The organism is Jiangella sp. DSM 45060 (assembly GCF_900105175.1).
Classification (GTDB): domain Bacteria; phylum Actinomycetota; class Actinomycetes; order Jiangellales; family Jiangellaceae; genus Jiangella.
Map to the genome: position 1 here is coordinate 7144004 of NZ_LT629771.1, position 57671 is coordinate 7201674.

General features: G+C 72.9%; 47 protein-coding genes and 2 tRNA genes (2 of these 49 running past the window's edge). 32 read left to right on the forward strand and 17 right to left on the reverse strand.

Annotated elements, in window-relative coordinates; translation table 11 throughout:
* The 3 genes in view from BLU82_RS32315 to BLU82_RS32325 are tightly spaced (at most 53 nt apart) and all read left to right on the forward strand, a layout consistent with a single transcriptional unit that may run on beyond the window.
* A protein-coding gene (locus BLU82_RS32315) for a carbohydrate ABC transporter permease (protein ID WP_092624898.1) crosses the window boundary here: on the forward strand, positions 1-187 show its end. The gene continues 743 nt to the left of window position 1, outside the view; only the last 187 of its 930 coding nucleotides appear in the window; its start codon lies beyond the left edge, outside the window; it ends in the stop codon at positions 185-187.
* A 53-nt stretch (positions 188-240) separates the two neighbouring features.
* Positions 241-1041 (forward strand): carbohydrate ABC transporter permease, encoded by an 801-nt coding sequence (locus BLU82_RS32320; protein WP_092626674.1) that lies wholly within the window; start codon positions 241-243, stop codon positions 1039-1041.
* Positions 1042-1087: 46 nt separating this feature from the next.
* Positions 1088-3037 (forward strand): hypothetical protein, encoded by a 1950-nt coding sequence (locus BLU82_RS32325; RefSeq protein WP_157741405.1) that lies wholly within the window; start codon positions 1088-1090, stop codon positions 3035-3037.
* Here the strand turns inward: BLU82_RS32325 and BLU82_RS32330 are convergent.
* From BLU82_RS32330 to BLU82_RS32345, 4 genes are read right to left on the reverse strand one after another with little or no spacing between them, the layout of a single operon-like run.
* Positions 3022-3867 (reverse strand): ChbG/HpnK family deacetylase, encoded by an 846-nt coding sequence (locus BLU82_RS32330; protein WP_197682615.1) that lies wholly within the window; start codon positions 3865-3867, stop codon positions 3022-3024. The two genes, BLU82_RS32325 and BLU82_RS32330, sit on opposite strands and share 16 nt — an antisense overlap.
* Positions 3868-3880: 13 nt before the next feature.
* The gene (locus BLU82_RS32335; protein ID WP_092624901.1) at positions 3881-4807 is read right to left on the reverse strand and encodes an ABC transporter substrate-binding protein; all 927 of its coding nucleotides are present in this window, start codon (positions 4805-4807) and stop codon (positions 3881-3883) included.
* Complete coding sequence (locus BLU82_RS32340) at positions 4807-6549, reverse strand: ABC transporter ATP-binding protein (protein WP_092624902.1); 1743 nt, start codon at positions 6547-6549, stop codon at positions 4807-4809. The genes BLU82_RS32335 and BLU82_RS32340 overlap by 1 nt, the downstream gene beginning before the upstream one ends.
* Positions 6546-8339 carry an ABC transporter ATP-binding protein gene (locus tag BLU82_RS32345; protein ID WP_092624903.1) on the reverse strand — a complete coding sequence of 598 codons (1794 nt, stop codon included), beginning with the start codon at positions 8337-8339 and terminating at the stop codon, positions 6546-6548. Before BLU82_RS32345 ends, BLU82_RS32340 begins: the two co-directional genes overlap by 4 nt.
* Before the next feature lie 81 nt (positions 8340-8420).
* On the opposite strand from BLU82_RS32345, the gene BLU82_RS32350 reads away from it, so the two are divergent.
* Positions 8421-8978: a MerR family transcriptional regulator gene (locus BLU82_RS32350; protein WP_197682616.1), complete on the forward strand. Its 558-nt coding sequence runs from the start codon at positions 8421-8423 to the stop codon at positions 8976-8978.
* Here BLU82_RS32350 and BLU82_RS32355 read toward each other — a convergent pair.
* Positions 8942-9841 carry a LysR family transcriptional regulator gene (locus BLU82_RS32355; RefSeq protein ID WP_092624905.1) on the reverse strand — a complete coding sequence of 300 codons (900 nt, stop codon included), beginning with the start codon at positions 9839-9841 and terminating at the stop codon, positions 8942-8944. The two genes, BLU82_RS32350 and BLU82_RS32355, sit on opposite strands and share 37 nt — an antisense overlap.
* An 87-nt stretch (positions 9842-9928) precedes the next feature.
* Here BLU82_RS32355 and gabT point away from each other — a divergent pair, with 87 nt between their 5' ends.
* The 4 genes from gabT to BLU82_RS32375 are packed head-to-tail and all read left to right on the forward strand — an operon-like array spanning position 9929 to position 16092.
* A complete protein-coding gene (gene gabT / locus BLU82_RS32360) occupies positions 9929-11248 on the forward strand; it encodes a 4-aminobutyrate--2-oxoglutarate transaminase (protein WP_092624906.1) in 1320 nt (439 codons plus the stop codon).
* Positions 11245-12726 carry an NAD-dependent succinate-semialdehyde dehydrogenase gene (locus BLU82_RS32365; protein WP_231947642.1) on the forward strand — a complete coding sequence of 494 codons (1482 nt, stop codon included), beginning with the start codon at positions 11245-11247 and terminating at the stop codon, positions 12724-12726. Before gabT ends, BLU82_RS32365 begins: the two co-directional genes overlap by 4 nt.
* Positions 12723-14156 carry an aminobutyraldehyde dehydrogenase gene (locus tag BLU82_RS32370; RefSeq protein ID WP_092626678.1) on the forward strand — a complete coding sequence of 478 codons (1434 nt, stop codon included), beginning with the start codon at positions 12723-12725 and terminating at the stop codon, positions 14154-14156. Before BLU82_RS32365 ends, BLU82_RS32370 begins: the two co-directional genes overlap by 4 nt.
* 4 nt (positions 14157-14160) lie before the next feature.
* The gene (locus tag BLU82_RS32375; protein WP_092624907.1) at positions 14161-16092 is read left to right on the forward strand and encodes a primary-amine oxidase; all 1932 of its coding nucleotides are present in this window, start codon (positions 14161-14163) and stop codon (positions 16090-16092) included.
* On the opposite strand, the gene BLU82_RS35880 is transcribed toward BLU82_RS32375, so the two are convergent.
* On the reverse strand, positions 16067-16540 hold the full coding sequence (locus BLU82_RS35880) for an Lrp/AsnC family transcriptional regulator (RefSeq protein WP_231947643.1): 474 nt from the start codon (positions 16538-16540) through the stop codon (positions 16067-16069). The genes BLU82_RS32375 and BLU82_RS35880 overlap by 26 nt on opposite strands.
* Before the next feature lie 298 nt (positions 16541-16838).
* Between BLU82_RS35880 and BLU82_RS32385 the strand changes: the two genes are divergently transcribed.
* The 11 genes from BLU82_RS32385 (at position 16839) to BLU82_RS32435 (ending at position 34931) form a co-directional block, all read left to right on the forward strand.
* The gene (locus tag BLU82_RS32385; RefSeq protein WP_092624909.1) at positions 16839-18284 is read left to right on the forward strand and encodes an amidase; all 1446 of its coding nucleotides are present in this window, start codon (positions 16839-16841) and stop codon (positions 18282-18284) included.
* Positions 18285-18329: 45 nt separating this feature from the next.
* Positions 18330-19565 carry a S9 family peptidase gene (locus tag BLU82_RS32390; RefSeq protein ID WP_092624910.1) on the forward strand — a complete coding sequence of 412 codons (1236 nt, stop codon included), beginning with the start codon at positions 18330-18332 and terminating at the stop codon, positions 19563-19565.
* A gap of 80 nt (positions 19566-19645) precedes the next feature.
* Positions 19646-21088 carry an ABC transporter substrate-binding protein gene (locus tag BLU82_RS32395; RefSeq protein WP_157741406.1) on the forward strand — a complete coding sequence of 481 codons (1443 nt, stop codon included), beginning with the start codon at positions 19646-19648 and terminating at the stop codon, positions 21086-21088.
* Positions 21081-23309, forward strand: a complete 2229-nt coding sequence (locus BLU82_RS32400) for an ATP-binding protein (RefSeq protein WP_092624912.1) — start codon at positions 21081-21083, stop codon at positions 23307-23309. Before BLU82_RS32395 ends, BLU82_RS32400 begins: the two co-directional genes overlap by 8 nt.
* Positions 23306-26164: a branched-chain amino acid ABC transporter permease/ATP-binding protein gene (locus BLU82_RS32405; protein WP_092624913.1), complete on the forward strand. Its 2859-nt coding sequence runs from the start codon at positions 23306-23308 to the stop codon at positions 26162-26164. The genes BLU82_RS32400 and BLU82_RS32405 overlap by 4 nt, the downstream gene beginning before the upstream one ends.
* 55 nt (positions 26165-26219) lie before the next feature.
* On the forward strand, positions 26220-26933 hold the full coding sequence (locus tag BLU82_RS32410) for an SDR family NAD(P)-dependent oxidoreductase (RefSeq protein ID WP_197682618.1): 714 nt from the start codon (positions 26220-26222) through the stop codon (positions 26931-26933).
* A complete protein-coding gene (locus BLU82_RS32415) occupies positions 26930-28183 on the forward strand; it encodes an aminotransferase class V-fold PLP-dependent enzyme (RefSeq protein ID WP_092624915.1) in 1254 nt (417 codons plus the stop codon). Before BLU82_RS32410 ends, BLU82_RS32415 begins: the two co-directional genes overlap by 4 nt.
* Complete coding sequence (locus tag BLU82_RS32420) at positions 28173-30284, forward strand: hydantoinase/oxoprolinase family protein (RefSeq protein ID WP_197682619.1); 2112 nt, start codon at positions 28173-28175, stop codon at positions 30282-30284. The genes BLU82_RS32415 and BLU82_RS32420 overlap by 11 nt, the downstream gene beginning before the upstream one ends.
* Before the next feature lies 1 nt (position 30285).
* Positions 30286-32067, forward strand: a complete 1782-nt coding sequence (locus tag BLU82_RS32425; RefSeq protein ID WP_092624916.1) for a hydantoinase B/oxoprolinase family protein — start codon at positions 30286-30288, stop codon at positions 32065-32067.
* Positions 32064-33434: a transaminase gene (locus BLU82_RS32430; RefSeq protein ID WP_092624917.1), complete on the forward strand. Its 1371-nt coding sequence runs from the start codon at positions 32064-32066 to the stop codon at positions 33432-33434. The genes BLU82_RS32425 and BLU82_RS32430 overlap by 4 nt, the downstream gene beginning before the upstream one ends.
* 3 nt (positions 33435-33437) lie before the next feature.
* Positions 33438-34931 carry a CoA-acylating methylmalonate-semialdehyde dehydrogenase gene (locus BLU82_RS32435; RefSeq protein WP_092624918.1) on the forward strand — a complete coding sequence of 498 codons (1494 nt, stop codon included), beginning with the start codon at positions 33438-33440 and terminating at the stop codon, positions 34929-34931.
* Here BLU82_RS32435 and BLU82_RS32440 read toward each other — a convergent pair.
* On the reverse strand, positions 34924-35364 hold the full coding sequence (locus tag BLU82_RS32440; RefSeq protein WP_092624919.1) for a VOC family protein: 441 nt from the start codon (positions 35362-35364) through the stop codon (positions 34924-34926). The genes BLU82_RS32435 and BLU82_RS32440 overlap by 8 nt on opposite strands.
* Positions 35365-35583: 219 nt before the next feature.
* Here BLU82_RS32440 and BLU82_RS32445 point away from each other — a divergent pair, with 219 nt between their 5' ends.
* The 5 genes from BLU82_RS32445 to BLU82_RS32465 all read left to right on the forward strand — a co-directional run bounded on the left by BLU82_RS32445 (position 35584) and on the right by BLU82_RS32465 (position 39279).
* Positions 35584-35808: a hypothetical protein gene (locus tag BLU82_RS32445; RefSeq protein WP_092624920.1), complete on the forward strand. Its 225-nt coding sequence runs from the start codon at positions 35584-35586 to the stop codon at positions 35806-35808.
* Between the two features lie 105 nt (positions 35809-35913).
* Entirely contained in the window at positions 35914-36822 is a 909-nt protein-coding gene (locus BLU82_RS32450) for an LLM class flavin-dependent oxidoreductase (protein ID WP_092624921.1), read from the forward strand.
* 72 nt (positions 36823-36894) lie between these two features.
* Complete coding sequence (locus BLU82_RS32455; protein WP_092624922.1) at positions 36895-37497, forward strand: hypothetical protein; 603 nt, start codon at positions 36895-36897, stop codon at positions 37495-37497.
* A gap of 94 nt (positions 37498-37591) precedes the next feature.
* The gene (locus BLU82_RS32460; RefSeq protein ID WP_092624923.1) at positions 37592-38422 is read left to right on the forward strand and encodes an LLM class flavin-dependent oxidoreductase; all 831 of its coding nucleotides are present in this window, start codon (positions 37592-37594) and stop codon (positions 38420-38422) included.
* Between the two features lie 14 nt (positions 38423-38436).
* The gene (locus BLU82_RS32465) at positions 38437-39279 is read left to right on the forward strand and encodes an alpha/beta fold hydrolase (RefSeq protein WP_092624924.1); all 843 of its coding nucleotides are present in this window, start codon (positions 38437-38439) and stop codon (positions 39277-39279) included.
* A gap of 222 nt (positions 39280-39501) precedes the next feature.
* Here BLU82_RS32465 and BLU82_RS32470 read toward each other — a convergent pair whose 3' ends face one another.
* Positions 39502-39852, reverse strand: coding sequence for a metallopeptidase family protein (locus BLU82_RS32470; RefSeq protein WP_092624925.1), 351 nt, complete (start codon positions 39850-39852; stop codon positions 39502-39504).
* A 68-nt stretch (positions 39853-39920) separates the two neighbouring features.
* Between BLU82_RS32470 and BLU82_RS32475 the strand changes: the two genes are divergently transcribed.
* The 3 genes from BLU82_RS32475 to BLU82_RS32485 all read left to right on the forward strand — a co-directional run bounded on the left by BLU82_RS32475 (position 39921) and on the right by BLU82_RS32485 (position 41708).
* Positions 39921-41450 carry a metallophosphoesterase gene (locus BLU82_RS32475; RefSeq protein WP_157741407.1) on the forward strand — a complete coding sequence of 510 codons (1530 nt, stop codon included), beginning with the start codon at positions 39921-39923 and terminating at the stop codon, positions 41448-41450.
* A 66-nt stretch (positions 41451-41516) separates the two neighbouring features.
* A tRNA-Glu gene (locus tag BLU82_RS32480) sits at positions 41517-41589 on the forward strand.
* Positions 41590-41630: 41 nt separating this feature from the next.
* Positions 41631-41708: transfer RNA gene (locus BLU82_RS32485), tRNA-Asp, on the forward strand.
* 570 nt (positions 41709-42278) lie between these two features.
* On the opposite strand, the gene BLU82_RS32490 is transcribed toward BLU82_RS32485, so the two are convergent.
* The gene (locus BLU82_RS32490; RefSeq protein ID WP_092624927.1) at positions 42279-43022 is read right to left on the reverse strand and encodes an ABC transporter permease; all 744 of its coding nucleotides are present in this window, start codon (positions 43020-43022) and stop codon (positions 42279-42281) included.
* Between the two features lie 22 nt (positions 43023-43044).
* Here BLU82_RS32490 and BLU82_RS32495 point away from each other — a divergent pair, with 22 nt between their 5' ends.
* Genes BLU82_RS32495 through BLU82_RS32505 form a run of 3 tightly spaced genes read left to right on the forward strand, consistent with a single transcriptional unit; the run spans position 43045 to position 44945 of the window.
* On the forward strand, positions 43045-43671 hold the full coding sequence (locus BLU82_RS32495) for a cob(I)yrinic acid a,c-diamide adenosyltransferase (RefSeq protein WP_092624928.1): 627 nt from the start codon (positions 43045-43047) through the stop codon (positions 43669-43671).
* A gap of 10 nt (positions 43672-43681) precedes the next feature.
* Complete coding sequence (locus tag BLU82_RS32500; protein WP_092626688.1) at positions 43682-44311, forward strand: MBL fold metallo-hydrolase; 630 nt, start codon at positions 43682-43684, stop codon at positions 44309-44311.
* A 25-nt stretch (positions 44312-44336) separates the two neighbouring features.
* On the forward strand, positions 44337-44945 hold the full coding sequence (locus tag BLU82_RS32505) for a hypothetical protein (protein ID WP_197682620.1): 609 nt from the start codon (positions 44337-44339) through the stop codon (positions 44943-44945).
* Positions 44946-45070: 125 nt separating this feature from the next.
* Here the strand turns inward: BLU82_RS32505 and BLU82_RS32510 are convergent, their stop codons facing one another.
* From BLU82_RS32510 to BLU82_RS32540, 7 genes are all read right to left on the reverse strand, one after another.
* Positions 45071-46813: an IucA/IucC family siderophore biosynthesis protein gene (locus BLU82_RS32510; protein ID WP_092624930.1), complete on the reverse strand. Its 1743-nt coding sequence runs from the start codon at positions 46811-46813 to the stop codon at positions 45071-45073.
* Complete coding sequence (locus BLU82_RS32515) at positions 46810-48099, reverse strand: lysine N(6)-hydroxylase/L-ornithine N(5)-oxygenase family protein (protein WP_092624931.1); 1290 nt, start codon at positions 48097-48099, stop codon at positions 46810-46812. The genes BLU82_RS32510 and BLU82_RS32515 overlap by 4 nt, the downstream gene beginning before the upstream one ends.
* Positions 48096-48665, reverse strand: coding sequence for a GNAT family N-acetyltransferase (locus BLU82_RS32520; RefSeq protein ID WP_092624932.1), 570 nt, complete (start codon positions 48663-48665; stop codon positions 48096-48098). Before BLU82_RS32520 ends, BLU82_RS32515 begins: the two co-directional genes overlap by 4 nt.
* Positions 48662-50248 (reverse strand): IucA/IucC family siderophore biosynthesis protein, encoded by a 1587-nt coding sequence (locus tag BLU82_RS32525; protein ID WP_172885751.1) that lies wholly within the window; start codon positions 50246-50248, stop codon positions 48662-48664. Before BLU82_RS32525 ends, BLU82_RS32520 begins: the two co-directional genes overlap by 4 nt.
* 545 nt (positions 50249-50793) lie before the next feature.
* Positions 50794-52245: a pyridoxal-dependent decarboxylase gene (locus BLU82_RS32530; protein WP_092624934.1), complete on the reverse strand. Its 1452-nt coding sequence runs from the start codon at positions 52243-52245 to the stop codon at positions 50794-50796.
* Positions 52242-53630, reverse strand: coding sequence for a diaminobutyrate--2-oxoglutarate transaminase family protein (locus tag BLU82_RS32535; protein WP_231947644.1), 1389 nt, complete (start codon positions 53628-53630; stop codon positions 52242-52244). Before BLU82_RS32535 ends, BLU82_RS32530 begins: the two co-directional genes overlap by 4 nt.
* A gap of 77 nt (positions 53631-53707) precedes the next feature.
* Positions 53708-54565, reverse strand: coding sequence for a DUF4190 domain-containing protein (locus tag BLU82_RS32540; RefSeq protein ID WP_092624936.1), 858 nt, complete (start codon positions 54563-54565; stop codon positions 53708-53710).
* 162 nt (positions 54566-54727) lie between these two features.
* Between BLU82_RS32540 and BLU82_RS32545 the strand changes: the two genes are divergently transcribed.
* Both BLU82_RS32545 and BLU82_RS32550 read left to right on the forward strand, forming a co-directional pair.
* On the forward strand, positions 54728-56095 hold the full coding sequence (locus BLU82_RS32545; protein ID WP_092624937.1) for a M14 family zinc carboxypeptidase: 1368 nt from the start codon (positions 54728-54730) through the stop codon (positions 56093-56095).
* Between the two features lie 53 nt (positions 56096-56148).
* The gene (locus BLU82_RS32550) at positions 56149-57042 is read left to right on the forward strand and encodes an alpha/beta hydrolase (protein ID WP_092624938.1); all 894 of its coding nucleotides are present in this window, start codon (positions 56149-56151) and stop codon (positions 57040-57042) included.
* A 148-nt stretch (positions 57043-57190) separates the two neighbouring features.
* On the opposite strand, the gene BLU82_RS35885 is transcribed toward BLU82_RS32550, so the two are convergent.
* On the reverse strand, positions 57191-57671 hold the 3' portion of the coding sequence (locus BLU82_RS35885) for an ABATE domain-containing protein (protein ID WP_092624939.1). Its footprint extends 92 nt past the window's final position; 481 of the gene's 573 nt are visible here — the last part of the coding sequence; the start codon falls outside the window, past its right edge — the gene reads right to left on this strand; it ends in the stop codon at positions 57191-57193.

The window sequence follows — 57671 nt, forward strand, 5'->3', positions numbered from 1 at the left end:
CTACGTCATGACCGGCGGCGGCCCCGGCTACGCGACCGAGACGCTCTCCGTCGTCATGTACAAGGAGGCGTTCGTGTCGGGCCGGTACGGCTACTCCACGGCGATCGCGCTCGTACTGACGATGATCGTCTTCGCGTTCGCGCTGCTCCAGCTCCGGGCGCTGCGGCGGTTCGAGGTGCAGCGGTGAGCGCCGTGACGGTGCGCCCGGCGGCCCGGCGGCGGCGGTGGACCCTGCCGCGGATGGGCGCGGAGCTGGGCATGATCGCCGTCGCCGCGATCTTCCTGTTCCCGTTCTACGTCTTCCTCACTGTGGCGCTCAAGACGCCGGCCGAGCTGGCCCGCTCGCCGCTGGCGCTGCCCTCGGACCCGGCGCTGGCCAACTTCACCGAGGCATGGCAGCGCGGCGACCTCGGCACGGCGATGGTGAACTCCGTCGTGGTGACGGCGCTGTCGGTGTTCCTGCTGGTGACCTGCGGCTCGCTGGCGGCGTACGTGCTGGCGCGGCGCGGCACCCGGCTCAGCTACGGGACGTACCTGCTGTTCCTGCTGGGTCTGATGATCCCGCTGCAGCTCGGCATGGTGCCGCTGTACCAGCTGATGCGCGATCTCAACCTGCTGCAGACGTACACGTCGCTGATCATCTTCGAGATCGGGCACCAGCTGCCGCTGGCCGTGTTCCTCTACGCCGGGTTCCTGCGCGCGCTGCCCCGCGACTACGAGGAGGCGGCGCGCGTCGACGGCGCGGGGTCGCTGGCGGTGTTCCGGCGCATCGTCTTCCCGCTGCTGCGGCCGGTGACCGGCACCGTCGTGATCCTGTCGGCCATCAACATCTGGAACGACTTCCTGACCCCGCTGCTCTACGTCGGCGGGAGCCCGCAGCAGACGCTGCCGGTGGCGATCTTCGCCTTCCGCGGGGAGTTCGCCAGCCAGTGGCAGGTGATCTTCGCCGGGATGGGGATCGCGATCGTGCCGATCCTCGTCATCTACTTCCTGCTCCAGAAGTACATCATCAAGGGCTTCGCCAGCGGCATCAAGGGCTGACGGACCCCCGACCCGGCCGCGGTCGCGGCGGAATCACGGAGGCACCATGGCAGACGCAGGCGCCCGTCCGAACCGTCGGACGGTGATCATCGGCGGGGTGGCCGGGCTGGCCGGACTGGCCCTCAGCCGGCCGGCATACGCGGACCCCGTCACGGTGACTGGCGGCGGGCCGCTGGCCAGGCTCGCGCCGCTGTCTGGGACGCCCGCGCGGACGGCGTTCGCGGCGGCGGAGCAGCGGTACGCGTCGTACCTGGTCACGCTGGCCGACATGGTCAACGACATCGACGACTCCGACGGCGAGCTGCGCGGGTTCATGGCCGGCGGCTGGTGGCGCACGCCGGTGCAGCCGTTCAACGCGCGGATCATGGAGCACGTCGCCACGCTGGCCTGGTTCCACGGCGCCGACCGGCCGTGGAACCCGTACCGTCACGACCCCGCCCTGCTCGCCCGCCTCGACGCGGCCATCGGCTACTACCTGCGGCTGCAGCACGACGACGGCTCGTGGCCGGAGTACGCGCCGGACGAGCGGTCGCGGGCGGCCACGGCGTTCGCGCTCGGGTACCTGAGCAAGACGCTGCACGAGCTGCGCGCCGCGGACGTCCTGCCCGAGCGCGGCGCCGAGATCAGCGCCGCACTGCACCTGGCCATGACGTGGTTCCTCGACCCCGCCAACACCGGCGTCTGGCAGGACGGCATGGTCGAGTTCGCGAACCAGCCCGCCGCCGGGCTGGCCGGGTCGGCCAAGGCGCTGAACCTGGACCCGGACGCCGGCCTGCGCCGGCTGCTCGACGATCGCATCGCCTACTTCGCCGCCCACGCGCAGAGCCCGGCCGGGTTCCTCTACGAGCCGCGCGGCATGGACATCGCCTACAACCTCAACGTCACGCTCACCGAACTGCACGAGGTGCACACCGAGGTCGGCGAGCCGGTGTTCCTGCCGCTGGTGCGCCGGCTCGCGGACTGGCTCACCTACACCGTCGTCCCCGAGCCGGACGGCGCCGGGCTGGTCTCGTTCGCCTCCGGCGCCGCACGCACCCCGATGTACTTCCTCGACCCGGTGACGCCGGACCGGCAGCAGCGCGACCTGGGCTCGGTGTTCTCCCGCTCGGTCCCCGACCTGCGGGTGTTCTATCCCGCCCGCGAGGAGCGCGACGCGCAACGGACGGCGTGGGCGGCGGACCCGGCCCCGGTGCCGGCGCTGGCACCGGGGGACACCAACCCGCGGATCCCCGCGAACATCCCGTACGGCGAGGGTTTCCCGACCCGGCGGCAGCGCGATGTCGCGATCGCCGGACTGCCGGCCGTGCGGTTCAGCCGGTTCACCGAACTGCGCGCCGACCCGCAGGACCAGCACTACGTGTTCCTCCGGCGCCCGTCGTACTACCTGCAGGCGTTCCTCGGCACCCGGCCCAACGGCGTGGTGCGGGCGGGCCTCGGGCTGCTCTGGCACCCGGACGCCGGCACGTTCGTGCACGGCGGGCAGAACTCCAACGCCGAGTGCTGGGCGACGGTGCTCGCGAACGGCGGCACCGACGGCGCGTCGAACCTGACGCCGTCCTACTTCGCCGGGCCGGTCGGCGCCGGGCCGGCGGTCGAGCCCGGCCGGGTCTCCGCTGTCCGCGGCGACCTCGGCCTGCGCTGGACGACGACCGGCGGCAACGTGACCGTCGAGGCGCTGTTCACCGACGCCGGGCTGGTCCGCGGGATCACGACGAGCCTCGACGCGTCCGAGCAGGTCCCGCTCGTCCTCCGGCCGGACGACGACGTGCGGTGGTCGACCGGCGCTTCGGTGGCCTTCGGCGCGCCGGCCGCCGCGACGGCCACCGCGCTGGCGATCACCCGCGGCGACGTCACCCTGACGGTCGGCTGGGGCGCCGCCGCCGACGCCACCGTCACGCCGGCCGCACGGACCTACTTCCTGGACGCCTCCCGCCGCCTGCACCTCCTGCGCGTCCCGCACGGCCGCGCCGGCCGGATCGCCTACACGTTCTCGTAGCGCTGGAGCGGCCGGTAGTCGATGACGGTGATGCCCTCGTCGGCGAGGACGGTGCGTGCGCGGGCCGACGTGAGGAACGCGTGGTCGGTGGCGCGCACCCGCCAGCCGGTCGGCTCGACCGTCCGCCACTCCGGGGTCGGAAGCCCCGGGTGGACGGCCCATTCGCTGAGACCGGCGGGAAGGTCGCGCAGCAGCCGCTCGTACGCCGCCGGCTTGTCGTCGAGGTCGAGGGCGAAGCTGTCGACGAACGGGTGATCGACGACGGGCCGGCCGCGGGCGCGCGCCGCCGCCCGTCCGTCGTCGAGCCAGGCGCGGACGGCCAGGCCGTGCTCCGCGGCGAGCACCAGGCCCAGCTCGAACACGTCCGCGCGGCCGCCGTCGGCGAGGCAGTGCCAGTCCAGGTGGGTCGGCGCGAGGCCGGCCCGCAGCACCGACTCCAGCTGGGCGCGCAGCTCGCGCTCGACGTCCTCGATGCGGGCGCCGGCGAGCAGCCGGTCGCGGCCGGCGGGGGTGTCGGCGTACAGCTCGCCGGTGGCCGGGTCGAGCAGCGACGGCACCCGCTCCCGCGCCGCGACCGGCCCCCAGGCGGAGTCGTCGGCGTCGCGGATGAGGGTGAGGTGCACGCCGAACGACAGCCACGGCCGGTCCCGGAGCAGCCGCATCGCGTCGGCGGCGCCCGGCGGCGCCACCATGAGGCTGGCCGAGCCGGCGATCCCGTGCTCGACGGCGTCGACGACCGCCGCGTTGACGTCCGGGTGCATGCCGAGGTCGTCGCAGTTGACGATCAGGACACGTGCCGACGGCGCGAAGCCCAGCGCCTCGATCGTCATGGAGCCCATGATCTCACCCGTCGCCCAGGACAGATGCCCACAGGTCCGGCGCGTCGGCGGTCGTGGCGAGGTGGCCGTCGCCGAGGAGGAGGGCGCGCAGGTCGTTGAGGATCCATGCGACGTCGAGCGGGCCGGTGCCGAACCACGCGCCGAAGTCGACCTCGGCGACGACCGAGCCGGACGTGTCGAACAGCGGGTGGTCCAGCGGCGACGGCCCGCCGGCCGCGACCGAGCCGGTGTAGACGAAGACGACGTCGGCGAGGTGCCGGTCGAGCGTCTCGCCGGAGACCAGGACGTACCCGTGCTCGTTGCCCGGCGTGTTCTGGCCGGGTGGGCGCCGCAGGCCGAACCGGTCGAGGAGCGCGCCGCTCGTGCGCACGTTGTCGTAGACGCAGTACTGCTCGCCGCAGGCCGAGACCAGCGAGACGGTGGCGCCGGCGTGCTCCGACGCGGCGACGTCGGCGGCGGTGGCCTCGACGGCCGCGCCGAGCCGCTCGGCGACGGCGGCAGCATCGGCCTCGTGCCCGGTGGCGGCGCCGAGCCGCTCCAGCTGCTCCTCCCAGGGGCTGTTGTCGTCGATCAGCAGGACTGGTGCGATCTGCTCCAGCTGCTCCACCAGGTCGGCGCGGTCGTCCGTCCCGATGATCAGCGACGGCGCGGCCGCGGCGACGAGCTCGACGTTGCCGGGCTCGACCAGCTCGACGCCCGCGGCCTCGAGCAGGTCGTAGTTCGCCTCGACCACCTGGTCGCCGGAGTACTCGTTGCGCCCGGCGTGGGTCGGCTCGACGCCGAGGGCGAGCAGGCGCATGGCGGTGTAGTCGTCCAGCGCCCAGATGCCGGCGTCGGTCACCGGGACGGCGTCGTCGTCGCCCCCGCTCCAGCCGCCGCAGGCCGCGAGGACGGCGAGGCCGATCAGGCCGGCCAGCAGACGGCGCCGCATCAGCCGTGCGCCGCGATGCGCCAGTGCCGGGTCCGCTCGTTCTGGCGGCTGATCCGCGCGAACACCCCGTCGGTCCGGAGCAGGTCGGCGGGGGTGCCGTCCTCGACGACCCGGCCGTCGTCGAGCGCGACGACGTGGTCGGCCGCGGCCAGGGTGGCGGGACGGTGCGCGATGACGATCACGGTGCGGGTCGGGTCGGCGCCGAGGTTGGCGATGGCCTGGGTGACCGCGGCCTCGTTCTCCGGGTCGAGCGCCGAGCTGGCCTCGTCGACGAGCACGACGCGGGCCCGCTTGAGCATCGCCCGCGCGATCGCGACGCGCTGCCGTTCGCCCCCGGACAGCTGGGCGCCGGCCTCGCCCACGCGGGTCTGCCAGCCGCCGGGGAGCCGCTCGACCACCTCGTCCAGCCGGGCGGCGGCGGCCGCGTCCGCCAGCTCGTCCCAGGTGGCGTCCGGGCGGGCCAGCCGCAGGTTGTTCTCGACGGTGTCGTCGAACAGGTAGACGTCCTGGAAGACGATGGCGATCTCGTCCATCAGCGCCTCCGGGTCGAGGTCGCGGACGTCGACCCCGCCGACGCGCACCTGCCCGGCGTCGACGTCGAAGAACCGGGCGATCAGCCGGGTGACCGTCGTCTTGCCGGAACCGGACGGCCCGACCAGCGCCGTGGTGGTGCCGGGCCGGCAGCGCAGCGACACCTCGCTCAGCGCCGGCCGGTCGCCGCCCGGGTAGGTGAAGCCGACCCCCGTGAACTCGACGTCGGCGGTCTCGATCGCCCGCACCGGTGCGGACGACGCCGGCAGCGCGGGCGTGGCCAGCAGCCCTTCGATCCGCCCGATCTTGTTCGTCATCGCGCGCAGGGCGCCGATCAGCTCGATGAGGTTGCCGAGCGGCTCCAGGAACCGGGCGGCCAGCACGAGCAGCGCGACCGCGGCGGCGATCCCGATGCGGTCGTCGAGGACGAGGCCGGCGGCCAGCGCGAGCACCGCGACGAACCCGGCGTTGATCACGCCGGTGTAGACGAAGAACGGCCGCCGCGCCCGCCGCATGCCGTCGCGGTAGGTGTCGCGGTGGTCGGCCAGCACGGCCCGCATCCGCGGCGTGCCGCCGGCGTGGCCGGCCGCGCGCAGCACCGGCTGCGCCTGGCCCAGCTCGATCGCCCGCCCGGCCACCCCGACGGCGGCGCGCTCCAGCTCGATCTCGGCGATCTCGGCGATGCGGGCGGCCCGCCGCAGCGCCCACAGGGCGGCCAGCGCGATCGCGCACAGCAGCAGCGCCATCCGCCAGTCCACCGCGAACGTCACGACGACGACCGTCGCGGGCAGCAGCGTCGACGTGATCGCGGGCCCGGCGACCGTCACGGCCAGGTGCGCCGCGTCGCCGACGTCCGCCGTGACGCCGCGGGCGAGCCGCGCCTCGTGCTCGGCGGTGAACCAGCCCAGCGGCAACGTGCTCACGTGCCGCATCAGCCTCCGCCGCAGCTGCGCCGCGAGCGTCCCCGCGGCCCGGAACCCCACCGGCGTCGCGACGATGCTCAGCACCGCGTGGACGACCGCGCCGGCGGCGCCGAGCCACAGCCACGGCGTCGCCGCGGCGAGGTCGGGCTCGGGCCGGACGACGGCGTCCAGGATCGGGACCAGCAGGCCGAGCAGCAGCCCTTGAAGAACGGCCTGCGCGGCGGTGAGCAGCCACAACCGTCCCAGCAGCCGCGGCTCCGGCCACAACCGGTACAGACGGCGGATCATGCGAGCACCCCTTCCTGAGCGGCCCACATGCGGGCGTACAGCCCGCCGCGGGCCAGCAGTTCGTCGTGGCCGCCGCGCTCGGCCAGCCGCCCGTCGTCGAGGACGAGGATCTGGTCGGCGTCGGCGATGGTGTGCAGCCGGTGCGCGATGACGAGGACGGTCTTGCCGACGGCGAGCGTGGCCAGCGCGTCCTGGACGGCGGCCTCGCTGTCGGGATCGAGCGCGGCGGTCGCCTCGTCCAGCACGACGATCGGCGCGCCGGACAGGATCGCCCGCGCGATCGTCAGCCGCTGCCGCTCGCCGCCGGACAGACTGCCGCCGCCCGCGTCGAGCAGCGTGTCGTAGCCGCTGGGCAGCCGCTCGATGACGTCGTGGACGTGCGCGGCGACGGCGGCCGCGCGGACCTCGGCGTCGCTCGCCCCGGGCCGGCCGATGCGGATGTTCTCGGCGACGCTGTCGCGCAGCAGCGCGACGTCCTGGAACACCAGCGACATCGACGCCAGCAGCTCGGCGGACGGGATCGAGCGCACGTCGGCGCCGCCGACGCGCACCGCGCCGTCGCTCACGTCGTAGAACCGCGGCAGCAGCGAGGCCAGCGTCGTCTTGCCCGCGCCGGACGGGCCGACGATCGCCGTGACCGTGCCCGGCCGGCACACCGCGCTGACGCCGTCGACCGCGTTCGTCACGCCGTCGTAGGAGAAGCGGACGCGGTCGAACTCGACGCCGTGGCCGTCCGGCCGGCGCGGGTGGGCCGGCTCCGGCAGCGGTGCCCGGGCCAGCAGCCGCTCGATGTTGGCCGCGCCCATGCGGCCCTTGCGCACGCCCTGCATGGCCGTCACGGCCGGGAGGATCGAGTTCGGCAGCCCGATCGCGACGACGAGGAACGCGACGAGGTCAGCGCCGGCGAGCGTCCCGCGGTCGACGAAGGCCAGCCCGGCCGCCGTCACGACGGTGAGGACGGCCAGCTCGGAGCCGAACAGCCGCGACGCCGCCGAGCTGTGCCGCACCTCGGCGACCCACGCCGCGAACGCCTGGGTGTGCTCGTCCACCGCGTCGTCGAAGCGGCGCAGCACACGCCCGCCGGTGCCGAACGTCTTGACCACCTGGATGCCGTCGGCGTACTCGATGCTGGCGGCGCTGATGCGCTGGTCGGCGGCGATCAGCCGGTTCATGTGCGTCGTCATCGAGCGCATGGAGACGCGGTAGAAGATCGCCATCAGGGCGAGCACGCCCAGCACGATCAGCGCCATCCGCGGGTCGACCACGAACAGGTAGGCGCTCGCGACCGTCATCACCGTGACCGCGCCGGTCAGCTGCCCCAGCGCGTGCGCGATGACCTCGTGCATCTCCTCGAGGTCGCCGGTCATCGCCCGCTTGACCTGGCCCGAGCCCGCGGCGCGGAACCAGCCCAGCGGCAGCGCGCCGAGGTGGCGGACGATCCGCCCGCGCAGCTCGTGCAGGATCGCGGCGTCGGCGTAGTGGCCGATCCGGGACGACTGCACGAGCAGCACCAGCCACAGGCCGGCGCCCGCCGCGCCGATGCCGACCCACGTCCAGATCGCCCGCCGCGCCCCGTCGGGGTCGTCGAGCAGCACCCGCGCGATCTCGGCGACGGCGATGTAGGGCACGATGCCGGCCGCGGAGCTCAGGGCCGAGAGGATCGCACAGGCGATGAGATGGCCCCTGATCGGCGCGAGCAGCCGGGCCAGCGCTCCCGGCTTCGCGAGGCCGGCGACGGGATCCGCGGCGGTGTGGGCGGCCGTCGCGGGCGCACGGGTGTCGGCGGTCATCGAACTGGTCCTCCTGGGAAGGTATGCCTAACCTCACGCAGCATCTTGAGTCTTCAAGGTGAGTTGATGTCAACTGGACCGATGAGCGTCTCGATCGGCCAGGCCGCCGCCCGCTTCGGCCTCGCGCCGTCCACCCTGCGGTGGTGGGAGTCCCAGGGCGTGCTGCGCGCGCCGTCGCGGCGCAACGGCCGGCGCGCCTACACCGAGACAGACCTGCGCCGCATCGGCCTCGCCTACCTGTGCTGCGTCACCGGTGCGATGCCGCTCGACCAGGCCGCCGTCGTCACGTCGGCGAGCCGGAACCAGGACTGGCAGGAGGCCGTGCAGCGCCATGCCGACGTCGTCGCGGAGCGCATCGAGCGGCTGCGCCGGGCCCAGGCGTACCTGCTGCACCTGCTCCGGTGCCCCGACGACGACATCGTCCGCGACTGCCCCTACCTCGACGACGAACTGCGCCGCCACGTCCCGGCTAGCCGTGACGAAACGCGTGGCGAAACAGCTGCGGCCTCAGGCCGCCAGTGCTTCGTCTGCGGGGAGCCGCTCACGCAACCCGCCCGCGGCCGGCCCCGCCGGTACTGCTCGCCCGCCTGCCGGCAGCGGCGCTACCGCGCGTCGGGCGGCAGCACCTGGGGGCCGTAGCGCTCGGCGCAGAACCCGCGCAGCCGGGCGGCGAACGACCCGAGGGTGGGTGAGGCGTGGTGGCTGGGCCGCCAGGCGGCCCAGAGGTGGATGCGCAACGCGGCGCCCTTGTGCAGGATCTCCAGCGGGTGCAGGCCGAACCGGGGGTCGTCGGTGACGACGGCGGCGCCGCGGCCGGCGGCGGCGAGGGCCTGGGCGACCTGGGCGTTGGAGGTCTCGACGGCCGACTCGAGGGCGAGCCCGGCCTGGTGCAGCGCGCCGTCGAGGATCTGCCGGGTCTTGAGGTGCGGCGGCAGCACGACGACCGGCATCGCCGCCAGCTCGTCCAGGGTGACGCCCGGGCGGCCGGACCACGGGTGGTCGGCGCGAACGTAGGCGAACACCGGCAGGACGGCGATGGCCGTGCGGGCCAGCTCGCGGTGCGGCCGCTCGGTGACGATGACGAGGTCGACGCCGCGGTCGAGGGCGGCGTAGGCGTCGTCGGGTCCGGACTCGATGACCGTCGGGACGGGGTCGTCGTCGCGGAGGGTGGCGAGGAACGGCGCCAGCACGTCGGTCAGCGTGGTGGTCGGCGCGGCCAGCGCGATGTGGCCGAGCCGCCCGGCGGCCAGCTCGGCCGCCGCCTGCTTCGCGTGCTCGGCCCGCACCAGCAGGTCGCGCGCGATCGGCAGGAACTCGCGGCCGGCCGCGCTCAGCACCAACCGGCCCCGGACCCGGGCGAACAGGTCGGCGCCCAGCTCGCGTTCGAGCTGGCGCAGCTGCCGCGAGAGCGCCGGCTGGGTCAGGTGCAGCTCGGCCGCCGCGCCGCTCGCGGTGCCGACGTCGGCTGTGGCGACGAAGTAACGCAGTACCCGGAGCTCCATCGCACCCCTCAGACATGCTCAGCAGGCATAGGTCGTCATGCTATCGGGTATTGGACGGCATGAAGTGGCGGACCTCACGATGGGCCCATGCCGCTGACCCAGATCCGGAAGGTCGTGACGGCCATCCCCGGCCCGCGATCCGTCGCGTTGATGACCCGCAAGGCCCAGGCGGTCGCGCCCGGCGTGGCCACGACGATGCCCGTCTTCGCCGTCGAGGCGGCCGGCGGCATCGTGCGCGACGCCGACGACAACCAGCTCATCGACCTCGGGTCGGGCATCGCCGTGACGACGGTCGGCGTCAGCGCGCCGCGGGTGGTCGAGGCCGTCGCCGCGCAGGCCGCCGCGTTCACCCACACCTGCTTCATGGTGACGCCGTACGAGGCGTACGTGCAGGTCGCCGAGGCCCTGAACCGGCTGACCCCGGGCGAGCACGAGAAGCGCACCGTGCTGTTCAACTCCGGCGCCGAGGCGGTCGAGAACGCCGTCAAGATCGCCCGCACCTACACCGGCAAGCAGGCCGTCGTCGTGTTCGACCACGCCTACCACGGCCGCACCAACCTCACGATGGCCATGACGGCCAAGTCGGCGCCGTACAAGAACGGCTTCGGCCCGTTCGCGCCCGAGGTGTACCGGGCGCCGCTGTCCTACCCGTACCGCGACGGCGGCACCGACGGCGCCGCGGCCGCGCGGCGGGCGATCGACGTCATCGAGACGCAGGTCCGCGCCGAGAACCTGGCCGCCGTCGTCATCGAGCCGATCCAGGGCGAGGGCGGGTTCATCGTCCCGGCGCCGGGCTTCCTCGCGGCGCTGGCCGAGTGGTGCGGCGCGAACGGCGTGGTCTTCGTGGCCGACGAGGTGCAGTCCGGCCTCGCCCGCACCGGCGCCATGTACGCGTGCGAGCACGAGGACGTCGTCCCGGACCTCGTCGTGACGGCGAAGGGCGTCGCCGACGGGCTGCCGCTGTCGGCCGTCACCGGGCGCGCGGAGATCATGGACGCCCCCAAGGGCGGCGGCCTGGGCGGCACCTACGGCGGCAACCCGCTGGCCTGCGCGGCCGCGCTCGCCACCATCGCCACCATCGAGGCCGACGGGCTGATCGAGCGGGCCCGGAAGATCGGCGCGGTGCTCCGCGACCGGCTGGAGGGCCTGGCCGCCACCGACCCGCGCATCGGCGACGTCCGTGGGCGCGGCGCGATGATGGCGGTCGAGCTGGTCGGCCCGGACGGCGCGCCGGACGCGGCGCTGGCCCGGGCCGTGGCCGCCGGCTGCCACGCCCGCGGCGTCATCGTGCTGACCTGCGGCACCTACGGCAACGTGCTGCGGCTGTTGCCGCCGCTGGTGATCGACGACGAGCTGCTGCACGACGGACTGGACGTGCTCGAAGAGGCCCTGGGAGGCCGGCCGTGACCACCCTGACGACGGACGGCCTGGCCGCCCACCTGGACCAGCTCGACCCGGCCAACGGCGTCTTCGTCGGGGGCCGCTGGCGGCCCGCGGCGGCCACCTTCGCCGTCGACGACCCCGCTACCGGTGACGTGCTGGCCGCCGTCAGCGACGCGACAGTGCGGGACGCCGCCGACGCGGTGACCGCCGCGGCCGCGGCCGCGCCCGGCTGGCGGCGCACGGCGCCCCGGCGGCGGGCGGAGGCGCTGCGCCGCGCCTACGAGCTGATGACGGCCGACGCGGACCGGCTGACGATGCTGATCGCGGCCGAGAACGGCAAGTCGCTGGCCGACGCGGCCGGCGAGGTCACGTACGCCGCCGAGTTCTTCCGCTGGTTCTCCGAGGAGACGGCCCGGACGTCGGGCAGCTACGGCGAGTCGCCGGCCGGCGACACCCGCATCGTCGTGACGCACCGGCCGGTAGGCGTCGCCGCGCTGGTCACGCCGTGGAACTTCCCCGCGGCGATGGCCACCCGCAAGATCGCGCCCGCGCTCGCGGCCGGGTGCACGGTCGTGCTCAAGCCCGCGTCGCAGACCCCGCTGACGGCGCTCGCCATCGCCCGCATCCTGGCCGACGCCGGCGTCCCCGACGGCGTCGTGAACGTGGTCCCGACGACGGACTCCCGCGGCGTCGTCGCGGCGTGGCTGGCCGACCCGCGGGTCCGCAAGATCTCCTTCACCGGCTCGACCGAGGTCGGGCGGGCGCTGCTCAAGCAGGCCGCGGACCGGGTGGTGAACTCGTCGATGGAGCTGGGCGGGAACGCGCCGTTCATCGTCACCGCGGACGCCGACCTCGACGAGGCGGTCGCCGGCGCGATGGTGGCGAAGTTCCGCAACGGCGGCCAGGCCTGCACGGCCGCCAACCGGTTCTACGTCCACGAGCAGGTGGCCGACGCGTTCGTCGCGAAGCTCGGCGCGGCCGTCGAAGCCCTGACCGTCGGCCCGGCCACGACCGGCGCGCAGATCGGCCCGCTCATCTCCGCCACCGCGGTCGCCGACGTGCGGGCGCTGGTCGACGCGGCTGTCGCCGGTGGCGCGACGGTGACCCATCGGGCCACCGTGCCCGCGGGGCTGACCGGGCACTTCGTCGCCCCGGTCGTGCTGCGTGACGTGCCGCCGGACTCGCCGGTCGTCACCGAGGAGATCTTCGGGCCGGTCGCCCCGGTCGTGACCTGGCGACACGAGGACGAGCTGCTGGGCATGGTGAACGGCAGCGAGTATGGTCTGGCCGCCTACGTCTACGCCGGTGACCTGCGGCGGGCGCTGCGCCTCGCCGAGGCCGTCGACGCGGGCATGGTCGGCGTGGGCCGCGGGCTGGTCTCCGACCCGGCGGCGCCGTTCGGCGGCGTGAAGCAGAGCGGGCTCGGCCGGGAGGGCGCCCGGCAGGGCCTGGAGGAGTTCACCGAGACCCAGTACTTCAGCATCGGATGGAGCGGCGCATGACCACGGTCCAGAACTTCGTCGGCGGCGAGTCGGCGCCGGCCGCGTCGGGCGCGACGATGCCCCTGGTCGATCCGTCCACCGGTGAGACCTACGGCGAGGCGCCGCTGTCCGGCGAGGCCGACGTCGCCGCCGCCTACGAGGCGGCGGCGAAGGCGTTCACCGGGTGGCGGCGCAGCACGCCGGCCGAGCGGCAGAAGGCGCTGCTCGGCATCGCCGACGAGGTCGAGCGGCACGCCGACGAGCTGGTGGCGGCCGAGGGCCGCGACACCGGCAAGCCGGCGCACCTCACGGCGGCGGAGGAGATCCCGCCGATGGCCGACCAGCTGCGCTTCTTCGCCGGTGCGGCCCGTGTCCTCGAGGGCCGGTCCGCGGGGGAGTACCTGGCGGGTCACACCTCGTGGGTGCGCCGCGAGCCGATCGGCGTGATCGGCCAGGTGACGCCGTGGAACTACCCGATGATGATGGCCGTCTGGAAGTTCGCCCCGGCCATCGCGGCGGGCAACACGGTGGTGCTCAAGCCGAGCGACACCACGCCGGTGACGACGGTGCTGCTGGCCGAGCTGGCCGCGCGGCACCTGCCGCCGGGCGTGCTGAACGTCGTCGCGGGCGACCGGAGCACCGGCGCGGCCGTCGTCGCCCATCCGGCGGCGCAGATGGTCTCGATCACCGGCTCGGTCGCGGCCGGGCGCGCGGTGGCGGCCGGCGCCGGCGAACGGCTGCAGCGCACGCACCTGGAGCTGGGCGGCAAGGCGCCGGTCATCGTCTTCCCCGACGCCGACCTCGCGGCCGCCGCCGCGACCATCGCCGAGGCCGGCTACTTCAACGCCGGCCAGGACTGCACCGCCGCCACCCGCGTGCTCGTCCACGAGTCCGCGGCCGCCGACTTCACCGCGGCGCTGACCGACCAGGCGGCCCAGGCGCGGACCACGTACGGCGCGCGGCCCGGCGACGAGGACGCCTGGATCCCGCCGGTGAACAACGCCCAGCAGCTCGACCGCGTCCTCGGCGCCATCGCCCGGACGCCGGACCACGCCACCGTGACCACCGGCGGCGCCCGCCAGGGCAGCACCGGTTTCTACGTCGAGCCGACCGTCATCGCCGGCCTGCGCCAGGACGACTGGCTCACCCAGCACGAGATCTTCGGCCCGGTCATCACGGTTCAGACCTTCCGCACCGAGGACGAGGCCGTCGAGCTGGCCAACGGCGTCGAGTACGGCCTGGCCTCCTCGGTGTGGACGGCGAACGTGCAGGTGGCGCTGCGGGTGTCGGCCGAGCTGGACTTCGGCTGCGTGTGGATCAACACCCACATCCCGCTGGTCGCGGAGATGCCGCACGGCGGCTTCAAGTCGTCCGGCCACGGCAAGGACCTGTCGGTCTACGGTCTCGAGGACTACACCCGCATCAAGCACGTCATGGCGTCGCTGGGCTGACACTGTGAGTGTGCACCCGCTGGATCCGTTGACGGCGGACGAGATCGACCTCGTCCGGGAGCTGCTGACGTCGGCGCACGGCGTCGGCGCGGGCTGGCGGTACGCGTCGATCGAGACCGTCGAGCCGGCCAAGGCCGACCTGGCGGCGTACGCGGACGGCGGGCCGCTGCCGCCCCGGCGCGCCGAGGTGGTCTGCTTCCGGCGCCGCGACGGCGAGACGCACCGCGCGCGGGTGGACCTGTCCGCCGCGGCCGTCGAGTCGTTCGAGCCGGTGCCCGGTGTGCAGCCGAACTTCACCATCGACGAGTGGGAGGAGTGCGACCACATGCTCCGCCACCACCCCGACGTGGTGGCGGCGCTGGCCGGGCGCGGCATCACCGACCTGTCGGCGGTGTTCATCGACACCTGGACGTACGGCGGCGCGCTGGTGCCCGACGCGTACGCCGGGCGCCGGCTGGGCTGGTCGGACGTGTGGGTGCGGCGGGTGGCCGGCGGCAACCCGTACGCGGGCCCCGTCAACGGGCTGCACTTCGTCGTCGACGTCGGCGCGATGGAGCTGCTGGAGATCGAGGACACCTACGCGGTGCCGCGACCGGAGATCATGGGCGAGTACCGCCCGCACCTGCTGCCCGAGGCGTTGCGCGGCCACCGCCCGCCGCGCGCGCCGCTCGAGGTGACCCAGCCCGGCGGCCCGGGGTTCAGCGTCGACGGGCACGAGGTCAGCTGGCAGAACTGGCGGCTGCGCATCGGGTTCAACCACCGCGAAGGGCTGACGCTGCACCAGGTCGGCTACACCGACGCCGGCCGGGAACGGCCGATCGCGCACAAGCTCTCGTTCGCCGAGATGATGGTCCCGTACCGCGATCCCGGCGTCGACCACTACCGCCGCACCGCCTTCGACATCGGCGAGTGGGGCCTGGGCTTCCTCACCCAGTCGCTGCGACTGGGCTGCGACTGCCTGGGCGAGATCCGCTACCTCGACGCGACGATGCACGACTCGACCGGCCGGCCGTACACCATCGCGAACGCGATCTGCCTGCACGAGGAGGACTCCGCCGTCGGCTGGAAGCACGTCGACCACGACGGCGCCGCGGAGGTGCGGCGGCAGCGGCGGTTCGTGGTGTCCTTCCACGTCACCGTCGCCAACTACGAGTACCTGACGTACTGGCGGTTCTACGAGGACGGCAGCATCGAGTGCGAGGTGCGGGCGACCGGGATCATGGTGGTCTCGCACCTCCCCGAGGGCGCCGCCCATCCGCACGGGACGCTCGTCGACACCCGCACGTACGCGCCGGTCCACCAGCACTTCGTCGTCGCCCGGCTGGACCTCGACGTCGACGGGACGGACAACACGGTGGTGCGCTCGGAGACGGTGACCGACCCGATCGGCCCGGCGAACCCGTACGGCCTCGGCGTCCGGCAGGTGAAGGCGCCGATCGTCGTCGAAGGGCCGGACGACTACGCCTGGGAGACCCAGCGCGCGTGGTCGGTGGTCAACCCGGACTCGCTCAACGCGCACGGCACGCCCGTCGGGTACAAGCTGGTCCCCGGCGCGGCCATCCCGTCGTTCTTCGACCCCGCCTCGCCGGTGTTCCAGCGGGCCGAGGTGGTCGGCCACACCGTCTGGGTCACCCCGCACGACCCGGACCAGCGCTGGCCGGCCGGCGAGTTCGTCAACCAGGGCGGTCCCGGCATGGGCATGCCGCAGTGGGTGGCGGCGCGACGCGCGACGGACCGCACCGACGTGGTGCTGTGGTACGTGTTCGGCATCCACCACATCCCGCGCCCCGAGGACTGGCCGGTGATGCCGGTGGACACGATCTCGTTCTGGCTCAAGCCGTCGGGGTTCTTCGACCGCAACCCCGCGCTGGACGTCGAGCCGCACCCGGCGCCGCATTGTCACGCACCGGTCACACCGCCCCCCACGAGTACGTGACCTTCTCGATCTTCAGGTAGGTGAACAGCTCGGTGCTGCGCACCCCGGGCGTGCGGCGGATGACGTCGTTGAGGATGCGCAGCAGCTCGCCCGGGTCGCGGCCGAGGACCTCGATGAGGATGTCGTAGCGCCCGGCCGACAGCACCACGTAGACGACCTCCTCGACCGCCGCCAGCGCCGACGCGACCTCCTGGAGGTCGCCGTCGACGTTGATGCCGATCATGGCCTGGACGTCGAAGCCCATCTTGAGCGGCTCGGAGACGGCCACCACCTCGATGGCGCCGCTGTCGATGAGGCGCTGGACGCGTTGCCGGGCGGCCGCGCGGGAGAGGCCCACCTGGGGGCCCAGCTTCGAGTAGGCGATGCGTCCGTCGACCTGGAGGACGCGGATGATCGCCTTGTCGATCTCGTCGAGTTCGACCTGCTGCGGACGCGATCCGTTGACCACGACGGCCTCCCTGAGTGGACGTTCTGCAGGGGCAATCCAATCGCACGGAATCGGCCCGCGCAACCGAACAATGCGCTCGCGGAAAGGTGGCCTCACTGACGATATGCACGTACTTGCTGATACAGCAGGCAGATCAAAACGCTCTCGAAACGTTGAAGAATCAATCCAATGAATCGTGAACCAAGATCTAGCCGTCAAAAAGCTTGTCACGCTCTGATCTGAGCGCCATACTGATGGCTCGTTCGAGTTTGCCGGTACCGACAGGAGACTGACGTGTCCGAGCCGTTGAAGCCGAACCATGAGTGACATCGCCGCATTGGATGCCGTCGGACAGGCCGAGCTGGTCCGTTCCGGCGACGTGACCCCACACGACCTGCTCGACGCGGCGATCAAGCGCATCGAGCAGGTCAACCCGCAGGTCAACGCCGTCATCACCACGATGTACGACGAGGCCGCGGCACAGATCGAGGCAGGACTGCCGGACGGCCCGTTCACCGGGGTGCCGTTCCTGCTCAAGGACGGCGGCGCCGTCGGGTACGCCGGCACCCGGCTGACGTCCGGCAGCCGCTACCTGCTCGACAACGTCTCCGCCGAGGACGGGCCGCTCACCCGCAGGTACCGGGCGGCCGGGCTGGTCTGCTCCGGCAAGACCAACCTGCCGGAGTTCGGCCTGCAGCCGACCACCGAGCCGGAGGCGTTCGGCCCGACCCGCAACCCGTGGAACCCCGCGCTGACGGCCGGCGGGTCCAGCGGCGGCGCGGCCGCCGCGGTCGCGACCCGCATGGTGCCGATGGCCAACGCCAGCGACAGCGGCGGGTCCATCCGCATCCCGGCGTCGTGCTGCGGCGTCTTCGGCATGAAGCCGACGCGGCTGCGCATCGCGTCCGCGCGCCGGCACCTCGGCGTCTCCATGCGCATGGCGTTCCTCAGCGAGAACTCCATCACGGTGTCGGTGCGCGACTCCGCGGCGCTGCTGGACGCCACCGCCGGGCCGGCGCCCGGCGATCCGTTCATCGCGCCGCGGCCGGAGCGGCCGTACCTCGAGGAGGTGTCCCGCGACCCGGGCCGGCTGCGGATCGTCGTCAGCCGCCGCTCGCCGATGGGCACGCCGCTCGACGCCGACACGCTGGCCGCCGTCGACGACGCCGCCCGGCTGTGCGAGAGCCTGGGCCACATCGTCGAGGAGGGCGTGCCCACCCTCGACGTCGGCGGCCTGTCCGGCCCGTTCGCCGCCGTGTCGGCCGGCGGGCTGGCCTGGGACATCGCCCGGCTGGAGCGCTCGACCGGCAAGCCGGCCGTCGAGGAGCTGTTCGAGCCGGCCACCTGGGAACTGATCCAGCGCGGCCGGTCCACGACCACCTCCGTCAGCGACTTCATGGACGCGCTGGCCGAGCTGCAGACGCTGTGCGACGACCTGGCCGCGTTCCAGGCGCCGTACGACGTGTGGCTCACCCCGACCACGGGCAGCACGCCGCCGCCGCTGGGCACGTTCGCGTCGACGGCCGACGACCCCACCCGCGGCATGCGTGCGTCGGCCGGCTTCGTCGCCTTCACGTCGCTCATCAACGTCAGCGGCCAGCCGGCCATGACCGTGCCGCTGTACTGGACCGACGACGGCGTGCCGATCGGCGCGCACTTCGTGGGGCCCTACGGCGACGAGGGGATGCTGTTCCGCCTCGCCGCGCAACTCGAGCGGGCCCGCCCGTGGGCCGGCCGTATCCCGCCACTCGGCGTCGCCGCCTGAAGCACCGGCGACCCCGTCGACATCACCGACGAGTAGGAGCGCCCGATGACCACCGCCGTACCCTCCGTCAACCCGCTCTTCCCGGGCCAGCACTGGACCTCGCACCAGTTCATCGCCGACGAGGTGATGGACGACCAGTTCAAGCACCACCTCGGCATGATGCTCTTCGGCATGTCCGACCTCGGCGAATGCCTGGAGGTGGCCCGCTCCATCGCCGTCGACGACGAGGAGAGCTGGATCCAGGCCTGGACGCCGATGGCGCGGGCCCTGCAGGACCGCGCCGAGTCCGCCGAGGCCGCCGGCCGCACCGTCACCGCGGCCGACTGTCACCTGCGCGCGTCGACCTACTGGCGCGCCTCGCTCATGCACTTCGGCCCGCCCGACGACCCGCGGATGGCCGAGCACGCCCGCCGCAGCTACCAGCACTACGACCGCTACCTGGAGCTCAGCGGCTACCCGGGCGAGTACCTCGCCATCCCGTACGAGGGCTCGTCCCTGCCGTCCTACCTCTACCGCAGCCCGGTCGCGGACCCGTCGGCGCCGCTGCTGATCTTCTTCCAGGGCCGCGACGCCTGGCCCGAGGACACCCGGTGGGTGTACGACGGCGCGATCCGCCGCGGCATCCACTGCCTGGCCGTCCAGTGTCCCGGCCAGGGCCTGGCGCTGCGGCTCAACGGGCTGCCGTTCCGGCCCGACTGGGAGAACGTCGTGACGCCGATCGTCGACGTCGCGGTCGGCCTCGACGGCGTCGACGCGGACCGGATCGCGCTGATGGGCCTGAGCTTCGGCGGCTACCTGGCGCCGCGGGCAGCGGCGTACGAGAAGCGGCTGAAGCTCTGCATCGCCGACCCCGGCGTCCTCAGCTGGTGGGCCAGCATCAGCGCGGGCCTGCCCCCGTCGCTGATGGAGGCCTACGGCGAGGGCCCGGAGGTCTTCAACGCCGCCGCGGCGGCCATCGCGGAGCAGTCGTCGACGGCCGGCTGGTTCCTGCGCGACTCGTGCTGGAAGCACGGCGTCGACACGCCGTACGCGCTGATGAAGGAGTTCGAGGCCTGCGACCTCACCGACGTCGCCAAGCTCATCGAGTGCGAGACGCTCGTGATGGACGGCGTCGACGAACGCTTCTCCACCGGTCAGGCCGAGCAGCTCTACGAGGCGCTCGAGTGCCCCAAGGAGCTGATGCTCTTCGGCACCGAGTCGACCGCTCAACTGCACTGCCAGAACGGCGCCACCGCCACTGCTGCCGAGCACCTCTTCGACTGGCTGGCCGACCGCCTGTAGCGGGCGCCCTCATCTACGGAGAGTCCCTCATGCGTTCTGACGGATTACGAGCCTGCGCGCTCGCTCTTGGATGTCTGATCGTGGCCGGCGGCTGTTCGGGCGTCGTCCGCAGCACCGACGACGACCCCGCCGCCGCACCGACCTCGTCGGCGCCGGGCGTCGCCGAGTCGTTCGACAGCCGGTTCACCGGCACTGAGGCGTTCTGCACCGCGGACACCGGCGACCACCAGCCGGAGGAGGTCGAGCCGGGCATCACCGCCGACTCGGTGGTCCTGACGAACGTGCGGCTGCGGCTGGAGGACCTCGTGGAGGTCGGCTTCGCCGAGGACGTCGGCGACACCGCCGACCAGGTCGAGACGTTCGTGCGCATCGTCAACGAGGAGTGCGGCGGCATCAACGGGCGCCTGATCGAGCTGAACACCGTCGAGGTCGCGGTGCCCGGGTTCGGCGCCACCGATCCGCAGGTCGAGGCCCAGCAGGTGTGCACGCAGATCGCGAAGGACCAGCACGCCCTCGGCGCCTTCTCCTTCACCGGGGTCGGGAACCCGCTGGCCGGGTGCCTCACCGGGCCCAACGACGTCATCTACGTGACGACGTACGACCTCGGCGCGCAGGACTTCGACGCCGCCGACGGCATGCTGTTCTCGGTCAACCACTCGCCGGCCGACATCCTCACCTACGCCGCGAGGGAGCTGGCCGGCGAGCTCGAGGGCCGGCCGATCGGCGTCGTCTACACCGACACCGAACCGAACCCGCAGGTCGTCCAGGAAGGCCTGGTCGCCGAGCTGGAACGGCTCGGCCTCGACGTCGCCCGCGTCGACGCCATCGGCTGCGACGCCGGCAACTGCACCGACGGCCTGATCGAGTCGGTGCAGGGCATGCGCGCCGACGGCGTCGAGGTGGTGTTCCCGCTGCTCGACACCATCACCATGCCCACGTACCTGGGCGAGATGGTCACGCAGGGCTTCCAGCCCGGCGACGTCGAGTTCGTGAACACCAGCTTCCAGGCCCAGGACAGCGAGCTGGTCACCGGCAAGATCGTCCAGTTCGCCGGCGAGGCCGCGGCCGCGCTCTACAACGGCGCCACGATCGTCTCGGGCAGCCGGGCCGGCGAGCACCGCCTCGACGACTTCGTCCCCGACCCGTTCGTCGAGATGTGCAACAGCGTCTACGCCGAGTACAGCGACGTGATCGACGCGCCGTACGACCTGCTCGACGACGCCGACAACCTGCGGGCGAGCAACGTGGCCTCCAGCTGTTCGGGGATCCGGCTGTTCGCCCGGGCGATCGAGGCGGCCGGTGCGAACCCGACCCGGCAGGACGTCGCGGCCGTCCTGGCCGGCTTCGGCGACTTCGACCACGGCGAGTCGCTGCCGGCGAGCTTCGGCCCCGGCAAACCGACCGGCCCCGACGCGATCGTGATCGAGCGGTTCCACTATCCGTGCCCGGCGGAGTTCGGCAGCGCCTCACCGCACTGCATCGTGCCCGAGACCGACTTCCTCCCGCTGCCGGCCGATGACTGAGCCGGCGGATCCGGGCGGGCCGCGGACCGCGACGCTGACCGCGGCGGTCCTGGCGGAGGAGTCGCGGCGGCAGGAGGCGCAGAGCCAGCGGTCCGAGCCGCTGGTGCTGCCCGACGAGCTGCTGCCGGCGGTCGGCGCCGCAGAGCTGTCGGTACGCGAGACGCTGCGCCGCGGCGGCTGGGCGATCGTGACGCTGGCCGTGCTGCTCGTGGTCATCGAGCAGCTCAGCCGCGAGACCACGAACGTGCTCGCGCCGGACATCCGCGCCTACTTCGGGCTGTCCGACACCGGGCTGATGGCGCTGGCCAGCTTCGGCGGCATCGCGCTGGTGCTCGGCGCGGTGCCGATGGCGTGGCTGGCCGACCGCGTGCCGCGCAAGTACGTCGTGGCCGGCTCCGCCGGTGGCGCGGCGATCTGCCTGGTCGGTGCGGCCCTGGCGGGCAACACGTTCCAGCTGTTCCTCGCCTACTCGGGCATCGGGCTCGCCGCCGCCTACTCCACGCCGGTGTTCGGCTCGCTCATCTCCGACGGCTATCCGCTGGAGGGCCGCGGGCGGATCTTCTCGCTGCACGCGATGGCGACGCCGCTGGGCCTGGCGCTCGGGCCGTTCACCGCCGGGAGCATCGCCACCTTGGCCGGCGGCGCTGAGGGCTGGCGGTGGGCGTACCTCGCCCTGGCCGTGCCGGTCGCGGTGCTGGCGATCGCAGCGCTGGTGTTCCTGCGCGAGCCGGTGCGCGGACGGTACGAGCAGGAGACGGTCACCGGCGAGGTGCTGGACCAGAGCGATCGCGGCGGCGAGCTGCCGATCACCATCGGGACGGCGTTCGCCCGGATGAAGAAGATCAAGACCTTCTACTTCATGTGCCTCGGCATCGGCGCGCTCGGGCTCGCCCTCATCACCGTCCCGCTGCAGCTGACGCTGTTGCTGCGGGACGAGTACGGGTACGGCGCCTTCACCCGCGGCTGGATCCTGTCGCTCTGCCAGATCCCGTCGATCGTCGCCATGCTGATCGCCGGCCGGCGCTTCGACCGGATGTACCGGGTCGACCCCGCCCGCACGATGCGGGTGGCGGGCTTCGCCATCGTCGCCTACGGCGTGCTGACGCTGGTCGCGCTGCGGCTGCAGCAGCCGGCGCTGCTGCTGGTCTGCTACGCGCTGGCGACCGCGTTCACCGGCATGGCGCTGGTGGCGATCAACCCGCTGGTGGCCTCCGTCGCGCCGTACCGGCTGCGGGCCCAGGCGTTCGCCATCGTGCCGATCTTCACGTTCCTGATGGGCGGCTTCCTCGGCGCGCTGGTGGTGGGCGCCATCTCCGACGCGCACGGCCAGCGGGTCGCGCTGACCATCGCGGTGCCGGTGTCGACGGTCGCCGGCGGCTACCTGTTCCACCGCGGCGCCCGCTACCTGCGTCAGGACATCTCACGGGCGGTCGAGGAGCTGCTGGAGGAACAGGAGGAGCGCCGCCGGATCGCCGCCGACCCGCAGGGCACCCCGGTGCTGCAGGTGCGCAACCTGGACTTCAGCTACGGCACGGTGCAGGTGCTGTTCGGCATCGACCTGGAGGTGGCGCGCGGCGAGGTGCTGGCGCTGCTCGGCACGAACGGCGCCGGCAAGTCGAGCCTGTTGCGGGTCATCAGCGGGCTGGGCATCCCCGACCGCGGTGTCATCCGGCTCAACGGGCGGTCGCTCACCTACGCCGAGGCGGAGCTGCGCTTCCGCGCCGGGGTCGTGCAGCTGCGCGGCGGCGCGGGCGTCTTCCCCGAGCTGACGGTGACGGAGAACCTGCGGACCGCGCTGCTCACCACCGACCTGTCACCGGCGGAGGCGAAGGACCGGGTCGACCGCGCCCTCGGCCGGTTCCCGGCGCTGGCCGACGCCCGGCAGTGCCGCGCCTGCGACCTGTCCGGCGGGCAGCAGCAGATGGTCGCGCTGGCGATGACGCTGGTGCACGAGCCCGAGCTGCTGATCATCGACGAGCTGTCGCTCGGGCTGGCGCCGGTCGTGGTGCAGGAGCTGCTCGCCGTCGTCGAGGAGCTCAAGCGCGAGGGCACGACGATGATCATCGTCGAGCAGTCGCTCAACCTCGCGCTCTCCTTCGCCGACCGCGCCGTCTTCATGGAGAAGGGGCGGATCATGTTCGAGGGCTCGGCCGCCGAACTGGCCGGCCGCGACGACCTCGTCAGAGCCGTGTTCCTCGGCGAGACGCGGGGGTCGCGATGATCGACGTCTCCGCACAGATGCTCGTCAACGGCGTGATCGTCGGGCTCGTCTACGCGATCCTGGCGGCCGGCTTCGTGCTCGTGTACCGCGCGACCGGCGTGCTCAACTTCGCCGCGGGCGAGATGGGCGCGTTCGGCGTGGCCGTGTTCTGCTACCTCAGCGCGGGTCTCGGCGTGCCGTACTGGCCGGCCTTCGCCCTGGCCATCGCCGCGACCGCGATCGTCGGCCTGGTCGTCGAGCTCTCGGTGATCAGGCGGCTGTTCACCGCGTCGCGGCTGGTGGTGCTGATCGCCACCATCGGCGTGGCGCAGCTGCTGATGGTGGCCCGGATGTCGCTGCCCAAGAGCGGCTCGGAGCAGGCGTTCCCGCTGCCGTTCGACCTGTCCTGGCACGTCACCGACTCGATCCTGATCGTCGCCCGGGACGTGCTCGTGGTCATCGTCGCGCCGGTGACGATCATCGCGCTGGCGCTGTTCATGACGAGGTCCAAGTGGGGCCTGATGGTGCGGGCCACCGCCGCGAACCCCGACACCGCCCGCGTGTTCGGCCTCAGCGTGAAGACGACGTCGTCGATCGTGTGGACGCTGGCGGCCGCCTTCGCCGCCGTCACCGCCATCATGATCGCGCCCATCCAGGGCATCACGCCGGGCACCATCATCGGCTCCGGCGCCGCCGCGGTCGGCCCCGGCCTGCTGGTGCGCGCGCTGCTGGTCGCGCTGATCGCCCGGATGAGCTCGCTGCCGATGACCCTCGCCGGCGGACTGATCGTCGGCATCGGCGAGAGCGTGCTGCGCGGCAACGTCGACCAGGCGAACCGGTCCGTCGTCGACCTGTGGATCTTCGCCGCGACGATCCTGCTGCTGCTGTTCTGGGTCCGCGGCCGGCGGGGCGAGACGGCGCCGTCGCTCGGTGCCCGGGTGGCGGCGGTGCCGCAGCGGCTGCGGCGGCTCTGGTACGTCCGGCACCTGAACACCATGGGCTTCGTCGTGCTGTTCGCGCTGCTGGCGGTCATCCCGCTGGTGTTCACCCGGCAGAGCCAGCAGTTCGTGTGGACCGACGTGCTGGTGTTCGCGATGATGGCGCTCCCGCTGTCGATGCTGACCGGCTGGGCGGGGCAGTTCACCCTCGGCCAGTTCGCCTTCGTCGGCCTCGGGTCCGGCGTCATGGTCATGGTGACGCACGGCACCGAGCTGCCGTTCCTGCCCGGGTGGGGGCTGCAGCTGTCCTGGTGGACGGCGCTGCTGGTGGCCACGGCCGTGGGCGGCGCCGCGGCGCTGCTGGTCGGGCTGTCCGCGGTGCGCATGCGCGGCCCGTTCCTGGCCGTCGTCACGCTGGCGTTCGCCGTCGCCGCCTCGACCTGGATCTTCCGGCAGGCCTGGTTCACCGGCTCTCCGTGGTCGACGACCACGCCCTACATGGAGCCGCCGGTGCTGGGCGGCCTCGACTTCTCCGACCGCCGCACGTTCTACTTCCTCTGTCTGCTGGTGCTCGGGCTCATGGTGGCGGTCCTGTGCCTGATCCGGCGCGGCGGCATCGGCCGCGCCATGATCGCCGTCAGCAACAACGAGGACATGGCCGCGGCCGCCACCGTGTCGCCGGTGCGGATGAAGCTCATCGCGTTCGGCCTGTCCGGCGCGATGGCGGCGCTGGCCGGCTGCCTGTTCATCACGCTGCGGGTCGAGGTGGTGCCCGGCAGCACCTTCACCCCCGACGTGTCGTTGCTGCTGATCTCGGCGACGATCATCGGCGGGGTCGGCTCGGTGGCCGGGCCCATCCTCGGCGCCCTGTTCGTCCGCGGGCTGCCGGCGCTGTTCGGCGACCTCGACGAGGTGCGTCTGCTGACCAGCGGCATCGGTCTGCTCATCCTGCTCATGTACTTCCCGGGCGGGCTGATGCAGATCGTCTACGGCGTCCGTGGTCTCGTCCTCGGCGCGATCGGCGCCCGCACGGAGCCGGAACCGGTGTCCGCCCGCCCGGCCACGGCGACCCCGCGGCCGCGTGCCGACGCACCGGACGTGCCCGCCGGGACCGCGGCCGCCGCGGCGCCGTGGCTGCGGCTCACCGGCGTGAGCGTGCACTTCGGCGGCAACCGCGCCGTCGACGGGGTGGACCTCGAGGTCCGGCCCGGCGAGCTGGTCGGCCTGATCGGCACCAACGGCGCCGGCAAGTCGACGCTGATGAACGCCGTCAGCGGGCTGGTGCCGTCGACGGGGACGATCGAGCTGCTCGGCTCCGACGTCAACGGCCTGCCGGCGCACCGCCGCCATCGTCGTGGTCTCGGCCGCGGCTTCCAGGCGGCCCGGCTGTACCCCGACCTCACGGTGCGCGAGACCGTCATGGTCGCCCTGGAGGCGCGGTCGCGCACGCTGCTGCTGCCCTCGATCACCGGGCTGCCGCCCGCGCCGGGCGCCGAACGGCGCAAGCGGGCCGCCGCCGACGACGTCATCGACCTGCTCGGGCTCGGTCATTTCGCCGACGAGTTCACGGCGAACCTCTCGACCGGGACCCGCCGCATCGTCGAGCTCGGCTGCCTGATCGCGGCCGACGCGAAGGTGCTCATGCTCGACGAGCCCACCGGCGGCGTCGCCCAGCGCGAGACCGAGGCGTTCGGTCCGCTGATCGTCCGGATCCAGCGCGAGCTGGGCGCGTCGCTGCTGGTCATCGAGCACGACATGCCGTTGATCATGGCGATCTCCGACCGCGTGTACTGCCTGGAGGCCGGCCGGGTGATCGCCGAGGGGACGCCGGAACGGATCCGGCGCGACCCCGCCGTCATCGCGTCGTACCTCGGCACCGACGAACGGGCCATCCAGCGATCGGACCAGTTGTCCTCGTCCACCCCGACAGCTTCGTGAAAGGGAGCTCATGACGTCCGAAAACCCCTTCGGGTTGACCGGGAGAGTCTCCGTCGTGACCGGTGCCAGCTCGGGCATCGGCGCCGAGATCGCACGTGCCCTCGGAGCGGCCGGCAGCGCCGTCGTGCTGGTCGGCCGGTCCCCGGACCGGCTGGCCGCGGCCGCCGAGGCGGTCGCCGCCACCGGCGCGCCGACCGCCACCGTCGCCGTCGACCTCTGCCAGGACGACGCGCCGGACGCGATCGTCGCGCAGGCGCTGGCCGCCTTCGGCCGGATCGACGTCCTCGTCCACTCCGCCGGGATCTACGCCCAGGCGTCGCTGGCCGACACCGGCGACGACCTCCTCGACGAGCACTGGGCGACGAACGTGCGCGCGCCGTACCGGCTCACCCGGTCGGTCACCCCGCACCTCGGGTCCGGCGGGTCGATCGTCTTCGTGTCGTCGATGTCCGGGCACGTCGGCTCGCCCAACGACTCGGCCTACTGCCTGTCCAAGGGGGCCATCGAACTGCTGGTCAAGGCGCTCGCGACGGAGCTGGCGCCGGCCGGCGTGCGGGTCAACGCGGTGGCACCGGGCAACGTCCACACGCCGATGAACCGCGACCTCATCACGCCGGAGGTGGAGAAGGAGATCCTCGCGATGACGCCGGCCGGGCGCATCGGCGAGGTGGGCGACATCAGCCCGGCCGTGGTGTACCTGGCGTCGGCGGCGTCCGGCTACGTGACCGGCGTCAGCCTGCTCGTCGACGGCGGGGTGGTGGCGCAGTGACCACGTTCCCGGGCGGCCTCACCGCCGCCGAGCTCGACGCGCGGCTGGCCCGGCTGGAGCGGGTGTCCCGGTTCCCGGAGATGCCCCGCAACCTGTTCGACGAGGGCCCGCACCTGGTCTCCGCACCCGAACTGCCGTGGGGCGACGAGATCCGGGAGCTCTCGGTCCAGGCCTACGCCCGGTTCCTGCATGGCGAGACCTGGATCACCGGCGGCGGCGCCCGCGAGATGGAGGCCGAGATCGTCGGCTGGATGGGCGGGCTGCTCGGCGCGCCCGACGCCGCCGGCTTCATCAGCTCCGGCGGTTCGGAGTCCAACATGTGCGCGATCCTGACCGCGAAGCAGCTGTCCGGCCGCCGCGGCGGCAGCGTCGTCTTCCCGGACAACGGGCACTACTCGCTGTACAAGCTCTGCCGGATGTTCGACCTCGACGCGATCGCCGTCCCGGCGCCGGACAGCGGGCTGCACCACGTCGACCCCGAGGCGATCGAGGCGGCGATCCGTCCAGACACCATCGCTCTGATCGCGACCGCCGGCACGTGGGCGTACGGCAGCATCGACCCGATCGAGGCGATCGGCGAGATCGCCCAGCGGCGCGGCCTCTACTTCCACGTCGACGCGGCCTTCGGCGGCTACATCCTGCCGTTCCTGGAGCGGTCCGGGTACGACCCGGCGATCGAGCCGTGGGACTTCCGCGTCCCCGGCGTCTGCTCGATCAGCGCCGACCTGCACAAGAACGGCATGGCGCCGCCGCCGGCCGGGTCGCTGTTCTTCCGCGACGCGTCGCTGCTGGCCGCGGCGAAGGAGATCTGCCCACCCAACGGGACGATGTCCGGCACCCGCGGCACCGGCCCCATCGCCGGCGCCTGGACGATGGCGACGCTGCTCGGCGAGGCCGGTTACACGGCGGTGTCGCTGAAGTCGATGGCGCTGCGCGACGAGCTGATCGACGGCGTGCGCGGGATCCCCGGCCTCGACGTCTACCCGGGCTCGCAGATCAACATCGCGCTGATCCACTCGCCCGCCCTCGACCTGCGGCCGGTGGTCGAGGAGATCCGCCGCCGCGGCTGGATGTTCGCCGCCCGGCAGGTCCCGGCGCCGGTCGGCATCGTCGTCGTGCCGATGCCGCACAACGAGGGCCAGACCTCGCGGTTCCTCGCCGACCTGCGCGCGGCGATGGAACTGGCGGTGCCGCTGACCCCGGAGGTCACGGCGGCGGAGCAGGAGAAGGTGTCCAGCTATGGCTTCTGAGCGGGAGCTGCGGGTGTCGGTCGACATCGGCGGGACGTTCACCGACCTCGTCGTCGAGGAGGCCGACCGGTTGCGGCTGTACAAGTCGCCGACGGTCCCCGACGACCCGGTGCGCGGCATCCTCGACGTGTTGTCCGTCGCGGCCGCCGCCGACGGGCAGTCGCTGACCGACTTCGTCGGCCGGGTCGGCACGTTCGTGCACGCCACGACGCGCGGGCTGAACGCGGTGCTGACCGGCAACGCCGCCCGCACCGCCTTCCTCACCACCCGCGGCCACCCGGACGTGCTGCTGCTGCGCGAGGGCGGCCGCCGCGACCCGTTCGACTTCACCGTGCCGTTCCCCGAGCCGTACGTGCCGCGGTCGCTGACCTTCGAGGTGCCCGGGCGCATCTTGTCGACGGGCGAGATCCTGGAGCCGGTCGACCTCGACGCCGTGCGGGCGCTGTGCGCGCGGCTGGCCGCCCTGGAGGTCGAGGCGGTGGCGGTGTGCCTGCTGTGGTCGACGGTGAACGCCGCGCACGAGCTGGCCGTCGGCGCCGTCCTCGACGAGGCACTGCCCGGGGTGCCGTACTCGCTGTCGCACACGCTCAACCCGTCGCTGCGGGAGTACCGGCGCGCCTCGTCGACGGCGATCGACGCGTCGCTCAAGCCGCTGATGGCCACCTACATCGGCGCGCTGACCACGAAGCTGCGCGACGCCGGGCTGACCGGACGGATCCTCATGGTGACGTCGATGGGCGGGGTGGTCGACGTCGCCGACGCCGCGGCCGCGCCGATCCTCACCCTCAACTCCGGGCCGTCGATGGCTCCGGTCGCGGGCCGGGCCTACGCCCGGTCCGACCTGGGCGCCGACGACGTCATCGTCGCCGACGCGGGCGGCACGACGTACGACGTCACGCTGGTGCGCCGCGGCGAGATCCCGTCCACCCGGTCGGCCTGGGTCGGCGACGAGGGGACCGGGCACCTGACCGGGCTGCCGTCGATCGACGTGAAGAGCGTCGGCGCCGGCGGCGGCAGCATCGCCTGGGTCGACCCGGGCGGGCTGCTGCACATCGGCCCGCAGAGCGCCGGCTCGGTGCCCGGGCCGGCCTGCTACGGCCGAGGCGGCCGACGGGCCACCGTCACCGACGCCGCGCTCGTGCTGGGCTACCTCGACCCGGACGTGTTCTCCGGCGGCGCGCTGCGGCTCGACACCGGCGCGGCGCTGGCCGCCGTGACCGCCGACGTCGCCGTGCCGCTCGGCCTGGACCCGGTGGCCGCCGCGCACGCCGTCCTCGACCTCACCACCGAGCAGATGGTGCGCGCCATCGAGGAGATCACGCTGCAGCAGGGGATCGACCCCGCCGGCGCCGTGCTCGTCGGCGGTGGCGGCGCGGCCGGGCTCAACGCCGTCGCCGTGGCCAAGCGCCTGGGCTGCGACCAGCTGGTGGTGCCGGCCGTCGGAGCGGCGCTGGCGGCGGCCGGCGCGCTGATGTCCGACCTCACCGCCGTGTACAACGTCACCCTGCCGACGCTGACCACCGCGTTCGACCCGGACCGCGTCAACGCCGCCCTGGCCGGGCTGCTGCGGCAGTGCCAGGAGTTCGTCGCGCACGTCGGGCCGGGCGCGTCCGAGCCGTCCGTCACGCTGTTCGCCGAGGCGCGCTACCCGCAGCAGATCTGGGAGCTGGAGGTGCCGCTGCGGGTCCGATCGTTCCTCTCGTCGCAGGACGTGCGCGACTTCGCCGCCGACTTCCACGCCACGCACGAGGAGATCCTCGGCGTGACCGATCCCGGCTCGCCGGTCGAGGCGGTCAGCTGGGGCGCCCGGGTCACCGTGCCGCTGCGGCGCGACACCGCGGTCCGGGCCCGGCTCGGCGACCCGGCGGTGCCGGCCACCCGCCGTGCCTACGTCCCCGGCCGCGGCCTGATCGAGATCCCGGTCCGCGCCCTGTCGTCGGTGACGGCCGGCGAGCCGATCCAGGGACCGGTGCTGATCGAGTCGCCGTTCACGACCGTCGTCGTGGCGGACCCCAGCGTCTGCGAGCTCGCGCCGTCGGGCTCGCTCGTCATCCGGCCCGCGCAGGAGCGCCGGCAGCCGACCCTGACCGAGGTGGCCTGACATGACCATGACCGCGATCCGCGACGGAGCCAGGCTGGCGGTGCTGAGCCACCGCTTCGAGGCGATCGTCCGCCGAATGTCGAACACGCTGGCCCGCTCCGGCCGCTCCGGCGTGCTCAACACCGCACGCGACTTCTCCTGCTGCATCCTCGCCGCCGACGGCAGCGTGCTGATGACCGGGCAGAGCCCGCCGATCCACGTCATGGGCGGTCCGGACCTGCAGGCGAGGTCGATGCTCGAGTTCTATCCACAGGTGCGCGCCGGCGACGCGTTTCTCCACAACTCGCCGTATCACGGGAACACCCACGCCGCCGACCACTCCGTGCTGATCCCCGTCGTCGACCACGACGGCCGGCACCGCTTCACCGTGCTGGCCAAGGCGCACCAGGCCGACTGCGGCAACTCGGTGCCGACCACCTACCTCGCCAGCGCCCGCGACGTGTACGAGGAGGGCGCGCTGATCTTCCCGGTGGTCCGTGCCCAGCGCGACTACACGGACTGCGAGGACATCCTGCGCATGTGCGAGATGCGCATCCGCGTCCCGGACCAGTGGCGCGGCGACTACCTGGCGATCCTCGGCAGTGCCCGGATCGGCGAGCGGGCGCTGCTGCGGCTGGCCGACGAGGTCGGCTGGGACACGCTGGACGAGTTCGCCGCCGGCTGGCTGGACTACGGCGAGCTGCGCATGGAGGCCGCGATCCGGCAGCTGCCGGCGGGGTCCGCGACCACGACGACCGTCCACGACCCGTTCCCCGGCGTGCCGGACGGCATCCCGCTGTCGGTGTCGGTGCAGGTGCGCCCGGACGAGGGCATGATCGAGGTCGACCTGCGCGACAACCCCGACTGCGTGCCGTCCGGGCTCAACCTCAGCGAGGCGACGTCGCGGACGGCCGCGCTGATCGGCATCTTCAACAGCATCGACCACACGGTGCCGCACAACCAGGGCAGCTTCCGGCGGGTCCGGGTGCTGCTGCGGGAAAACTGCGTCGTCGGGATCCCGCGGCACCCGGCCAGCTGCTCCGTCGCGACGACGAACCTCTCCAACCGGGTCGGCAACGCCGTCCAGCGCGCCATGGCGGAGATCGGCGACGGCCTCGGCATGGCCGAGGTGGGCAGCGGGATGTCGCCGTCGGAGGCGGTCGTGTCCGGGATCGACCGGCGCGACCAGCACGGTCCGTTCGTCAACCAGATCTTCACCGGCCCCAACGGCGGCGCCGGCGCCCCGGCGGCCGACGGCTGGCTGACCATGAGCGACCTCGGCAGTGGCGGGACGCTGCTGCTGGACAGCGTCGAGATCGACGAGCTGAAGCAGCCGATCGTCATCCACCGCCGGCACATCGACCCCGACACCGAGGGCGCCGGCCGGTTCCGCGGCGCGCCGTCACTGCACGTCGAGTACGGGCCGGTCGGCACCCACCTGGAGGCCGTCTACGCCAACGACGGCTCGATCAACCCGATGATGGGCGCCGGCGGCGGGCAGCCCGGCGCGCCGTCGGCCCAGTTCAAGCGGGGCCGCGACGGCGTGCTCACGGCGCTGGACATCTGCGGGCCGGTGACCATCCAGGAGGGCGAGCGGCTGGTGGCCCGGACCAGTGGCGGGGGCGGCTACGGCGATCCGGTCTCCCGCGATCCGCACCGCGTCGCCCGCGACGTCCGCGAGGGCTGGGTCAGCCGGGACCGCGCGCTCGCCGTCTACCGCGTCGAGCTCGACGACGCCGGCGACGTCGACACGGAAGGCACCGCCCGGCTGCGGGCCGGCGTCACGATCGGAGCGCAGTCATGACCAGCACCCTGCACACCGTCGACCGCGTCCGGCTGGACCGGCTGCTGACGGAGGAGCGCGCGAGCTTCGCCGAGCGCAATCCGCGGTCGCGAGCGGCACACGGCCGCGGCCGGCACCTGCTGACCGGGGTGCCGATGACCTGGATGGCCAAGACGGCGGCCGGGTTCCCGCTCTACCTCGACCGCGCCCGCGGCGCCCGCCTGTGGGACGTCGACGGCCACGAGCTGGTGGACTTCTGCCTGGGCGACACCGGCGCGATGGCCGGCCACTCGCCGCCGGCGACCGTCGCGGCGGTGGCCGCCCGGTTCGGCGAGCAGGGCGGCGCCACCACCATGATGCCGACCGAGGACGCCGCCGCCGTCGCCGACGAGCTGACCCGCCGGTTCGGCCTGACGCAGTGGAGCTTCGCGCTCACTGCGACCGACGCGAACCGCTGGGCGCTGCGGCTGGCCCGCGCCGTCACCGGGCGGCCGCGCGTGCTCGTCATGAGCTTCAGCTACCACGGCAGCGTCGACGAGTCGTTCATCGTCACCGGCGCCGACGGGCCGCGGCCGCGGCCGGGCAACGTCGGCGCCCCGTTCGACGTCACGCGCACCAGCCGGGTGGTCGAGTTCAACGACGTGTCCGCGCTGGAGCGCGAGCTGGCCGCCGGCGACGTCGCCGCCGTCCTGATGGAACCGGCGATGACCAACATGGGCATCGTGCTGCCGGAGCCGGGGTACCTCGCCGCCGTCCGGGAGCTGACCCGGGCGACCGGCACGTTGCTGATCAACGACGAGACGCACACCGTCTCGGCCGGGCCGGGCGGCTGCACACGGGCCTGGCAGCTGGAACCGGACATCCTCACCATCGGCAAGGCCATCGCCGGCGGTGTCCCGATCGGCGCGTTCGGGCTGTCCGCCGCGTTCGCGGAGAACCTGCTGGCCCGTGGCGACCTCGACCTCGTCGACACCGGAGGCGTCGGCGGGACGCTGGCCGGCAACGCGCTGTCGCTCGCGGCGGCGCGGGCGACGCTGGAATCGTCGCTGACCGAGGAGGCGTACGGGCGGATGATCGCGCTGGCCGCGCACTACACCGCGGGGGTGCAGGGGTTGATCGACGAGTTCGCGCTGCCGTGGGTGGTGACCCAGCTGGGCGCCCGCTCGGAGTACCGGTTCATGTCGCCGGGACCGCGCAACGGCACCGAGTCCTACGGGTCGACCGACGTCGAGCTCGAGGACTACCTGCACCTCTACCTGCTCAACCGGGGCATCATGCTGACGCCGTTCCACAACATGGCGTTGATGTGCCCGGCGACCACCGAGGACGACGTCGAGCTGCATCTGCGGGTGCTGGCCGGCGCGGTCCGGACTCTGGCCGGAGGCTGAGCCGTGACGTACGAGCACTGGATCGACGGTGGTGCCGTCCCCGGCACCGGTGACCGGTTCGGGGAGGTGTTCGATCCCGCCTTGGGTGTCGCTCGGCGGCGGGTGCGGCTGGCGGCCGCATCGGACGTCGACGCGGCGGTGCGGGTGGCCCGCGCGGCGGCCGGGCCCTGGGCGCAGACGTCGGTGACGGCGCGGTCCCGGATCATGTTCGCGTTCCGGGAGCTGCTGGTCCGGCACGAGGACGAGCTGGCCGCCGTCATCTCCTCCGAGCACGGCAAGACCCTCGACGACGCACGCGGGGAGGTGGTGCGCGGCCGGGAGGTGGTGGAGTTCGCCTGCGGGATCCCGAGCCTGCTCAAGGGCGCGTTCAGCGACCAGGTCTCCCGCGGCGTCGACTCGCACTCGTTCCGCCAGCCGCTCGGCGTCGTCGCCGGCATCACCCCGTTCAACTTCCCGGTGATGGTGCCGCTGTGGATGCATCCGCTCGCGATCGCGTGCGGCAACGCCTTCGTGCTCAAGCCGTCCGAGCGGGTGCCCGGCGCGTCCGACCTGGTCGCGCGGCTGTACCAGCGGGCGGGGCTGCCCGACGGCGTGTTCAACGTGGTGCACGGCGACAAGGTGGCCGTCGACGCGCTGCTGGACCACCCCGGTGTCGACGCGGTGTCGTTCGTGGGCTCGACGCCGATCGCCCGGTACGTCCACGCCGCCGCGTCGCGGGCCGGGAAGCGCGTGCAGGCGCTCGGCGGCGCGAAGAACCACGCCGTCGTGCTCCCCGACGCGGACCTCGACTTCGCCGCCGATCACATCGTGGCCGCCGGGTACGGGTCGGCCGGCCAGCGGTGCATGGCGATCTCGGCCGTCGTGGCCGTGGGTTCGGCCGCCGACGACCTCGTCCCGCGGCTCCGCGAACGGACCCTGCGCATCGCCGTCGGCCCCGGGACCGCTCCGGGCGTCGAGATGGGGCCGGTCGTCACGGCCGCCGCCCGCTCCCGCATCGCCGACGCCGTCGAGCAGGGAGCCAAGGACGGCGCCCAGGTCGTCGTCGACGGCCGTGACCTCGTCGTCGCCGGCCACGAGGAGGGCTTCTTCATCGGACCGACCCTCCTCGACCACGTCTCGTCCTCGATGGACGTCTATCGGGACGAGATCTTCGGCCCCGTTCTCACCGTCCTGCGGGTCCCGACGCTCGACGCGGCGATCGACCTGATCAACGCCAACCCGTACGGCAACGGGACCGCCGTCTTCACCTCGTCCGGCGGTGTCGCGCGCGAGTTCCAGCGCCGGGTGGAGGTCGGCATGATCGGCGTGAACGTGCCCGTCCCGGTCCCCATGGCGTTCCATTCCTTCGGCGGCTGGAAGCAGTCCCTCTTCGGCGACCATCACATCCACGGCCCCGAGGGGGTGGCGTTCTACACGCGCGCGAAGGTGGTGACCACACGCTGGCCGCAGCTCCGCGAGGCGCCGGCCGCGCCTCTCGCCTTCCCGACGGTCAGCTGAGCTGCTCGAACAGCGACACGACGATCCCCTCGGGTCCACGGACGTACGCCATGCGGACGCTGCCCGCGTACTCGCCGATACCGGCCACGAGCCCATACCCGTCCGCCCCCACCGCGTCGACGGCCGCCTGGAGGTCCCCGACCTCGAACGACACGTTGCGCAGCCCCAGCTCGTTGGCCATCGCCGCCGGTGATCCCGGCACGTGGTCGGGCGTGACGAAGCTCGACAGCTCCAGCCGCGGTCCACCGTTGGGCACCCGCAGCATCGTGATCTCGCAGCGCGCGTCGGGGATGCCGCACACGGCCTCCACGAACTCGCCCTCGACGGATCCGGTGCCCTCGACCTCGAGCCCCAGCCGCACGAAGAACTCCGTCACCGTCTTCATGTCCGCGACGGTGATGCCGATGTGGTCGAAACGCCGTACGTGTGTCATCGCTGCCATCCTCCTGTTTCGGTGGTTGTAACCCAGGGACGGAGCCGCCTTCCGATTCTCGACATCCCGCTCCCGTAGGGTTCTCGCTCATGACGCAGGGCCTCAAGAGGACCCTCATCGTCCTCCCGATCTCTCTCCTCCTGCTCGCCGGTTGCGGAGACGACGACGGCGGCGTCCGACCTGACCCCGGCCGACGGTGCGCAGCGGGACCGGGCCGGCGTGCCGGCCTGCGTGTGGGACAGCCTCGACCGGTCGATCGCCGTCGCGGTCGACTTCGCCTACGACCTCGGCCCGATCGAGGACGGTGACATGGACGTCGAGGAGATGAACGGACGCCCGGTCCAGGTCGCCTACGACTCCGAGATGACCTGCCTGTACTCCTTCACCGTCGACGACCAGACGAAGGTCGACGTCATCGTCGAAGACCTCGGCGCCCCGCTGTAACCCCCGGCGAACCCTGCGACGCCGGACGCCCCGCCCTCGACGACGTCATGGAGGCGATCGGCTGACGTTGACAGCCCGCGTCACCGTGGCCGTTAGGGTCCGATTGTGAGGTTCGGTGCGCATCTGCCGCTGATCGACTTCGACGGTTCGGGGATCGCCTCGTTGGCCGGCTACGTGGATGCTGCGCGCGAGGCGGGGTTCAGCGCGATCAGCGCCAATGACCATCTGGTGTTCCAGAGACCGTGGCTGGACGGGATCGTCGCGCTGTCCAGCGTCGTGGATCGCAGCGCCGACCTGACCTTGGCGACGACCGTGGCTCTGCCGGTGGTGCGCGGGCCGGTGGCGCTGGCCAAGGCTGCCGCGGCGTTGGACGCCCTGTCCGGTGGTCGTTTCGTGCTCGGTGTCGGTCCGGGATCCTCGGCCGCCGACTACGACGCGGCCGGGGTGCCGTTCGAGGAGCGGTGGCCGCGGTTCGACGACGCGGTCCGGGTGCTGCGCGCCTCGCTCACCCACGATCCCGCACCGGCTGCGGAGCGCTTCTACGTCACACCCGCCCTGGAACCCCGGCCGGCCCGGCCGGTCCCGATCTGGATCGGCAGTTGGGGCTCGGCGGCCGGGCTTCGCCGGGTGGCCCGCCTGGGCGATGGCTGGCTTGCGTCGGCATACAACACGACACCCGGCCAGATCTCCGCCGGCCGCGACCTCCTGCACCAGGCCCTGGCATCGGCCGGGCGAGACACCAGCCCCTTCCCGATCGCCCTTGCGACCATGTGGACCTACCTGACCGATTCCGCGGCCGAGTCGCGGACGAGACTCGACGCCCTGGCTCGGATGCTCGGCCGGGACCCGGCCGCCCTCGCCGACCAGGTGCTCATCGGGCCCGCCGACGTGTGCGCCGCAAAGCTGGCTCGCTACGCCGACGCCGGCGTCGACGAGGTCTTCATCTGGCCGGTCGCCGACCCGATCGCCCAACTCCGCCGCTTCGGGACGTCGGTCATCCCGCACCTGAGCTGACTCCCGCGCGCGGGGCATCCGGTCACCCTCGGGAGGGATGTGCGCTGCGTTGCCGATGTGGAGGGTTGAGGCATGAGCACGATCTCGCCCGACCCTCCGGTCCGCTCCCTCGCGCCATGGTGGCGGTCGCTCCACGAACCCGTCGCGGGGGTGTCGGTGTGGACTCGCCGTGCAGCTCTGGCAATCCCGCTCGTGGTATTGCCCTCGAGCATCTGGCGGATCGTCACCGTCGTGTTCCTCCCTCTGCCGGACGGTATGACAACCGCCGAGGCCCGCGGAGACCTGCCGACGTGGCTTCCCCTCGAGGTCTACGTCCTCCTCCTCTCGGTGGTGTCGGAGGGACTGGCGCTGCTGTGTGTCGGATTGATCGCGAGGTGGGGGGAGGTGTGGCCGCGGTGGGTCCCCGTCCTGCGCGGCCGGCGGATCCCTGTTCCGGTGGCACTGGTGCCGGCCCTGCTCGGAGCGACGATCCTGACCGCCTTGTGGGGATGGGTCGGCGTGTCGTTCTTGCTGGGCCGGAACGTCCAGGGCGAGCGGCTCGCGGACGGCTCGCCTCTGCAGCTCGACAGCATCGACGGCGTCGTCGTGTTCGTCTGCTACGCCCCGCTCATGCTGTGGGGACCGCTGCTGTTCGCCGTCGCGTTGGCCTACTGGCGGCGACGCAGCGACACCTGAGCTCAACGACCGTCATCCGCTCGATGAGTTGGGACCTGCTCGGCAGTCAATAGGGTGACAGCCGCACGCACATCGACCCGAGAGGACCGCGACGATGACAGACGATGAGGCGACCGGCGGAGAAAGGAGCTTTCGATTCGGTGTTGTTGCCCCGTTCGGAGGTGATCTGCCGGCGTGGCGAGACCAGGTGCGCCGTATTGCCGACAGCGGCTTCTCGACACTCCTGATGCCCGACGTTCAGCGGTGGCAGCCAGCGCCCGGTCCCACGCTGGCTGTCGCGGCGACTCTCGCCGATCTGCGGGTCGGTGCGTGGGTGTATGCCTCTCCACTGCGCACGCCCCAGAACCTGGCCTGGGAGGCACACTCCCTGTCGGTGCTCACCGAAGGTCGCTTCGAGATGGGCATCGGCACCGGCAGGCCTGGAATCGAGGACGAACTGCGCGAGTTGGGCCTTCCGGCGGTGACACCGGGCCAGCGCTTGTCTCAGGTGCGCGACACTGTCACGTCGCTCAGAGAACTCGACGGCCCCGACCTCCATACACCGGTGGTGATGGCCGTGCGTGGCCCGAAGGCCCAAGCACTGGCGGCCGATCTGGCGGATACGGTCACGTTCGTCACGATGCCAGGCGACGCTCGGGCCGAGATCATGCGAATGGCCGCCGAGTTTCGCGCACTCCGAGACCTTGAACTGGCATGCCACGTGGCGGTGGTCGGCGACGCCGTCTCCCCGTTCATGACGCATCCAGCCACGGACCCTGCCGCGTTGCGCGCAGCGGACTCGCTGTTGGTGCTTCCGAGTGACCCGGCGGCAGCCACTGAAGAGATCCTGCGACGACGTGAGGAGGGCGGCTTCTCATACTTCGTCGTCGGCGCGAACGCCGCTGATGCGCTCGCTCCTGTCGTCGCCGAGCTGACCGGACATTGACCGGTGACCGAACGATGACCACCATCAACGCCAATGAGGTCGCCCTGGGCGTCGAGTCCTTCGGTGATGACGACGCGCCACTCGTTCTGCTCGTGGGCGGGACGACGATGCTCTCCTGGCCCGACGCGCTGTGCGAGCACCTCGCCGCCGGTGGGCGGCGCGTGGTGCGCTACGACCTGCGCGACAGCGGCGAGTCGACGACGGCGGACCCGGCGGCCCCCGCCTACACCCTGCGCGACCTCTCCGCTGACGCGGCGGCCCTTGTCGACGCGCTCGGCGGCGGGCCCGCGCACCTGGCGGGCATCGGCGTCGGCGGAATGGTCGCCCAGGTCGCGGCGCTCGACCATCCCGGCGCGTTCTCGGCGCTGACCCTGGTCGGCACTCGCGCGGTCGCTCCGGGCAAGCCCGACGCTGATCTCCCCGACCACGACAAGGCGACGATGAATCGTCTGTTCGCGCGTCCGATGCCCGATTGGACCGACCGTGAGGCAGTGGCGGAGTTCGCGGCCGCCGGCGCGGAGGACCTCGGCGACGACCCCGACACCGCACGCGCGATCGCGGCGCGCATCTGGGACCGCACACCCGGGACCTCACCCCCGACCCACCTGGCCAACCAGCTCGGCATGGTCTTCGCCAGCCTCGACTGCGAACCCCGCTGGCGCGAGCGGCTACCCGAGATCGAGGTTCCCAGGCTCGTCGTCCACGGCCGCCGGGATCTGTTCTTCCCCGTTGGCAACGGGGAAGCGATCGCGCGCGAGATTCCCGGGGCGCGGCTGCTCGTCCTCGAGGACGCTGCCACGGCGATTCCCGATGCGGCGACCGGTGAGGTCGCGGAGGCAATGCTCAAGCTGGGATAGAGGACTGAGTGGTGGCTCCGCCAGTCGTCAAGGTGATCCTTCCCACGCGACAACGCTGGGAACAACGACGGACATCGGGTAGTTTCAGGTACTGGCGACAGCCTTTCGGGGCTCTCGCTGGGCGGCGGGCCGTGGTAACCCCGGGTCCCACTTATAGCCGCTACGAGCGGCCGTTGCGCCGAGAGGCGTTCCCGGCCCGGCGCCCGAACCATCCCTCTTCCGTCACGACCAGCCGAGCTCGTGCAGCCGCTCGTCGTCGATACCGAAATGATGCGCCACCTCGTGCACGACCGTGATCAGCACCTCTTCGACGGCATCGTCGGGGGTGTCGCAGATGCGCAGGATCGGCAGCCGGAACAGCCTGATGGTGTCGGGCAGCACGCCGGTGTACCACTCGCCGCGCTCGGTCAGCGGGGTGCCCTCGTACAGCCCCAGCACGTCGGGGACGTCGTCGGGAGCCTCGTCCTCAATGAGGATCACCACGTTGTCCATCATCTGGGCCAGCTCCGGCGGGATCTCGTCGATCGCCTCGGACACCAGCCGTTCGAACTCCGCCTCGGTCAGCTCCAGCACGGCACCAGTCTCGCCTGCCGGAGCGGTGCGCGCCGATCGCGGGGGCGGAAATGTGTTACCAACGAGGCGTGGACGTGGTGACGGAGACGAGCCCGCCGGGCGAACCGGCGCAGCGCCGGGCGTGGCGCGACTATACGCGCCCGGCGACCTGGCCGTCGTGGCTGCGCCGGACGTTCACGCTGCTCAGCCCGGCCGTGCTGGCGCTCGCCGGCGCCTGGGTGGCGCTGGTCATCGCCGGCACCACGCAGACCTACGTCGGGCCGCTGGCCATCGACGTCGCGTTCCGGCCGACGCTGACCGGCGAGTCCGTCATCCATCTCGACCCCGTGGGCGCCGTCGTCCTCGACACCCATTCGGGGCCGGTCACGCTGGACATCTCCGTGCGGCAGGTCGACCTCGACGGCCTCAACGGCTACGTCGCCGACCCGTACTCGCTGTCGACCCTCGACGACGAGATCGCCGCCGGCATCCAGGACGTCCTCGTCGACGCCGCGATCCGGGCCGCGCTCACCGCGCTCATCGGCGGCACGCTGGCGGCGGCGCTGGTGCTGCGGTCGGTGCGGCGGACGGCGCTGGCGGCCGGCGTGGCGGCCGGCGCGGTGCTCGGCAGCTACGGGATGGTCGCGCTGACGTACGACTCCGACGCCGTGCGCGAGCCCGCGTACACCGGCCCGTTGGCCGCCGCGCCGCAGCTGATCGGCAACGCCGAGGACATCGCGAACAACTTCGACGCCTACGCCGACCAGCTGGCTGGCTTCGTCGCCAACGTCGCCGCCGTCTACGACACCACGCTCAACCTGCAGACGTTCCAGCCCAACGACGACACCATCCGCGTCCTGCACGTGTCCGACCTGCACCTCAACCCGGCGGCGTGGGACATCATCGGCGCGGTGGCCGACCAGTACTCCGTCGATGCCATCGTCGACAGCGGCGACATCGTCGACCAAGGCACGCCGCTCGAGAACTCCTACGTGCGCCCCATCGCCGACCTCGGCCGGCCCTACGTCTTCGCCAAGGGCAACCACGACTCCGTGGCCACCGCGGCCGCCGTCGCCGCCGCACCCAACGCCGTCGTCCTGAACGGCGAGCCGGTCGAGGTGGCCGGGCTGCGCTTCATCGGCGCGCCGGACCCGCGGTTCACGCCGGACAAGTCCGTCCGCGGCGTTCCCGACGAGGTGCTGCGCGAGGGCAGCGAGGAGTTCGCCGACGCAGCCGCCGACGTCGACCCGCCACCCGACGTCATCGTCTACCACGACCCCAGCAACGCCGAGCTGTTCGACGGCATCGCCCCGCTGGTGCTGTCCGGCCACGCCCACAAACGCGACACCTACGTCCTCGACGACGGCACGCGGGTCATGGTCCAGGGCTCCACCGGCGGCGCCGGACTGCGCGGCCTACGTGACGAAGATCCCACTCCGGTCGCGCTGTCGGTGCTCTACTTCAATCCGGAGACGAAAGAGCTGGTCGCGTGGGACGACCTCACCCTCGGCGGCCTCGGCCAGACCAGCGCCGAGATCGACCGCCACCAGGCCGACGAGGACAACGGCGCAGCCCAGGGTCCGGAGGACCCGTCCCCAGCTCCCGATTTGGAGAACTGAGCGGGCCACCCCTATGCTTTCAACGTCCCGAACGGCGACGAGCCATGGGCCATGTCGTCAGATCTGGTCCCCATCGTCTAGCGGCCTAGGACTCCGCCCTTTCAAGGCGGCAACGCGGGTTCGAATCCCGTTGGGGATGCGGTACCCGTTCCGGCGGGGTGAGTAAGGCAGTACAAGCAAGGTCCTGTGGAGCAGCTCGGAGTGCTCGCCGCCCTGTCAAGGCGGAGGTCGCGGGTTCAAGTCCCGTCAGGACCGCCAGCAACACACCACAGCTCAGAGGCCATCCTCTGAGCTGTTTCATGTCCGGACCCGGTCTTGGCGCGGAGGACGGGGCGGGGCGCGATGGAACGCGTCGCGTATGAGTCCATGACGGGCCGTGATGGTGGCGCATCGCTGGGTGACCACGATGCCCCGCCTCCATGCCCCGCCTGCGGTGCAGGACCAGAGCAATCAACGGACCCAACCTCTATGTCCCGCAGCGTCTGTTATTGCGGGCATCCGCGCTTTCACGACCACATGATCACAGCCGCGGGCGCAGCCGAACCCGGTGGCAACGAGGCGGCGGCAGCCGGGTAGACCCGGCTCGAGAACCACGGCACGACAGTCGACCGTCGCGGACTGCTGGATTGAGCATCAAGGGGGCGCGTGGCCCGTCGTGGGTGGGTGAGTGCTCTTCGGGCGTGGTGACACCAGCGCCAACAGTTGGCCCTGATGTCACCACGCCCGACGACAAGTCCCGGCGCCCGAGCGGTCACCAGGTGGTGGCGGCCTCGACGATTGCCGACGAGGGCGGCGAAAGCGGGCGTGCTCCCCGGGCCAGCGGCCGGCTCACGGCCGGACGATCAGGCCGCGGGCGATGAGCTCGATCGTCAGCGCGACCGCAGCCGTCTCGACCGCCAGCAGGCCGATCAGCACGAACAGCTGCACGGCGCCGGCCTGAATGGGAGCAGCGCCGCCGATGAGCATGCCGACGAACGCGCCTGGCAGTACGACGAGGCCGACGGTGCGGGTCTGGTCGAGGGCCGGGATCAGCGCGGTCGCCGCCTGCGGACGGGCGATCTCGAGCGCGGCGTCGCGCGGCAGCAGGCCGACCGAGAGCGCCGCCTCCACCTCGCCGCGGCGCGCGGCCAGCTCGTCCAGGGCCCGCCGCCCGGCCAGCCCGGCCGCCGTCATGGCGCCGCCGATCAGGATCCCGGCGACGGCGATGACGGCCAGCGGCGTCGTCGGCAGCACGCCCACCGCCAGCAGCGTCGTCACGACCAGCAGCGGGCCGGCGGCGACCGGGACGACGGCCCAGGCCCAGGACCGGTGCCGGGTCATCCGCCGCCCGGCGGTCAGGGTCGCCGTCGCCAGCATCACCAGCAGGAACGCGGCCGTCAGCGGCTCGACCTCGACGACGGCGGCGAGCACAAGAGCGACGACGGCCAGCTGGACGACCGCCCGCAGCGCCGCTGTCACGATGCCGCGGTCGTACCCGAGCCGGGCGACCGCGCTCACCACGACGGCGGCCACGACCAGGACCGCCATCGCCACGGCCAGGCCCGGCCCGACGGGCAGCAGTGTCGACGACATCTCGTCACCGTAGTGTGGGGACATGGTGAGGCTGACGAAGATCTACACGCGCACCGGCGACGACGGCACCACTGGGCTGGGCGACTTCAGCCGCACGCGCAAGACCGACTCGCGCCTCGTCGCCTATGCCGACGCCAACGAGGCCAACGCGGCCATCGGTGTGGTGGTCGCGTTGGAGCGGTCCGGCAGCGGGGGCGGCGGCCTCGGCCCGGACGTGCTCGCCGTCCTGCAGCGGGTGCAGAACGACCTCTTCGACGTCGGCGCCGACCTGTGCGTGCCGCTGAAGGCCGAGTACGAGTACCCGCCGTTGCGGGTGCAGCCGGCCTGGATCGACGAGCTGGAGGCCGACTGCGACCGCTACAACGCCGAGGTCCCGAAGCTGACGTCGTTCATCCTGCCCGGTGGCAGCGTCACGGCCGCGCACCTGCACGTGGCGACGACGGTGGTGCGACGCGCCGAGCGGTCGGCGTGGGCGGCGGTCGAGCAGTACGGCACCGGCGACATCGACGGCGTCAACCCGCTCACCGCGAAGTACCTCAACCGGCTCTCGGACCTGCTGTTCATCCTGTCCCGCTATGCCAACCGCGAGGCGGGCGACGTGCTCTGGCAGCCGGGCGGTGGGCGCGCGGAAGCGCCGGATCGGCGTTAGCCTCGAGATCATGAGGCTGACGAAGTTCGAGCACTCCTGCGTCCTCGTCGACGACGGCGCTGCCCGCATCCTCATCGACCCCGGCGGCTTCTCGCACGGCTTCGAGACGCTGACGGGTCTGACGGCGGTGCTGGTCACCCACCAGCATCCCGACCACCTCGACGTCGAGCGGCTGCCCGCGCTGCTCGCGGCCAACCCCGGCGCCACCCTGTACACCGACGGCGGCAGCGCGGCCGTCCTGGCCGAGTCGGGCATCGCCGCCACCGGCGTCCAGCCGGGCGAGCGGCTGCAGGTCGGCACCAGCGTCGACGTGTTCGGCGGCCAGCACGCGGTCATCCACCCCGACGTGCCGGTCATCCCGAACGTCGCCTACCTGATCGGCGGCCGGTTCCTGCACCCCGGCGACTCCTTCACCATCCCCGACGTCGACGTCGAGATCCTCGGCCTGCCCACCGCGGCGCCGTGGCTCAAGGCGAGCGAGTCGGCCGACTACCTGCGGGCGCTGACGCCGAACGTCGCGATCCCGATCCACGAGGCTCTGCTGGCCGTGCCGGGCTTCTTCTACAACCTGTACGAGAAGCTGGCGCCGGAAGAGACGGAGCTGCGTGTCGTGGCTCCCGGCGGCACGTTCGAGGCCTGACCCCACGACAAGGGACAATGGAGACGTGACCGAAGGCAGCCACCGACGCCCCCAGCTGCGACCCGACATGCCCGAACTGCTCGGCGACCCCGATCCCGCCGACCGCACCGCCGTCGCGCACGCCACCGCTGCCGCCGTCCTGGAGGCCGCCCGCTCCGAACCCGGCGCCGCGCCGCGGCTGCTGGACCTCGCCGACCGCCTCGGCCTCGACGAGATGGCCGAACTGTGGCGCGGCTCCGGCGCCGACACCCTGCCCGGCACCCTCTGGTCGCTGTACCTGCTGCGCAGCTGGGTGCACCGCAACGGCGCCGAGGCGGCCCGCGTCTTCGCCGTCGGCGAGCGGGTCGCCGAGGTGTCGACGGCGGTGGCGGGCGTCGCGCACCCACCGGGTCCGGCGGAGGTCGCCGCCCTCGGTGACGCGGTGCTGACCAGCGCGTTCACCGGCGACTTCGCGGTCGCGCTGGAACGGGCGGCCGCGTTCTGCCGCGTCGTCGCCGCCGGCCGGGCCCACTCCGCCGACGACATGGCGCACGAGGACGGTCAACGGCAGACGCGGCTGGCGCGGGGGAACCTGCGCATGGCGGAAGAGCTCGAACGCGCTGCGGCGTTGTGGCGGCGGGACGAGCTTCACTAGGTCGCTGTTTGCGATCCGCGGGTGGGAGGGGATGCCGGCCTCCGCCCGCCTCGCTCGTTCCTCGCTCGGACGCCCGCAGCCTACCCCTGCCGGCGTCCCCCTCCCGCTCGCACGCTGGGTGCCGCCTAGTCCTCGGCGAACGAGGGGGAGAGGGGGTTGGGGACGGTGCCGACGGCGGAGATGACGGGGCGTTCGGGGTCGTCGGCGTAGCCGCGTTCGAACAGCCGGAGCCGGTTGAGGCACAGCTTCGGGAACGTCGGCGACTCGAGGTCGAACAGCGTGAACCGCTCGGCCAGCTCGCCGCGGAACCGGTCCTGGTAGGCCGCCAGCACCGAGCGGGCCGACCCCCAGAACGCCGCCTCGGGCACGTCCAGCCGGTCGGCGCAGATCTCCGCCAGATACCGGTACACGCAGATCAGCAGCCCGTTCTGCAGGTACTTCCGCAGCGTCTTGCCGTCCAGGACGACGTCGGCCAGCGCCGAACGCACGGCCGGCGGCAGGCCCGCGTGCTCCGGCAGCGACTCGGAGCAGATCGCGAGGTCGTCGACGAAGTCCTTGACGACCAGCCGCGTCGGCACGCCGTCACGGTGGACGATCATGCAGTTCTGCCCGTGCGGCGAGAACATCGCGCCGTACTTGTACAGCACGTGCAGCAGCGGCGGCAGCACGGCCGCGTGCAGCCGCGCCACCCACTCCGCCGCCGGCAGCCCGCTCCGCGCCACCAGCGCCTGCGCGAAGGAGCCGCCGGACGGGTCGACGTGCAGCAGCGCGGCCAGCGAGACGGCCTGTTCGCCGGGCCGGAGGTACGGCTGCACGGGCTCGCGCCAGATCGCCCCGAGCAGCTCGGTGTACTGGTACGGCACCCCCGGCAGGCCCGCGTACACCGGGTGCGCGACGCTGACGCCGGCCACCTCGCCGAGCAGGATCAGTCCGGTCTCGCGCAGGAACGCGTCGCCGCCGACGACCGACGACAGCCAGGACGTCAGCGCCGGCGCGGCCAAGGTGCGCTCGCGCGGGAGCCCGCGGTAGACCGACGTGTTGAGGATGGACAGCGGCAGCTTGAGGTAGCGCCGGGCCGGGTCGTCGAGGTCGGTCATGGTGCGGATGGCCAGCTGCGGCCGGTACCGCGCCGGACCCTCACCGAGGAACACCAGCTCGCCGCGGGCCAGTTGCGGCGCGTGCAGCGGCAGGATGCGGTGCTCCCACTGCCACGGGTGCACCGGCACGAACACGCAGGTCGAGGGGTCCAGCCCGCCCAGCTGCGCCCCGGCCCGCAGCGCCTCGAACGCCGCGTCGCCGACCTGCTCGCGCACCACCTGGTGGTGGTCCGGCCCGACGGCGTCCGCGACGGCCGGCGACGCGGCCAGCCACAGCAGCCGCACGTCGGCGCGCGCCTCCGGCGGATACGCCGCGAGGTCGCCGGCGCCGAACCCGACCCGGCCCTTGTTCGCGACGATCCACGGATGCCCGGTCAGCTCGGCCTCGACCAGCACCGGCTCGAGGTCGACGAGCTCGGCCGCCGGCCGGGCGGCCGCCAGCTGCCGCGCGTCCGTCAGCAGGGTCGACGACAGCTCCGCGACGGCGCCGGCGACGGTGGACGCCTCGGCTCCTGCGGCGCCCAGCACCGCGGTGAACACGGCGGCGGCGTCGGGCAGCGGCCCGCCGCCCTCGACCGTCAGCGACGACGGGTCCACCCGCCACCAGCCCAGCGCCCGCCGCGTCGCCCGTCCGGTCAGCGTCGCGCCCGGCAGCGGCACCGACACCGTGCCGGACAGCGTCAGGATCTCCTCGTAGCCGAACTCGGTGAGCAGCTTCGCGATCAACTCGCGGTTCGCCCGCTCCCATTGCTGCAGGTCAGGTGCGCTCATGCGGGCGGGCCTCCGAAGCTCTGGTAGACGGTGCGGTCGCGGACGGGGTAGACCTCGCGGCCGGCGAGCGCGTTGACGATGACGGAGTTGCGGTGCGCGCCGAGCCCGAGGTCGGGTGCGCCGACGCCGTGCGTGTGCAGCTCGGCGTTCTGCGCGAACAGCGTCGACGGCGCGCCGGAGGCCAGCGTCAGCCGGTAGTCCAGCGCGACCTCCGGCCGCCCGGCGTCGTCCAGTGCGACCAGCCCGGACGGCACCGGCAGCGGCGCCGGCTCGTGCCCCGTCCCCAGCACCACGACGTCGGTGTCGCGGGTGAACGCGCGGTCCTGGTCGCGGTGGTGCCAGCCGAGCCGCCAGCGCCGTCCGGGCAGCGGCGACGGCTCGATCGAGCGCAGCTCGCACGACCCCGCGTAGACGACCGGCGGGTCGGCGCGGTCGACCGTCGCCTCGTACAGCAGGTCGTAGATGCGTTCGCTGGTCTCGGCCGACAGGCCCTTGTAGAGCAGGTCCTGGCCGGCCCGGAGCTCGTCCCGGGTCGCCGGTGGCAGACCGTGGAAGTACGCCGTGTACTCGGGCGTGAAGTGCTCGAGCCCGAGCTTGGAGTACTCCATCGGCAGGAACCCGCGCGACCGCGTGAACCAGTCGACCGTCAGCCCGCCGGGCAGCCCGGCCTCGAGCAGGTCGGCGACGACCTCGCCGGCGCTCTGCCCGGACCCGACGACGGTGACGGCGGACGCGGTCACCGCCTTCTCGCGGTACGTCAGGTAGTTCTCGGTGTGGAAGACGTCCGCGCCCAGCACCTCGCGGGCGACGGCGGGGACGGACGGCCGGGTGCCGACGCCGAACACGACGGAGCGGGCCGTGTGCTGCGCGACGGCGCCGCCGGCGGTCTCGACGGTGACCCGCCAGCCGCCGCCGTCCGGCTCGACCGCCGTGACCCGCGTCCCGAACCGGCACGATGGCAGCGACTCGGCGACCCAGCGGGCGTACGCGTCGTACTCGGCCCGCGGCACGTGGAACCGCTCGTAGAAGTAGAACCGGTACAGCCGGCCGCGTTCGTGCAGGTAGTTGAGGAAGGACCACGGGCTGGTGGGGTCGGCCAGCGTCACGAGGTCGGCCAGGAACGGCACCTGCAGCGTGGTGCCCGGCAGCATGAGGCCGGGGTGCCAGGCGAACCGCGGCGCCGCCTCGAAGAACGCCGCGTCGACGTCGCCGACCGGGTCGAGCAGGGCCGCGAGGCCGAGGTTGAACGGCCCCAGCCCGACGCCGATGACGTCGTGGTGCGTCATGCCAGCACCCCCACCGCGGCGCGGTCGCCCGGCCAGCGCGCGTCGAACTCCGCCCGCTCACAGGCCAGGACGGCGGCCCGCTTCTCTGGCAGGTCGACCTCGCCCAGCGACGTCAGCCCGAGCCGGCGGCAGTAGGCCAGCATGCGCCCGTTGCGTACGTCGGGCTCGCAGACGGCGCGCTCGCCGCGGTTCAGCAGCCAGGCCAGCACGGCGCGTCCCATCAGCCGCGGCACGCCGGTGCCGAGCATCGACAGCGGCCCGACCAGCAGGTGGAACCCTTGATCGTCCGGGCGTGCGGGGTAGTGGGCGGCGAGGGCGTCCTCGGCCACGACGTAGGTCTCGACGTAGCCGAACGGGACCCCGCCGGCCGACACCAGCCACGGCCGCAGGTGCGTCAGCCCGGCCAGGTAGGCGTGGATCTCCGGTGTCGACACGCCCAGCTGCCACCACGGCACGACGTGCGAGCGGTTCATCCAGTCGTGGATCAGCTCGGTGTCGTCGGACGCCCGGACCGGCGTGAACGTCAGCTCGGTCGTCGCCCCTGGCAGCGTGACGGACCACGTCATAAGCCCACCCCCAGCAGCGGGTTCGGCAGCGTCACGTACACCGACTGGGTCGAGATGTCGCCGACCAGCTCGTCCATGTCGTGCGCCCTCGTCAGCAGGTTGGCCTTGCACGGCCAGCGCTCGTCGTCGAGCAGCCGGTCGAGCAGCGTGGCCGGGTAGCGCCCGCCGCGCGAGCGTTCCTCCGTCAGCACCCGGCGCAGGTGGCGCAGCAGCACGGTCTCGTCGACGCAGGGACCGAGCGCGTTGACGACGCCGAGCGTGAGGTTGACGAACAGGTAGTAGACCAGCCGCTCGTCGGCCAGGTCCTCCGGGAAGATCGACTCGGTGACCTCGCCCAGGCCGGGCACGACGGTGACGAGGTCGTCGTGCGCGGCGGCGCGGTGGAAGTAGCCCTGGCTGTCGCGGTACACGCCGCGCACCGGCCAGCCGTCGGTCAGCTCGACCAGCGTGTTCTGCTGGTGCGCCTCGAAGCACAGGCCGACGTCGAGGTAGAGCCGGACCAGCGACCGCACCACGACGTCGCAGAACCGGCCGAACCACTCGCGGGCGACGACGTGCTCGGCGCGGTGCTCGCGGCCGCTGATGGCCGCGATGATGGCGGCCAGCCGGCTGCTGCCGCCGTAAGGGTGGTCCTGGCAGAGCGTGGTGAGCGCGCTGACGTCGGAGGGGCCGTGGTGGTTCCAGCGGTTCTCCCGCAGCAGCACCGAGAACCCGTCCAGCGTGGCGCCGTCGCGGGCGACCGTGAGGTAGGCCGGATCCTGGACGAGGACGAAGTGCGGCGCGGCCTGCCTGGTGTGTTCGCCGATGACGGTGCGTGCCAGCGCCGCCGACTCCACGGCGCGGTCGAGCTCCTTCGGCAGCATCACCCGCATGGAGTTCGTCACGCGCACGTGCAGGCTGAACTTCAGCTGCCACGGCGCGTCGGCGCGGTACACCGTGCGCACCGACGTGGTGGGCAGGAACGGTGCGCCCCAGGCGCCGAGGTCGACGACAGCGCCGGTGTCGAACAGGTCCGCGGTGACGGGGTCGGCGGCCAGCCGGTCGGCCTCGTACGGGTGCGCCGGGATCAGGACCCGGTCTCCGCCGACGGCGTCGCGGGTCGCTCGCAGGGCGGCGTGGTCGACGGTGGGATCGTCGCGCAGCAGCGCCTCCGCCAGCTCCGGCGCCGGCGTGTCGAGGGCGCTGCCGTGCCGGACGAGGTCGCGGTCGACGGCCAGCCAGCGCAGCGCGAACCGGCCGCCGGTCTCGGGGGAGAACCGCAGCCGCTCGACGGCGCCCAGCTCGCCCCTGCTCTTCGGGGTCGGGTGCACCAGGTGCCCGAGCAGCAGCGCCTGCTCGGTCGCGGCGAACGGCAGCGGCTCGGCCGACCACAGCTGGTCGATCTCGTCCGCCCGGCCGTCGAGATACCCGGCGACCGCGGCGGCGCTGTCGAGGACCCGGGTGAGCAGCGGCTCGGTACGCAGCGCCGGCAGGGTGTCGGCGAGCAGGACGGCGAGCTGCGCCAACCCGACCGGCCGCGGCTCGGCGTCGGCGAGCTGGAGGAGCGCGGGCAGTTCCAGCTGGTGCCGGTAGGTCGCCGACACGCGGCGGACGCCGACCAGCAGGCGGGCGTTCCAGCGCGGCAGCGGGATGACGATGCGTGGTCCCGCGTTGTCGCCGGTCGTCGGGGAGTTTGTCGGTGGCTGACCGTAGAGTGAATGGCCCACCCGGCCGGGAGGGGCCTGCGCACCCGCGGCGTGAGTGTGACCGGTCGCCGAGCCTGCCGCGTTGCCGGTGCCCACGCCTGCCGCGTAGCCGGTGCTCGCGCCCGTGGCGTCTCTTGGACCTGCTCCTGTGGCGTGGTCGAGCGCGGTGCTCGTGCCCGCCGGATCGCCGGTCGTCGGGGAGTTTGTCGGTGGCTGACCGTAGAGTGAATGGCCCACCCGGCCGGGAGGGGTTCGCTCCGAGCTCGGCGACGAAGTCCGCTCCGAAGTCCGCTCCGAGATCGGCCCACCCAGGTCGCCGCCGGCAGGCTCGAACGTCCAGCCCGGCACCTCGCGCAGCCAGCACGCCAGCAGCGCGTGCGCCGTCGCGTCGTCGGCCGCCTGCGTGGGCGTGGGCGTCGGCGCGGCGGTCTCGAGCAGGCCGGTCACGCCGCCACCCCCACGGCGGCCGACGCCTCGGCGGAGATCGCGGCGAGCAGTGCGGCGACGTCGTCGTGGCTGGTCAGCGGGTTGGTGAAGGTGAGCTTCAGGGCGACGCGGCCGCGGTGACGGGTCCGGCCCACGACCGCCCGGCCCGACGCCAGCAGCCGCCGCTGCACGTCGACGTTCAGCTGGTCCAGCAGCGCCTCGTCGACGCCGTCGGGGCGGCAGCGGAACAGCACGGTCACCGTCTGCGGCGGCGCCACCAGCTCGAGGCCGGGACCGCGGCGGACCGCCTCGCCGGCCATCGCCGCGAGGTCGACCAGGTGCTCGACCAGCCCGGCCAGCCGCCGCCGGCCGGTGGCCCGCAGCGACACCAGGATCTTCAGCGCGTCGAACCGCCGCGACGTGTCCAGTGACCGGTCGACCAGGTTGAGGACGTCGTCGTCCTCGGTGCGGTTGAGGTAGTCGGCCGGCTCGCGCACACTGCCCAGCGACGCCGCGGCCCGGACCAGCAGCGCGCTCGCGCCGATCGGCTGCCACCAGAGCTTGTGCAGGTCGGCGGTGATGGAGTCGGCCCGCTCCAGCCCGGCGACCAGCGGCCGCAGCCGGTCGCTGAGCACCAGCGCCGACCCGACGGCCGCGTCGACGTGGAACCACGCGCCGCACGCGGCGGCACGGTCGGCCAGCGCGGTCAGAGGGTCGACGGCGCCGGTGTCGGTGGTGCCGGCGGTCCCGACGACGGCGATCGGCACGCCCCCGGTCTGGCCCAGCTGCGCAAGCGTCCGGTCCAGCGCGGCGACGTCCATGCGGCCGTCGTCGTCCGTGCCGACGGCGACGACGGCGTCGCGGCCCAGCCCCAGCACGGCGGCGGCCTGCCGGATGCTGACGTGCGCGCCGGCCGACGCGAGGATGCGCCACCGCGCGGCCCCGGCCGGCAGCCCGTTGACGTTCGCCCCACCGGCGGCGTGGTCGCGGGCGAGCAGCAGCCCGAGCAGGTTGGACGCCGTCCCGCCGGAGGTCAGCACCCCGGACGCGACCGCCGGCAGCCCGATCAGCGCGGCCAGCCGCCCGACCAGGCGGTCCTCGACGTACGTCGCCATCGGCGCCTGGTCGTAGGAGTCCATCGACTGGTTCGTCGCGGCGATCGCCACCTCCGCCGCGGCCGCCGTCAGCAGCGTCGGCGGGTGCAGGTGGGCGGCGCACCACGGGTCGGTGACCCGCGCGCCCTGCGCGAGCACCGTCCGGCCCACGTCCGCCAGCACCTCGCCGAGCGGCTCGGCGTCGTCCGGCAGGGGCTCGATGGCGGCGGCCGACTCGCGCAGCCGCGCCGGCCCGGCCGACGGGAACGGGCCACGCTCGTCCGTCGCGGCCAGGACGGCGAGCACCTCGGCGACGGCGTCGCGCAGCGCGTCGTGCGCCGCCGGGCTGCCGTCGAGGAAGAACGGCGCGCTCACCGCTCGGACCCGTCGTCGGCGTGGACGGCCCGCAGCGCCGCGCCGAACGCGTCGATCACGCGGTCGATCTCCTCGTCGGTGATGACCAGCGGCGGCAGGAACCGGACGACGGCGTCGTGCGTGCCGCCGACCTCGACGATGACGCCGCGCTCCAACATCGCGCGCTGGACGCGGCCGGCCAGCCAGCCGTCCGGTACCGGGACGCCGTCGGCGTCGACCACGCCCGGATCGACCAGCTCGGCGCCGGACATCAGGCCGCGGCCGCGCACGTGCCCGACCCGCGGGTCGTCCGCGGCGACCGTGAGCAGTCCTTCGGTCAGACGGCGGCCGGCCTCGCGGGCCCGCTGCGCCAGCCCGGCGCGGACCACCTCACGGATCGTCGCCGCGCCCGCCGCCAGCGCCAGCGTCTGCCCGCGGAACGTGCCCGCGTGCGCGCCCGGCTGCCAGCCGTCCAGCTCGCCACGGTGGACGACGACCGCCAGCGGCAGGCCGCCGCCGATCGCCTTCGACAGCACCAGGACGTCCGGGTCCAGCCCGATCGCGTCGCTGGCCCACAGGTCGCCGGTGCGGCCGAGCCCCGTCTGCACCTCGTCGGCGATGAGGACGGTGCCGGCGGCCCGGGTGCTGCGCCGGACGGTGGCGGCGAACGTCGCGGGCATGGGGTGCACGCCGCCCTCGCCCTGCACCGGCTCGGCGATGACGGCGGCCGGCGTCGCGATGCCGCTGAGGTCGTCCGCCAGTGCCCACTCGACCAGGCGGCCGGCCATCGCCGCGCCGTCCTCCAGGCCGAAGGGCGAGCGGAACGCCGTCGGAAACGGCAGGTGGTGGACATCGGGCAGCAGCGTGCCCAGCGGTTCCTTCACCGCTTTGCGGCCGGTGAGCGCGAGCGTGCCCTGCGTCATGCCGTGGTAGGCGCCGCCGAACGCGACCAGGCCGGACCGGCCGGTGGCGGTGCGGGCCAGCTTGACCGCCGCTTCGACGGCGTCGGCGCCGGTCGGGCCGCAGAACAGGATGCGCCCGTCGCGCAGGTGCTCGGGCAGGACGGCGAACAGCTGCTCGACGAACCGGTCCCGGACCGGCGTCGGCAGGTCCAGCGTGCTCAGCGGCGCATGGTCGTCGAGCACGTCGCGCAGCGCCTGGACGACGACCGGGTGGTGGTGGCCGAGGGCCAGCGCGCCGGCGCCGGCGAGGCAGTCGAGGTACTCGCGGCCGTGGTGGTCGCGGACGGTGGACCCTTCGGCCGACGCGAGCGCGACGGGCAGCCGACGCGGATAGGAGCGGGCGGAGGATTCTCGGCGGCGCTGGCGTTCCAGCAGGTCATCGGCGGTTTCGGCGGTTCCGGTTGCTGGTGGTTCGGCGAGCCTGAGACCCTCGTGGTACGCCACGGGCGCGGTCCTTTCACGGGGAATGATCGACAGTCAACTAGGTTTGCCTAACCTAACTCAGACTGCAAGCGATCTGGTCAGACCCCCGGGATCGGCGCGACCCCCGGCACCGTCACGTCCTGCGGGTCGTAGGCGATGCAGACGGCGGTCCGCTGCTCCGGCCACCCGTACTCGAGCGGATAGACGTAGATGTAGCCGACGATCGCGTCGGTGCTGACGGTGCTCGGCGGGTTCGTCCTCATCTCGTCCCGGCAGCGGCGGTCGGTCTCTTGACGCGCCGCCGGCTGCCCCGGGTAGGCACGGGCCTCGTCGCCGGTCCCGTCGCCGAGCTGGAAGACGGCGTAGATCTCGCCCTCGTGCGGGCCGGTGCACGGCACCACCGGCAGGTCGGCGGGCCTCGGCAGGTCGTCCGCATCGAGCCCGCTCAGCCCGTCGACGCACTCTCCGTCGGCGCGATCGGCCCACGAGACGCGCTCGCCGTCGTCGCGCAGGACCTGGGTCGGAGTGCCGCCGAGCACCAGGACGGCCGTCCACACGCCCGCTGCCACCATGCCGACGATGGCGTGCCAGCGGCCGTCCTGCCTCCGCTCGGCGACCTGGCCGAGCGCGATGACGCCGAAGATCAGCGCCAGCGGGATCAGCGGGAGCAGGCCGCACACCAGCGCGGCGATCGCGAACCCGTTCGTCCCGGGCGTCCGCTGATCGGGCGTCCACGGCGGCTGGCCGCCGCCCGGTGCGGGGCCGGTTGTCGGGAACGGCCCCTGATGCTGCGGGTACGGCCGGTATGGGGGGTGCGACCAGTCGGCACGCGAGCCCGCGGCCGCGTCGGACGGTCCCGGTGCGCCGGCTTCGTGGTCAGGCAGCCGGGTCCAGCCGGCGGACGGACCCCGGCGCGAGCCCTCCTCGGACGACGTCGGCGCGGCGGGCTCGGACATGGGGGCACGGTAGCGCCGGGCCCGGACTCAACGCGCGCTCGGCTCGGTCGCCACGTGACATGCCATACCTCTCGTGCGAAACGTCACAAAACGATAACCTCGGCGGACATCGGTCGATCTTGACTGGTCCTGCCCTGTCGGTCTGCGGAGAGGAACGCGTTCATGAGACGTACCGGTCACTCCCGTTCGAGTCGTCGCACCGTCATGCTGGCCGCGGCCGCCGTCCTGGCCGTCCCCGCGGCCGCCGTCCCCACCGCCGTGGGCGCGGCGTCGCCGTCGGCGTCGTCCACCGCGACCGCCGACCTACCCAGCGGCAACACCGCCTACCGGACGCTGGCCGACTACGAGGCCGACCTCGCTGAGCTGGTCGCCGACCACCCCGACCTCGTCAAACCGATCACGCTGCCCTACCCGACGACGTCCGGGCGCACCGTCCGCGGCGTCGAGATCAGCACGAACGTCAACGCCGACGACGGCAAGCCCACCTTCGTCGATGTCGGCATGCACCACGGCAACGAGTTCCCGAGCGGCGAGCTGACCATGGAGTTCGCCATCGACCTCGTCCAGCGCGCCGCCGCCGGCGACCGTTCGGTGACCCGGCTGCTGGACCGCGCCCGCGTCGTCGTCGTGCCGATCGTCAACGTCGACGGGTTCGTCCGCGGCCGCCGTCAGACCGACACCAACACCGACATGAACCGCAACTACGGCCTGGGCTGGCTGCCGATCTCCACCGGCGGCGCGGCCGCGTGGTCCGAGCCGGAGACGCGGAACATCGAGTGGCTGCTGTCGACCCGGCAGGCGACGGTGTTCAACACCCAGCACACCTGCATCCAGGTCGTCCTGTACCCGCCGCTGCAGCTCGCCGCCGGCCCTGCCCAGGACGTCGACCGGCTGCACGCCCTCGCGTCCGAGGTCGCGTCGATCTATGGCCCGGGCTACAAGGCGCTGCCGTCGGCGGAGGACTACGAGACGACCGGCGAGGCGATCGACTGGGCCTACTACGCCACCCGCGGGCTCGCGCTCACCACCGAGACGTGCCCCGACGCGGGTGTCGCGCGGACCTATGAGACGCAGGTGCTCGACGTGTACGACGAGCACCGCGATGCGATGACGACCATGCTCGCGACCGCCGCCGACCCCGCCCAGTACGCCGTCATCGACGGCAAGGGGCCGAAGGGCGCCGTGCTGCGCATCACCAAGGCGTTCGACATGTACACCAGCCCCTACGCCCAGCCCGACGGCGCCACCCGGCCGTCGTCGTTCACGACCACGCTGACGTCGGATCTCACGCTCGGGCGGAACGGCAAGTTCGAGTGGGCCGTGAACCCGTCGTACCGGCCGATCCCGGCGTACCAGGAAGACGGGATCCACGGGTTCCAGACCGGGTTCTACGAGGAGCCGTGGATCCTGACCTGCGAACGCCCCGACGGCACCGTCCTCCAGACCGTCCCCGTCAACGTCGACCTCGGCGAGACGGTCACCGTCGACCTCAAGCAGTGCCGCCGCGACTTCCACCGGTCGCGGCCGTAGGTCAGCAGCTTTCGACCCTCCGTGGTCATGGGCCGGCGTGCGAGCGTCGGCCCATGACCACGTTTCCCGTCGTGTTCGAGAGCAACGGCACGCTGCTGGCCGGCCGCGTGCACCGTGCCGGCGACGACCTGCTGGAGCGGCAGCCGGCCGTTCTCGTGACCGGCTCCTGGCTGACCGTCAAGGAACAGATGGCCGACCGGTACGCCGCCGAACTGGCCGCCCGCGGGTACACCGCCATCACGTTCGACTTCGCCGGCTTCGGCGAGAGCGGCGGCGAGCCCCGTCAGTTCGAGCTGCCGAGCCGCAAGATCGCCGACATCGTCGCGGCCGCCCGGTTCGCCTCGTCGCTGTCGTTCGTCCGGCCCGGCGGCCTCGGCTACGTCGGGGTGTGCGCGAGCGCCCAGTACGCGCTGGCGGCGATCGGTTCCGGCGCGCCTGTGACGTCGTTCGCCGGCGTCGCCGGCTGGTTCCACGACACCGAGTCGGTCGCCCCGTTCTACGGCGGCCCCGACGGCGTGCGGCTGCGTCTGGATCGGGCGGCCCTCGCGTTGGAGGAGCTCCGCCGCGACCGCACCGTCGTGACGGTGCCCGCCTATGCCGCCGGGTCCGACCGCGCCGGCATGTCCCTGGAGATGGACTACTACGCCAACCCGGCCCGCGGCGCCGTGCCGTCCTGGCGCAACGAGATGGCCGAGGCGTCGTGGCTGCCGTGGCTCACGTTCGACGGCCTGTCGGCGGCTGACGTCGTGGCAGCACCGACGCTGTTCGTCCACTCGGACGACTGCGTGTTCCCGTCGCACGTCGAGGCGCTGCGGTCGCGGCTGCGCGGGCCGGTGTCGGTCGCATGGGGTTCGGGGTCGCAGACCGACTTCTACGACCAGCCGGCCCAGGTCGCCTTCGCCGTCGAGGCGTTGGACGCGCACTTCGCGAAGACGCTGCCCGCCTGACGGTCCGGCGGCCGGCGATGGCGCGGACGTCGTCGTGGACGCGGCTGCGGCGCCCGCTTTGACAGCCGCTCCGACAGCCGCTCCGACAGCCTCCGTCCGTGCTGCCAGCCCGGCGCGCCGGAACAGCGGCCGGCCGTCGCTCCGGGGCTCAGCCGCCGTCGGCGTCGTCAGCGGAACCGTGAGCGGCGTAGTAGCGGCGCGACTTGTCGCGGCTGCCGCAGGTGGCCATGCTGCACCAGCGGCGCAGGCCGTTCTTGCTGGTGTCGAGGAACAGCCAGTGGCACGACGGGCAGTCGCCGAGGCGGTGCAGCGGTCCCCGCGTGAGCAGCCCGATCGCCGACGCCGCGACCTCCCAGATCAGCACCCGCAACGTCTGCGGCTGCGCCCACGACACCCGGAAGGTCTCGCCGTCGTCGACGAAGCGGCCGCGCGCGATGCCCTCCGTGTGCAGGCCGTGCACCACGTCGAGATCGTCCGGCGCCGGCCGTTCGCCGTGCGCCAGCGGCTGGAACACCCGGAACACCGTCTCGCGCAGGTCGCGGGCGACCGGGAGCGCGAACCGCAGGCTCGGATCGCCGTCGACGGGGTGCCCGGCGGCGCGCGCCCACGTCACGACCTCCTGCGGCGAC

Excerpts from the sequence above, each read along its gene's own strand:
- BLU82_RS32350 (WP_197682616.1), top strand. The coding sequence starts at position 8,421 with ATGAGCGTCTCGATCGGCCAGGCCGCCGCCCGCTTCGGCCTCGCGCCG.
- BLU82_RS32355 (WP_092624905.1), bottom strand. The coding sequence starts at position 9,841 with ATGGAGCTCCGGGTACTGCGTTACTTCGTCGCCACAGCCGACGTCGGC.
- BLU82_RS32405 (WP_092624913.1), top strand. The coding sequence starts at position 23,306 with ATGATCGACGTCTCCGCACAGATGCTCGTCAACGGCGTGATCGTCGGG.
- BLU82_RS32325 (WP_157741405.1), top strand. The coding sequence starts at position 1,088 with ATGGCAGACGCAGGCGCCCGTCCGAACCGTCGGACGGTGATCATCGGC.
- BLU82_RS32335 (WP_092624901.1), bottom strand. The coding sequence starts at position 4,807 with ATGCGGCGCCGTCTGCTGGCCGGCCTGATCGGCCTCGCCGTCCTCGCG.
- BLU82_RS32385 (WP_092624909.1), top strand. The coding sequence starts at position 16,839 with ATGAGTGACATCGCCGCATTGGATGCCGTCGGACAGGCCGAGCTGGTC.
- BLU82_RS32345 (WP_092624903.1), bottom strand. The coding sequence starts at position 8,339 with ATGACCGCCGACACCCGTGCGCCCGCGACGGCCGCCCACACCGCCGCG.
- BLU82_RS32510 (WP_092624930.1), bottom strand. The coding sequence starts at position 46,813 with ATGAGCGCACCTGACCTGCAGCAATGGGAGCGGGCGAACCGCGAGTTG.
- BLU82_RS32465 (WP_092624924.1), top strand. The coding sequence starts at position 38,437 with ATGACCACCATCAACGCCAATGAGGTCGCCCTGGGCGTCGAGTCCTTC.
- BLU82_RS32400 (WP_092624912.1), top strand. The coding sequence starts at position 21,081 with ATGACTGAGCCGGCGGATCCGGGCGGGCCGCGGACCGCGACGCTGACC.
- BLU82_RS32320 (WP_092626674.1), top strand. The coding sequence starts at position 241 with ATGGGCGCGGAGCTGGGCATGATCGCCGTCGCCGCGATCTTCCTGTTC.
- BLU82_RS32490 (WP_092624927.1), bottom strand. The coding sequence starts at position 43,022 with ATGTCGTCGACACTGCTGCCCGTCGGGCCGGGCCTGGCCGTGGCGATG.
- BLU82_RS32455 (WP_092624922.1), top strand. The coding sequence starts at position 36,895 with ATGAGCACGATCTCGCCCGACCCTCCGGTCCGCTCCCTCGCGCCATGG.
- BLU82_RS32520 (WP_092624932.1), bottom strand. The coding sequence starts at position 48,665 with ATGACGTGGTCCGTCACGCTGCCAGGGGCGACGACCGAGCTGACGTTC.
- BLU82_RS32515 (WP_092624931.1), bottom strand. The coding sequence starts at position 48,099 with ATGACGCACCACGACGTCATCGGCGTCGGGCTGGGGCCGTTCAACCTC.
- BLU82_RS32440 (WP_092624919.1), bottom strand. The coding sequence starts at position 35,364 with ATGACACACGTACGGCGTTTCGACCACATCGGCATCACCGTCGCGGAC.
- BLU82_RS32340 (WP_092624902.1), bottom strand. The coding sequence starts at position 6,549 with ATGATCCGCCGTCTGTACCGGTTGTGGCCGGAGCCGCGGCTGCTGGGA.
- BLU82_RS32425 (WP_092624916.1), top strand. The coding sequence starts at position 30,286 with ATGACCATGACCGCGATCCGCGACGGAGCCAGGCTGGCGGTGCTGAGC.
- BLU82_RS32495 (WP_092624928.1), top strand. The coding sequence starts at position 43,045 with ATGGTGAGGCTGACGAAGATCTACACGCGCACCGGCGACGACGGCACC.
- BLU82_RS32420 (WP_197682619.1), top strand. The coding sequence starts at position 28,173 with ATGGCTTCTGAGCGGGAGCTGCGGGTGTCGGTCGACATCGGCGGGACG.
- BLU82_RS32500 (WP_092626688.1), top strand. The coding sequence starts at position 43,682 with ATGAGGCTGACGAAGTTCGAGCACTCCTGCGTCCTCGTCGACGACGGC.
- gabT (WP_092624906.1), top strand. The coding sequence starts at position 9,929 with ATGCCGCTGACCCAGATCCGGAAGGTCGTGACGGCCATCCCCGGCCCG.
- BLU82_RS32540 (WP_092624936.1), bottom strand. The coding sequence starts at position 54,565 with ATGTCCGAGCCCGCCGCGCCGACGTCGTCCGAGGAGGGCTCGCGCCGG.
- BLU82_RS32370 (WP_092626678.1), top strand. The coding sequence starts at position 12,723 with ATGACCACGGTCCAGAACTTCGTCGGCGGCGAGTCGGCGCCGGCCGCG.
- BLU82_RS32550 (WP_092624938.1), top strand. The coding sequence starts at position 56,149 with ATGACCACGTTTCCCGTCGTGTTCGAGAGCAACGGCACGCTGCTGGCC.
- BLU82_RS32460 (WP_092624923.1), top strand. The coding sequence starts at position 37,592 with ATGACAGACGATGAGGCGACCGGCGGAGAAAGGAGCTTTCGATTCGGT.
- BLU82_RS32545 (WP_092624937.1), top strand. The coding sequence starts at position 54,728 with ATGAGACGTACCGGTCACTCCCGTTCGAGTCGTCGCACCGTCATGCTG.
- BLU82_RS32430 (WP_092624917.1), top strand. The coding sequence starts at position 32,064 with ATGACCAGCACCCTGCACACCGTCGACCGCGTCCGGCTGGACCGGCTG.
- BLU82_RS32390 (WP_092624910.1), top strand. The coding sequence starts at position 18,330 with ATGACCACCGCCGTACCCTCCGTCAACCCGCTCTTCCCGGGCCAGCAC.
- BLU82_RS32330 (WP_197682615.1), bottom strand. The coding sequence starts at position 3,867 with ATGACGATCGAGGCGCTGGGCTTCGCGCCGTCGGCACGTGTCCTGATC.